Genomic DNA, 41721 nt, shown 5'->3' on the forward strand with positions numbered 1-41721 from the left:
CCGGCACGACCGACCGCCAGGCGGAGGCCGACGGCGTACGCCCGGGCCGCCGCGCAGCCGTGCCGAGTTGGGACGAGATCGTCTTCGGTACGCGCCGCAAGAAGCAGGAGTAGCCACCTCTTGCACCACGAGTTCTTGCACCACAAGTAGCACCGTCTTGTACGTAGAGGGGGTCCGCGCCGTTCAGTCGGTGCGGACCCCCTTTACGTAGCGGTGGCTACTGCGGATCCGGCCCCGTGGCCACCGGGCGCGCTTCGTCGGCGGACCACTGGGACCAGGAACCGACGTACAGCCGGGCATCGATACCGGCCACGGCGAGCGCCAGGATCTCGTGCGCGGCCGAGACGCCCGAGCCGCAGTAGACGCCGACCTGGCCCGGATCACCGTTCGCGCCAAGGGACTTGAAGCGCTCGGCGAGCTCGGCGGCCGGGCGGAAGCGGCCGTCCTCGCCGACGTTCTCCGTGGTCGGGGCGGACACCGCGCCGGGGATGTGGCCGCCGACGCGGTCGATGGGCTCCACGTCACCGCGGTAGCGCTCGGCGGCGCGGGCGTCCAGGAGCAGGCCGGAGCGGGCCAGGGCCGCGGCGGCGTCCGCGTCGAGCAGTCCGGTGGCACCGGGTGCAGGCTCGAAGGTGCCCGGCTGCGGCACCGGGGTCGCCGCCTCCAGGGGGCCGTCCCAGGCGGCAAGCCCGCCGTCGAGAACTCGCACGGACGAGTGACCCGTCCAGCGCAGCAGCCACCAGGCGCGCGCCGCGGCCCAGCCCTGACCGCCGTCGTATACAACGATGTCGCGGTCCGCCGAGACCCCGGCGGCGCGCATCGCCGCGCCGAACCCGGACAGCTCGGGCAGGGGGTGCCTGCCCTCGCCCGGACCCGCGTGACCAGCGAGTTCCGTGTCGAGATCGACGTAGACCGCGCCCGGCACATGGCCTGCCGCGTACTCGGCACGGCCGTCGAACGCGGGCACTCCCGCGGCCTTGGCGAGGCTGAGCTGCCAGCGGACGTCCAGCAGCACGGGGGGCCGCTCGCCCGTCAACTCGCTCGCGAGTTCGGTTGCGGAGATGATGGCATTCATGGGCCCATCCTTGCTCATGCTCTGGCCCGCGCGCCCCTGGTCGTATAGCGTGCTCGATCGACTACCGAGCGTCTATTGACCGGACATGGCAGGGTCGTGGCGCCGAAACGTATGCGAAACACCGTTTCGGGCATCCTCAGCGGGGAGTCCGATGGTTTCGGCGCGGCCGAAGAGCGTCGTGCGGCACCGAGTGCCACCATCAGCACGGGCATCACCTGACATGTGGGATCCCGAGCCGCGGGCCCCGAGGGTTCCGTTCCGAGGAGAGAGTGACGATGACCGAGGCAGCTGCCCGGCGCGCACCGGGCACCCCTTGCTGGGTGAGCCTGATGGTGCATGGCATGGACGCGACCCAGGAGTTCTACGGGGCGCTGTTCGGCTGGGAGTTCAGGCCCGGCCCACAGCAGCTCGGCCCGTATGTGCGGGCGCTCCTCGACGGCAAGCAGGTCGCCGGGATCGGTCAGCTGCCGCCCGACCGCCAGCTGCCGATCGCCTGGACCCCCTACCTGGCCTCGGACGACGTGGACGCGACGGCCGAGACGGTGCGGCACTGCGGCGGCACGGTGGGCGTGGGCCCGCTGGACGCCGGGGAGGCCGGCCGGCTGGCGATCGGCTCCGACCCCGCGGGCGCGGTGTTCGGGATCTGGCAGGCCGCCGAGCACGTGGGCTCCGCGGTGACCGGGGTGCCGGGCGCGATGGCGTGGAACGAGCTGGTGACGCGGGAGACCGCGAGCGTCGCGAAGTTCTACCAGGCGGTCTTCGGATACTCCGAAGAGGCCGTCGTCTCCGCCGACTTCGACTTCCTGACCCTGCACCTGGCGGGCCACCCCGTGGCCTCCGTGCACGGGGTCGGCCATGCCCTGCCCCGCGACCACGGACCGCACTGGATGACGTACTTCACGGTCAAGGACGTGGACGAGGCCGTGGAACGGGTCGCCGACCTGGGCGGCCACGTGGTGTCCGCCGCCCGCGAGGGCTCACACGGGCGGGTGGCCACGGTGGCGGACCCGGAGGGGGCCGAGTTCTCGGTGGTGGCGTCCCCGGCCGCGTAGGCGGGCGCTTCCCGGACCCGCGTCGCGTTCAGGCCGATCCGACCGGCAGCACGTCCGGGGAGAGCGCCGCCGCGTGCGCCGTGGCGCTCGTCATCCGCCTGCGGTGATGCCGCCTGCACAGCACCTCGTAGCCGACCTCGTGCGCCAGGTGGTTCACGTCGCCGACGACGACCTGGGCGCCCTCGACGACCATCGCGCCGTTGACCGTACGGGCGTTGTGCGTGGCGCGGGCGCCGCACCAGCACAGCGCCTCGACCTGCAACACCTCGACGCGGTCGGCGAGTTCGACCAGGCGCTGCGAGCCGGGGAACAGCTTGGAGCGGAAGTCCGTGGTGATGCCGAAGGCGAAGACGTCGAGTTCCAGCTCGTCGACGACGCGGGCGAGCTGGTCGATCTGCTCGGGCGCGAGGAACTGCGCCTCGTCCGCGATCAGGTAGTCCACCCTGCCGCCCTGCGAGAGATGCTCGACCACGTAAGCGTAGACATCCAGGTCGTCCGCGACCTCCACGGCGTCCGTGACCAGGCCAAGGCGGGAGGAGAGCTTGCCCTCCCCCGCCCGGTCGTCGCGGGTGAAGATGAGGCCCTGGAGGCCGCGCGCCGAGCGGTTGTGCTCGATCTGCAGAGCGAGGGTCGACTTCCCACAGTCCATCGTTCCGGAGAAGAACACCAGCTCGGGCATGGGAAGTTGAGCACCTTTCGCGATACGTGAGGGGAGTCGCCGAAGTGATCGGCGTGACCGGAGAGGTCAGGACCGCACTTCCAGCAGCGGTACGAGCTGTTCCGCCGGGGTCATCGAGCCGTGGTTGCCGACCATCAGGGATTCCTTCGGCTCGCTTCGCGAGGCGATGAGGACCACGTCGTCACGGGCCGCGGCGATGACATCGCCGAGCCGGTCGTACACACGCTGATCAACCTGCGGACCGAACCAGCCGGCCGCGATCGCCTCGTCGCGCGAGGCGATCCAGAACTGCTCGCCGAGCACCTCGCGCCACACCGTGAGCACGTCGCTCGCGGCGCCCGGCACCGCGTACACATGGCGGGCGCGGCCCTCGCCGCCCAACAGGGCGACGCCCGCGCCCAGTTCCCAGTCGTCGTCGAAGTCGATGCGGGACTGCTCGTCGAAGGCGATGTCGACCATGCCGTGGTCGGCGGTGACGTACAGGGCGCTGCGCGGCGGCAGTTGCTCGGCGAGGCGCTGCGCGAGGCGGTCGACGTACATGAGCTGGCCGCGCCAGGCATCGGAGTCGACACCGAAGCGGTGCCCCTTGCCGTCGACCTCGCTGTAGTACGTGTAGACCAGCGACCGGTCCCCCGCGGCCAACTGCTCGGCGGCCAGGTCCATGCGGTCCTCACCGGAGAGGCGGCCGAAGAACGAGCCGCCGCTGAGGGCGATCTTGGTGAGGGGCGTCGACTCGAAGTGCGGCGCGGAGACCTGTGCCGTGCGAACGCCCGCCTCGTGGGCGCGCTGGAAGATCGTGGGGTACGGCTGCCAGGTCCGCGGCTTCGTCCACGGGTTCCAGCGGAGCTGGTTCATCAGCTCGCCGGTCGCCGGGTTGCGCACCGTGTAGCCGGGCAGACCGTGCGCGCCGGGGGGCAGGCCGGTGCCCACGGAGGCCAGGGAGGTCGCGGTGGTCGCCGGGTAGCCCGCGGTGATCGGGCGTCCGGTGCCGCCGCGCGAGGACGATATGAGCGAGCTGAGGAACGGGGCCTCGTCCGGGTGCGCCTTGAGCTGCTCCCAGCCCAGGCCGTCGATCAGGAACACGCAGGCGCGGTCGACCGGCTCCAGCTCGGGGATGCCGGCGGCACAGCCGGGCACGCCCAGGTGGGCGCCGATGGTGGGCAGCAGATCGGCGAGGGATCCGGTGCCGTACGCCGGGACGGGAGCGGAGTGGACGGGCAGCGGCTCTACGTCGTCCCAGGCGGCCTGCGTCATCGGCGACCCGCGTCCGCGATGGCCTCGGAGAGGGACTGGGCGAAGGTGAGGGCCTCACGCACGGTCTCCGGGCCGTCACCGGCCTCGCTGACGCGCAGGCTCAGGTCGTCCGCGGTCGTGTTGCCCGTGTACCCGTGGTCCGCCTCGCAGTTGGGGTCGCCGCACGTAGCGGGCTCCAGGTCGATGCGGGACACGGCTCCCCAGCCGATGGTGAGGACGACCTCGCGGGGCAGCGATCCCGGGACGTACTTCTCCGGATTGGCGACGACGCGGCTGAGCACGACCGACGAGATCCGGCCGATCTGCACGGACTCCGTCGACGTCGTCGCGTACGACGTCGGGGACGTGCTGTCGGCCGCCTGCTCGTCGGTGTGGCTGACGATGAAGCGGCTGTCAGTCAGGACCAGGACGGTGACATGACGACGGACCTCGTTCGCATCGAACGTGGTCTCCTGGTGCACCAGATACGACGAGATCGGCTCGCCGCCGACCGCGGCCTCCACCGCCTCGGCCACAAGAGCCGGGTAGTAGCCGCTGCGCTCGATCGCCGCTCGCAGCCCTTGGGTCGTCGTACTGGTCTTGGCCATGGGGTCCATCCTAAGGCCCGTAAAGAGACCGCCGGTGCCCCTGTGGATAACTCTCCGTAAGGGCTCCGTACGGGGTGGTCGCGAGGTGGTTCAGTACGCGGCGGGCAGGGTGCGCGGGCCCGATTCGTCACGGCCGTCGCGGGCGGGCGGCGGCGCGAGCCGGACGGAGGCACCGAGGACGGTGAGCCCGTGCTCGGCCACGACGACCGGTTCGAGGGCGACGCCGACGACCTCGGGGTGGTCGTCGACCAGGCGCGACACCCGCTGCAGCAGCTCTTCGAGCGCGGGGGTGTCCACGGGGGCCGCACCGCGCCAGCCGAACAGGATCGGGGATGTCTTGATGGACCGCACGATCGCCTGCGCGTCCTTGTCGGTCACCGGGATCAGCCGGTGCGCGGTGTCACCGAGCAGTTCGGAGGCGGCGCCGGCGAGCCCGAAGGAGAGCACGGCACCCGCTGCCGGATCTATGACGGCCCGTACGACGGTGTCGACTCCGCGCGGCGCCATCGACTGCACGACCGGCCGCAGCTCGGCGGGCTTGCCGAGCCGCTGGGTCAGGTCTTCGTAGGCGCGCCGCAGCTCTCCCTCGCTGGACAGGTCCAGGCGTACGCCGCCGAGGTCGGGGCGGTGCCGCAGATGCGGGGCCGTCGTCTTCAGGGCCACCGGGTACCCGAGCGTGTGCGCCGCCGCCGCGGCCTCGTCCGGGCCGGGCGCGGGCAGTGTGCTGCGCACGTCGATGCCGTAGCGGGACAACAGGGCGCGGGCGTCCTCCGGGGCGAGGTCGGTGCCTCGCGGGTCGCCTTCTTTGGCGAGCAGTTCCGTGATGAGCTCGGCGGCCCCCTGCTCGTCGACGGCGTCGTACTCGGGCACCTTGCCGGGTGCTGCCGCGTCGCGTCGCCACTGGGCGTACTTGGCCACCTGGGAGAGCGCGCGGACGGCGCGCTCGGCGGCCGGGTATGCGGGGATGAGGCGCGGGGTGTGATCCGCCTCGGCGGGGGGCTGCGCGTCCTCGGAGGCCGTCTCGGAGGTGGAGCGCTGCGGTGGCGTGTCGGGCGCGTTGGGCCCCGTGCTGGCCGCCGCGGAGAGTGCTTCCGCGAGGCCGCCGAGCTCGACGTGGACGACGAGCACCGGCTTCGTGGGTCCTGTGGCGGCTGCCGCGCTCAGGGCGGCCGCGAGTTCCGCGTCCTCCGAGGGGCCCTCCCCCACGGCGGGGATCGCGGTGACCACGACGGCGTCCGTCTTCCCGTCGGCCAGTGCCTGCTCCAGGGCGGCCCGGAAGTCAGCGGCGGACGCGGCCGTCGTCAGGTCCAGCGGTGGCTTGGGCCGCAGCCCTTCGGAGAGGCACACGTCGTACGTGAGGAGGCCGAGCGACTCCGAGTTGCCCAGGATGGCGACGCGCGGCCCCTCGGGCAGCGGCTGGCGGGCCAACAGGAGGCCGGTGTCCACGAGTTCGGTGATCGTGTCGACCCGGATGACCCCCGCCTGGCGCAGCAGCGCGGACACGGTGGCGTACGGGAGGCGGGTGGCCCGCACCGCGTGCCCCGTCGGCGCGATGCCGCTGTGCCGGGCGCCCTGCACGACCACCAGGGGCTTGGCGGCGGCGGTGCGGCGGGCGAGGCGGGTGAACTTGCGGGGATTGCCGATCGATTCGAGGTACATGAGGGCGACGTCGGTGTGCGCGTCGTCGTACCAGTACTGAAGGACGTCGTTCCCGGAGACGTCGGCGCGGTTGCCCGCGGAGACGAACGTGGAGACCCCGCTGGCTCCGGTGACGCCCCCGCCCCTGCGGTGCAGGCGGGACAGGAGCGCGATGCCGATGGCGCCGGACTGGGCGAACAGGCCGATACGTCCGGGGCGCGGCATCTCGGGGGCGAGCGAGGCGTTGAGCCGTACCTCCGGTGACGTGTTGACGACCCCGAAGGCGTTCGGCCCGACGATGCGCATCCCGTAGCTGCGGGCCTGACGGACCAGGGCGCGCTGGCGCTCGCGGCCCTCGTCCCCGCTCTCGGCGTAGCCGGCGGAGACCACGACGAGGCCCTGCACACCGCGCTCGCCGCACTCGGCGACGACCTCGGGGACGTCCGGGGCGGGCACGGCGACGACGGCCAGGTCGACGGGGTCGGCCGGATCGATGTCGCGCACGGAGCGGTGGGCGGGTACACCGTCGATCTCGGTGACGTCGCCCCCGAAGGCCTGGTTCACCGCGTACAGGCGTCCGGTGAAGCCCGCGTCCTTCACGTTGTCGAGAACGCTGCGGCCCACTCCTCCGGCCGCACGCCCCACGCCGATCACGGCGACGGAGCCGGGTGCGAGCAGGCGCTGCACCGAGCGGGCCTCCGCGCGCTGCTCGCGCGCGTGCTGCACCGCGAGCGACGCCTCGGTGGGCTCGATGTCGAACTCCAGGCGGACGACGCCGTCCTCGAAGCTGCGCTTCTGCGTGTATCCGGCGTCCCTGAACACCTTGATCATCTTGCTGTTGGCGGGCAGCACCTCGGCGGCGAACCGGCGGATGCCGCGCTCTCGGGCGACGGCCGCGATGTGCTCCAGGAGGGCGGAGGCGACGCCTCGGCCCTGGTGGGCGTCCTGCACGAGGAAGGCGACCTCGGCCTCATCGGCGGGCGCGGTCGCGGCCATGCCCTGCGCGTTGATCCGGTCGTAGCGCACCGTGGCGATGAACTCGCCGCCCACCGTGACCGCGAGACCGACCCGGTCCACGTAGTCGTGGTGGGTGAAGCGGTGCACGTCCTTGGCGGACAGGCGGGGGTAGGGCGCGAAGAAGCGGTAGTACTTCGACTCGTCCGAGACCTGCTCGTAGAAGCTGGTCAGATGCTCGGCGTCCGCGGTCGTGATGGGCCTGATCCGCGCGGTGCCGCCGTCACGCAGCACCACGTCGGCCTCCCAGTGGGCGGGGTACGCATGCCGGTCCGACGCGGTCTCCATGTCGCAAGAGTAGGGCCGGGCACCGACAGATGGCGGTCGGTCGTACGGGTCGCGGCCCGTGCGTACGGAAGGCACCCTATGGAGGACCGAAGGGCCGTGCCGGTGAGGACCTGGGTCCGCGTCACGCACGCCTCCCGATATGGAACACTGGTCTAGACAACCGTGAGACACCTGAAGGGCAGCATCACATGGCTGAGCGCCGCGTCAACGTCGGCTGGGCAGAGGGTCTCCACGCCCGCCCCGCTTCCATCTTCGTCCGCGCTGCCACGGCGGCCGGCGTTCCCGTGACGATCGCCAAGGCCGACGGCAACCCCGTCAACGCCGCCTCCATGCTGGCCGTGCTCGGCCTGGGCGCGCAGGGCGGCGAGGAGATCGTGCTGGCCTCCGACGCCGAGGGCGCGGACGCCGCGCTCGACCGTCTGGCGAAGCTGGTCGCCGAGGGGCTCGAGGAGCTTCCCGAGACCGTCTGACACAAAGACAAAAGCAGTACGGCTGAGCCGCGCGTTCCCCTTCGGGACGCGCGGCTTTTTCGTTCGCCATTGCGGCACGAATTGGGCGACAGAGAAAAGCAGAAACAGGCAGCGGAAATCGGCCCGCACCTCATTCAATCCATTCGCCGAATAGTGCACTTCTTTGTATACGGCGCCGTTGTTAAACCTGGCGGCCCACCGTGTTGACTGCATGTTGCGAAGTCCTCACACGCTCGCCCGCGCGGGGGACACGCAGCCTGTGGGCGGCCGTCGCGCGCTCCGTGTGCAGGGCGGCCAGGGCGCGGGCGCGCTCCGCGTCTCCCCGCGCCACGGCGTCGACGATGGCGCCGTGCTCGGCCCACGACTCGGCCGGCCGGGCCGGGCTCTCCACGGCGTACATCCAGGCGATCTTGTGGCGGAGTTGGGTGAGCAGGGTGATCAGGCCGGGGCTGCCCGAGGCCTGGGCGAGCGTCTCGTGGAACCAGCTGCCGAGGGAGCGCAGATCCTCGCTCTGGCCCCGCCGGGAGCGCTCCTGCCCCAGCCTGACCAGGCCACGCAGGACCTTGAGGTGGGCCTCGGTGCGGCGCTGCGCGGCGCGGGCGGCGCCCATGGGTTCGAGCAGCATGCGGATCTCCAGGAGGTCGGCCGCCTCACGCTCGGTGGGTTCGGCCACGCACGCGCCCGCGTGCCTGCGCGTGACGACGAACCCCTCCGCCTCCAGGGTGCGCAGCGCCTCGCGCACGGGCACGCGCGAGACCCCGTAGCGACGTGCGAGCAGTTCCTCGGTGAGCCTGCCGCCGCGCTCGTAGACGCCGGCGACGATGTCGTCGCGGATCGCTGTGCATACCGACTGTGCGGGAATGCGCATGACTCGACCTCCGCCTCAATGCCCGCGATACGCGGCCTATTGACGCCCGGTCAAGCGCGAATGACACGCGGCCGGAACGTTTACCCGGTGACTCTATTCCACCGGACTTGAATTTCCGACGAGGGAACTGAATCCGGGGATATTTTTTGGACAGTGCGGACCCGCACACGCGAAAGCCCCGGCTCGGTGAGCCGGGGCTTTCGCGGAGTGTGACCTGGTGGGTCAGACGTTCACACCGTGCTGGCGCAGGTACGCGACGGGGTCGATGTCCGAGCCGTAGTCGGCGCCGGTGCGGGCCTCGAAGTGGAGGTGCGGGCCCGTGACGTTGCCGGTGGCCCCTGAGAGACCGATCTGCTGGCCGGGGGTGACGTCCTGGCCGACGGAGACGCCGATCGAGGACATGTGACCGTACTGGGTGTACGTACCGTCGTTCATCTTGATCACGACGTTGTTGCCGTACGCGCCGCCCCAGCCGGCCTCGACGACGGTGCCCCTGCCGACCGCGTGCACCGAAGTGCCGCTGGACGCGTGGAAGTCGATGCCGGTGTGGCTGCCGGAGGACCACAGGCCGCTGCCGGCCTGGTAGGCGGTGGAGACGTAGGAGCCGGAGATCGGCGACACGAAGCTGTTCAGGCGCTTGCGCTCGGCCTCGCGGGCGGCGCGCTCCTTGGCCTCGCGCTCCTTCTCGGCCTTCTCGGCGGCGCGCTTCTTGGCCTCCGCCTCGGCCTTGCGCTTGGCCTCCTCGGCCTTCTTCTTGGCCTCTGCCTCGGCCTTCGCCTGGGCGGCGGCCTTCTGCTGCGCCGTGGCCTGCGCGTCGATCTTCTCGGCCAGCGAGTCGCCGATCGCCACGGCCTGCGTGAGGCCGTCGTGCGGGGCTATCGCGGTGTCGGCGGCGAGGGCGGGGGCGGCGAGGCCACCCACCACGCCCGTCGTGGTGATTGCGGCGACGCCCGCGACCTGAGCGGTGGTACGCGTCAGGCGGCTGGGACGGCGGTGCTTCCCGGTGGCACGGGTGAACCCCATGAAGTGGCTGGTCCTTTCCTTCCTTCTCGCCTACCGGGTTAGCTGACGGGTTCGGAGCAGGAAGGTCTCCTACAGGCCCCCTCCCCTGACGGGAAGAGCGCCCGATTCACCCCAGGGACTTCGGTGGGTCCCCGGCTCCCCTGGCTCGCACCACGGGGACTCGGCGATGACTGTCCGGTGTCGCGGGCGCGACGTACGTCTGGCGAACAGCCGGAGGGAACGCTAAGCGGGGCGTCTTTGAATCAACAAACGGAACCCGACTTTTGTAGTGCACGCCACAGGGCAGACAGGTAACCTCTACGCCAATTCGGACATTTGTGATCGTGTAGTGATTGAAGGTGATCGTGGCGTGTCTCGGGAGACGAACTCAGCCCGCGACCACCGTGACTTCGCCGATGCCGAGCGCCTTGACCGGCTCCTCGATCTGCGCGGCGTCGCCCACCAGGATCGTCACCAGACGGTCCGCGGGGAACGCGCTCACGACGGCGGCCGTGGCCTCCACGGTGCCCGTGGCGGCCAGCTGCCGGTACACCTGCGCCTGGAAGTCGTCCGGCAGGTGCTGCTCGACCTGGTCGGCGAGGGTGCTCGCGACGGCCGCGGCGGTCTCGAACTTCAGCGGGGCCACACCCACCAAGTTCTGTACGGCGGTGTCCCGTTCGGCATCCGTGAGCCCCTCGGCCGCCAGCGTGCGCAGGACCTTCCACAGGTCGTCGAGCGCGGGTCCGGTGTTCGGAGTGTCCACCGAGCCGCTGATGGCGAGCATCGCGGCACCGCTGCCGTCGGGCGCAGAGCGCAGCACCTGGGCGAAGGACCGCACTCCGTAGGTGTAGCCCTTCTCCTCGCGCAGGACGCGGTCCAGGCGTGACGTGAGGGTGCCGCCCAGGCAGTACGTGCCGAGGACCTGCGCGGCCCACACACGGTCGTGCTTGTCCGGTCCGACCCGGCCCAGGAGCAACTGCGTCTGCACGGCGCCCGGGCGGTCCACGATGACCACGCGACCGGTGTCGTCGGCGACGACCGGCGGCACGGGGCGCGGCTCGGCACCGCCGCCGGTCCAGGCGCCGAGCGTGTCGGCGAGGAGGGCGTCCAGGTCGATGCCCGTCAGGTCACCCACGACGACGGCCGTGGCGGTGGCGGGGCGTACATGCCGGTCGTAGAAGGCACGCACGGCCGCCGCGTCGATGGCCGAGACGGTCTCCTCGGTGCCCTGGCGCGGACGCGACACGCGCGCGTCGGCCGGGAAGAGCTGCTTGGAGAGCTCCTTGGCGGCGCGCCGGGCCGGATTGGCGCTCTCGTGCGGGATCTCGTCCAGGCGGTTGCGGACGAGGCGCTCGATCTCGCTGTCGTCGAAGGCCGGGGCGCGCAGGGCGTCGGCCAGCAGGGCGAGACCCTTGGAGAGGCGGGAGGCCGGCACTTCGAGGGAGGCACGGACGCCGGGGTGGTCGGCATGCGCGTCCATCGTGGCGCCGCAGCGCTCCAGCTCAGCGGCGAACTCCTCGGCGGAGTGCTTGTCGGTGCCTTCGTTGAAGGCCCGCGCCATGATCGTCGCGACGCCGTCGAGACCCTTCGGTTCGGCGTCCAGCGGCGCGTCCAGGTGCACCTCCACGGCGACCACCTGCTGACCGGGCCGGTGGCAGCGCAGCATCGTCAGGCCGTTGGGGAGCACGCCGCGCTCCGGGGCCGGGAACGCCCAGGGCTTGGGCTCGCCCGCCTGCGGCCGGGGATGAAAGTCCATGTTCGCGAGCTGCTCTGTCACTGGCCCGCCTCCTCAGCGTTCTCGGCGGTCTCGGCGGTCTCGGAGTGCTCGGTGTCGGCGGGCGCGGTCGGCTCGTACACGAGGGACGCGCGGTTGTCGGGGCGCAGGCGCGCCTTGGCGATCTCCTGGACCTCCTCGGCGGTCACGTCCAGGACGCGTCCCACGGCGGTCAGGGCGAGCTGCGGGTCGCCGAACAGGACGGCGTAGCGGCACAGCTCGTCGGCGCGCCCCGCGACCGTGCCCAGGCGGTCCAGCCACTCGCGCTCCAACTGTGCCTGGGCCCGCTCCATTTCCTCGGGACTCGGGCCCTCCTCGGCGAACCGGGCGAGCTCCTCGTCGACGGCGGCCTCGATGACCGGCACCTCGACGTCTCCGGAAGTCTTCACGTCCAGCCATCCCAGGGACGGCGCTCCGGCGAGGCGCAGCAGGCCGAAGCCGGCCGCCACAGCGGTGCGGTCACGGCGTACGAGCCGGTTGTACAGGCGCGAGGACTCGCCGCCACCCAGAACGGTGAGGGCGAGGTCGGCGGCGTCGCACGCACGCGTGCCGTCCTGCGGGAGCCGGTAGGCCGACATCAGGGCGCGCGCCGGGACCTCCTCCTCGATGAGCTCGCGCTGCTGCTCGCCGATGGTCTCCGGGAGGGCGCCGTCGCGCGGAGCGGGCTTGCCGTCATGGCCGGGGATGGAGCCGAAGTACCGCTCGACCCAGGCCAGCGTCCGCTCGGGGTCGATGTCGCCGACGATCGACAGCACCGCGTTGTTGGGCGCGTAGTAGGTGCGGAAGAAGTTCCGCGCGTCTTCGAGGGTGGCCGCGTCCAGGTCGGCCATGGAGCCGATGGGCGTGTGGTGGTACGGGTGCCCCTCGGGGTACATGAGGGCGGTCAGCTTCTCGAACGCGGTGCCGTAGGGCACGTTGTCGTAGCGCTGGCGCCGCTCGTTCTTCACGACATCCCGCTGGTTCTCCATCGACTCTTCGTCAAGAGCCGTGAGGAGCGAGCCCATGCGGTCGGCCTCCAGCCACAGCGCGAGCTCCAGCTGGTGGGCGGGCATGGTCTCGAAGTAGTTGGTGCGCTCGAAGCTCGTCGTACCGTTGAGCGAGCCGCCCGCGCCCTGGACGAACTCGAAGTGCCCGTTGCCGTGCACCTGCTTCGAGCCCTGGAACATCAGGTGCTCGAAGAGGTGAGCCAGGCCCGTACGGCCCTTGACCTCGTGGCGCGAGCCGACGTCGTACCAGAGGCAGACCGCCGCGACCGGGGTCAGATGATCCTCGGAGAGCACCACGCGCAGGCCGTTGGCCAGCCGGTGCTCGGTCGCTGTCAGGCCGCCGGAGCCGGCCTCGGCGGTGGCCGTGTGACCCATGGGCATGTACGTCCCTTCGATCGCGGTACAACGCGAATACGCGGTGAGTTCTGGACTGCGGCAGGTCCTGGAACACTGAACTGCTGCGAGTGCTGCCACTGTATGCAAGCGTGCTGGCACCTGGCGAAGTTCCCGCCGGAGCTACGCCGTGAGTGAGCAGGCGGCCCTCTCGGGGCCGCGCGACACCCGGTACTGAAGGGCCGCGAGCGGCGTTGTCAGTGCGGCGGTCCACAATGGTCCGCGACAGTTCCCGTTCATGTAACCGTTCTTGTAGGTGAAGGAGCCGCAGCCGCGATGGCCCGCCGCAGCACGAAGACCCCGCCGCCCGACGACTTCGAGGAGAAGATCCTCGACGTCGACGTGGTCGACGAAATGCAGGGCTCCTACCTGGAGTACGCGTACTCGGTCATCTACTCACGCGCCCTGCCCGACGCCCGCGACGGGATGAAGCCCGTCCACCGTCGGATCGTCTACCAGATGAACGAGATGGACCTGCGCCCCGAGCGCGGCTACGTGAAGTGCGCCCGCGTCGTCGGCGAGGTCATGGGTAAGTTGCACCCCCATGGCGACTCGTCGATCTACGACGCACTGGTGCGCCTCGCCCAGCCGTTCTCCATGCGCGTCCCCCTGGTGGACGGGCACGGGAACTTCGGCTCCCTGGGCAATGACGACCGCCCGGCCGCCATGCGGTACACCGAGTGCAAGATGGACGCCGCCGCGTCCCTCATGACGGAGTCGATCGAAGAGAACACCGTCGACTTCATTTCGAACTACGACGGCCAGGAGCAGGAGCCGCTCGTCCTCCCGGCGGCGTACCCGAACCTGCTGGTGAACGGCGCGTCGGGCATCGCGGTCGGCATGGCGACGAACATGGCGCCGCACAACCTGGGCGAAGTGATCGCCGCCGCGCGGCACTTGATCCGGCACCCGGGCGCCGACCTCGACACGCTCATGAAGTTCGTTCCGGGCCCCGACCTGCCGACGGGCGGCCGGATCGTCGGCCTGTCCGGCATCAGGGACGCGTACGAGACCGGCCGCGGCACGTTCAAGATCCGCTCGACGGTCGCCGTGGAGAATGTGACGGCGCGCCGCAAGGGCCTGGTCGTCACCGAGCTGCCCTTCGCGGTCGGTCCCGAGAAGGTCATCACGAAGATCAAGGAACTGGTCGGTTCCAAGAAGCTCCAGGGCATCGCCGACGTCAAGGACCTCACGGACCGCGCGCACGGCCTGCGCCTGGTCATCGAGATCAAGAACGGCTTCGTGCCGGAGGCCGTCCTGGAGCAGCTCTACAAGCTGACGGCCATGGAGGAGTCCTTCGGCATCAACAACGTGGCCCTGGTGGACGGGCAGCCGCTCACCCTCGGCCTCAAGGAACTCCTCGAGGTCTACCTGGACCACCGCTTCGACGTGGTGCGCCGCCGCAGCGAGTTCCGCCGCAGCAAGAAGCAGGACCGGCTCCACCTGGTGGAGGGCCTCCTCGTCGCCCTGGTGGACATCGACGAGGTCATCCGCATCATCCGCTCCAGCGAGAACAGCGCGCAGGCCAAGGAGCGCCTGATCGAGCGCTTCTCGCTGAGCGAGGTCCAGACGCAGTACATCCTGGACACGCCGCTGCGCCGCCTCACGAAGTTCGACCGCATCGAGCTGGACGCGGAGCGCGACAAGCTCAACGGCGAGATCGACGAGCTGACCGGCATCCTCGACTCCGACACCGAGCTGCGCAAGCTGGTCTCCGCCGAACTGGCGGCCGTGGCCAAGAAGTTCGGCGACGACCGGCGCACGGTGCTTCTGGAGTCGGCGGGCGCCCCGGTGTCCGCGGCGCCGCTCCAGGTCGCCGACGACCCCTGCCGCGTGCTGCTCTCCTCGACCGGGCTGCTGGCCCGTACGGCGAACGGCGATCCCTTCACCGAAGGTGAAGACACCAAGCGCACAAAGCACGACGTGATCGTCTCCTCGGTCCCGGCGACGGCGCGCGGCGAGATCGGCGTCGTCACGTCCGGGGGTCGTCTGCTGCGTCTGAACGTGGTCGACCTGCCACAGCTCCCGGACTCGGCCGCCGCGCCGAACCTCTCCGGAGGAGCCCCGGTCGCCGAGTTCCTCCCCTCCCTGGAGGCGGACGAGACGGTCGTGTGTCTCATGACCCTGGACGAGTCCTCGCCCGGCCTGGCGATCGGCACCGAACAGGGAATCGTGAAGCGCGTGGTGCCCGACTATCCGTCCCACAAGGAGGAGCTGGAGGTCATCACCCTCAAGGACGGTGACCGCATCGTCGGCGCCGCGGAGCTGCGCACCGGTGAGGAAGACCTGATCTTCATCACGGACGACGCACAGTTGTTGCGCTTCCAGGCCTCCATCGTGCGCCCGCAGGGCCGTGCGGCGGGCGGCATGTCCGGCATGAAGCTGGCGACAGGCGCGAAGGTCATCTCGTTCACCGCGGTCGACCCGGCGGTCGACGCGGTGGTGTTCACCGTGGCCGGCTCGCGCGGCACGCTGGACGACTCGGTGCAGACGACGGCCAAGCTGACGCCGTTCGACCAGTACCCGAGGAAGGGGCGTGCCACGGGCGGCGTCCGCTGTCAGCGTTTCCTGAAGGGCGAGGACTGCCTGAGCCTGGCCTGGGCAGGACCGGCACCCGCGCGTGCCGCGCAGAAGAACGGCACGCCGGCCGAGCTGCCCGAGATGGACCCGCGCCGAGACGGTTCGGGCGTTTCACTGCCGAAGACGGTGGCGTCGACGGCGGGCCCGATCTAGAGCACGTAGTCCGCGACTTCCTCCGCCTCGCCCTTGTCCTGCACGTAGCGGAGGACGCCCCACATGCCCTGCTCGTCCACGGCATGTGGGGCGTCGCTCTTGGCGGCGTCGAGCTGCTTGCCGAGGGCGGTCGCGTCGATGCCCGATCCGATCAGCACGAGCTGAGTGAGGCGCTCCTCGCCGCTCGGCCACGGCTCCGGGTAGAACCTCAGGAAGCGCCCCACGGCATGGACGGCGTAGCGGTTGTCCCTGTCGCCCGCACCGAAGTCGACATATCCCTTGATGCGGTAGAGCCCCTCGGGCCTGCTGTCCAGGAACGCGATCAGCCGGCGGGGGTCCATGGGCACTTCGGAGGTGAACGCGACGCTGTCGTAGGCGGCGTGCAGATGCCCGTCGTGCGCCGCGTGTTCGTCATCGCCTCCATGGTCGTCATGCTTGTGCAGATCATCGAAGGACAGCTGCCCGATCCGCTCTTCGGTGGGGCGGCAGTCGAAGAGCAGCGCCGGGTCGATGCGCCCGTACGACGCGGACACGACGGCGGCCCGGCCGGCCGCGGCCCGCACGACGCCCAGGACCCGCTCACGCTCGTCCGGGCCCACGCGGTCGCCCTTGTTCACCACGACCAGGTCCGCGATCCCCAGGTGCCGCTCCACCTCGGGGTGCTTCTCTCGGGTGGCGTCGAACTCGGCGGTGTCGACGACCTCGATCAACCCTCCGTACACGATCCGCGGGTTGTCGCTGGCCAGCACCATGCGCACGAGCTCTTGAGGCTCCGCGATGCCACTCGCCTCGATCACGATGACGTCAATGGCATGCATGTCATTGACGGGGCGGGTCAACTTATCGAGATACACGTCAAGTTCACTGGCGTCCACCGCGCAACACAGGCATCCGTTGCCGAGCGCGACCGTCGAGTCGCCCAGCTGTCCGGCGACCGCCATGGCGTCGATCTCGATCGACCCGAAGTCGTTGACGATCGCCCCGATCCGGGTGCCCCCGCTGCGGTGCAGCAGATGGTTGAGCAAGGTGGTCTTCCCCGACCCCAGAAAGCCGGCGAGGACGACGACGGGGATCTGCTGCGGGCTGGCCTTGCTCAACGCGACCTCTCTCACACCGAATCGCAAGCCGCGGCGTACGCCGCAGCGCACGCCGGTTCAGGGTCCGGCTCTCGTACGAAGAATGAATGCCGCCCCAGGATACGAGCGGCTGGAAAGCCCGCGAAGTGAACGATTGCTAACGACGTCCGCTGGGCACACGTTGGACATGGCGCCGGTTTTCGCGAACTGAGCACCCACCCGTGCGCCTCCTCTCCGCCTCCCGCCGATCAGAGCCGCTCGGCACCCTGGGAGTCGGCAAGCGCGCCGCCCACCGCCGCCGGTCTCCGTCTCCGTCGCCCCGCATCCGACGACCGGCGCACGGTCGCCTGAATCGGGGTTTGTCATGGCCACACAGAGTCAAGGAATGTGCCGAACGGTAGTCGCCGCTGCCGTGGGCGGACTCGCGGGTGGCACCGCGACGCATTTGTGGCATCGCTTCGGCCCGGGCACGAAGTGGGCCTCGGAAGAACGCCGCCGCCTGGCCCGCGCACATCAGCAGCGCATGCACTGGGAGTTGCTGAGCAAGGCCATCGACGATCCCGACCTCGCGGTCGTGATCGACAATTACGGCCTGGACCTCACTCCGCAGAAGCGGCGTCAATACATGTACGCCAACCTCTGGTACATCAACGCCTTCCACCTCTACGAAGCCGGCCTACTGGACCTGAAGGAACTCTTCGGCCACCTGCGCGAGCTGTTCCAGAGTCCGCTCATCTGCGAGTACTGGGAAGCCACCCGGCCGCACCGCGCCGCCCTGGACCCGGCCTCCACGGAAGCGGAGATCGGGCGGATGGCCGAGGAACTCTTCCAAGAGATGGCAGCAGCTGCGGACACGGAGGAATGGTGGGTGGTGGGCGAGCCGCCTTCGGATTGACGCACCTGTTGACGCACCTGCCGGAGCAAGATTCCCCCGTAGTGGTGAAGTTGGCCGACAACTCCCGCTACTGGAAGGCGAATCGGTACCCTTGCGCCTGAATCGGCGCACTACTGTGACGGCGTCACGTCACTCCTCAAGAAGGAACCGGTTCCCGTGAAGATCGTACGCCGCATCGGAGTACCCCCCAGCGCCCGCGGCAGTGCCTCCGGCGCCACTTGCCCCGATGTCTTCGAACTCAGCGATGGGAACTTCGCCGTGATCGGCACGGAGGCCACCGCGGAGCTCCGGAGTGAACTCCCCTCGGACGCCGGGGTCGCCGACTATGAGCGCATTGTCATCGTGAACCGGGAGACGCTGGTGCGCGCCAAGGAAGACATTCCGGACATCTGATGGCTGCCGCCCTGTCGACACCCCGTGCTCCCGGATGTCGAGGTTCACAGTGCCCCCGATAGCCATGGCTTTGTCCGATGTCAACGAAACCCTGACGGCCGTGGGCGGCTTCGCCGCCGGCGTCGCGGCGCTCATCGTCGCGTTGGACGCAAAGCGCCGCAGACGCTCAGCCAACGGCGGCCGCACCTCAGCGTCGAACCCTGACGGCCGTCCGCCCAACGGCCAAGCGCCTGACGCATGACAGAGGCCCACGCACCACATCAGCACTCGGGGCCCGACAGCAGCCACCTGTCGGGCTCCGTCCATGCCGTCAGGCCGCGGCGGTCGGCACCGCCACCGGCGGCTCGACTCCCACATATCGCGCCGCCGGGCGGATGATCTTCGAATCCTCCGACTGTTCAAGGATGTTGGCGCTCCAGCCGACGACCCGGGCCGCCGCGAACGTCGGCGTGAACATGGTGCGCGGCAGTCCGCACAGCTCCATGACCACGCCCGCGTAGAACTCCACGTTCGTGTGCAGTTCACGGCCCGGCTTCAGCTCCGCGAGGATCGCCTCCACCTGGCTCTCGACCTGGACCGCGAACTCAACCAACGGGCCGCCGAACCGCTCCGCGATTCCACGCAGCATGCGCGAGCGCGGATCCTCCGTGCGGTAGACGGGGTGGCCGAAGCCCATGATCCGCTCACCCGCGAGCACCCGCTCCCGAATCCAGGAGTCGATGCGATCCGGCGTGCCGATCGCGTCCAGCGTGTCGAGCGCACGGCTGGGCGCCCCGCCGTGCAGCGGCCCGGACAGCGCTCCGACCGCCCCGACCAGGGAGGCCGCGACATCGGCTCCGGTCGACGCGATGACACGACCCGTGAACGTTGATGCATTGAATCCGTGATCAATGGTTGAGATCAGGTATTGCTCGATGGCTCGTGCATGCGTGGGGTGCGGCTCAGAACCCGTCAACATGTACAGGTAGTTGGCCGCGTACGAGAGGTCCCCGCGCGGCTCCACGGGTTCGAGCCCCTCACCGAGCCGATGCAGCGCGGTGAGCATCGTGGGGACCACGGCCGTCGCCGCCACGGCATCCGCGCGGCGCCGGGCCGGGTCGATGTCATACACGGGCCGAAAGCCCCGGGAAGCACCGAAAAGCGAGAGCGCCGTACGCAGCCCGGCGAGCGGCCCCGAGACCGCACCGGCCCGGGCGATCGCCGGCAGCGCGGCCCGTACATCCTCAGGCAACCCACGCTGCCCGGCGGTCTCACGCGCGAAGGCCGCCGACCGCTCGGCGTCGGGCAGCTCGCCATGGAGCATCAAGTGCCACACGTCCTCGAAGCTGCGGGTCTCCGCGAGCTCGACGGCGGAGTACTGGCGGTAGTGGTAGAAGCCCTCGCGCCCCCTAACGTCCCCAAGTTCGGTGTCGGTGACGACGACACCGGCGAGCCCGCGCGGTACGTCGACGGCCGTGGCGGCCGCACTCCCGTTGATCGGCATGTTTCCTCCCTGGACTTGATTTGACTGTCCATGCTTGACTCGATAACTGTCAATATTGATTGAATCAATGCATGGTGACCCGGATACGGTGACACGCATGAGGGATCAAGAACCTGCACCGACGCAGCGGGCCCGCCGCCTGACCACCAAGGAAACCGCCGAACTGCTCGGCGTGAAGCCCGAGACGGTGTACGCCTACGTGAGCCGCGGGCAGCTCACCAGCAGGCGCGGGGAGAGCACGCGCGGCAGCACCTTCGACGCCTCCGAGGTCGAAGCGCTCGCCCGCCGCAACAGGCGGGAGACCACGGCCGGTTCAGGCTCGGGCGAGCTGTCGGTGCGCACGCGGCTCACCCTCATCGACGACGACCGGTACTTCTTCCGAGGGGTCGACGCGGTACAGCTCGCGTCCCGCCACTCGTACGAGGAGGTCGCGGAGTGGCTGTGGACGGGCAGGCTGCGCCCCGGCACCCGGTTCACCGCCCCCAAGGAGTCCCTCTCCGCGGCCCGCAAGGCCATGGCCGCCCTGCCCGAACTCAGCAGCCCCATCGACCGGTTGAGGGTGGCGGCTGTCGCCGCGGCGACAGCGGACCCGTTGCGCTACGACCTGTCCGAGGACTCCGTGCTCGGCGCCGCCCGGACCCTCATCCCCACGCTCGCGGCCGCGCTGCCCCTCGTACGGACGACGTACGTGGACGGCGCGCCGATCGCCCAGCGCCTGTGGGGGCGGCTGACCTACTGGGAGCCCGACGAGGCGTCACTGCGTGTCCTGGACATGGCCCTTGCCCTGCTGGTCGATCACGACCTCGCGGCCTCGACACTCGCGGTGCGCGTCGCCGCGTCCGCGCGTGCGCACACCTACGCCGCCGTCTCGGCGGGCCTGGGCGTCCTGGAGGGGCCGTTGCACGGGGCCGCGAGCGGTCTGGCCCACCGGATGCTGCTGGACGTCCTCGACCGGGGCAGCGCGGGCGCCGTGGTCGCCGACGAACTGCGGTCCGGCCGCCGCGTACCCGGGCTCGGCCACCGCCTCTACCAGGGCGAGGACCCACGCGCACAGGCGCTGTTCGCGGCGCTGGAGGATCTGCCCAGGGCGCAACCCGCGCTGATGGCGGCCCGCGACGTCGTGGCGACGACCGCGCGCCACACAGACCTGCACGCCAATGTGGACCTGGCCCTCGCCGTCTTCACCGCCTCGTTCGGGATGCCGGCGGAAGCAGGCGAGACGCTCTTCGCCGTCGCGCGCACGGCGGGCTGGATCGCGCACGCCTTGGAGGAGTACGGCGAACGTCCTCTCCGTATGCGTCCGACGGGACACTACGTAGGCCTGCGCCCGCCGCAGCCCCTGCCATCGGCTTCCGCGGCGGAGTGACCGGGCGGGCGGGTTAGGGTCGCCGCTGTGAATACGTGCACGACCGCCTCGCGGGATCTTGAGGAGCCTCTGGCCGGGTCGGCGGCCACCGCACGCACCTGGCTGCTGATCGAGCAGCCGGGGCCGTGGGGCGCGAAGGCCCTGGTCTCCAGCCACCTCGACCCCGAGGTGGGCCGCGCTGTGGAGGCGGCGGCAGACGGCACGGGGGTGCGCGTCGCCCTCATCCGCCGTCCGGGCCGGCACGCGGACCACCATGCCTCACAGCGCCACCGGGTGTACGTGGCCCACACAGTGCCGGGGAACACCTGGCTGCGCAGCACCACAGTCGCGGCTCCTGAAGAGCTGCTGCGGCTCGACTTCGCCGCCTTGGGATCGGGTCGGCACGGCGGCTTCGGCGCACCCTACGAAGGCGAGCCCCTCGCCTTCGTCTGCACGAACGGGAAGCGCGACCGATGCTGCGCGCTTCTGGGACGGCCACTGGCCTCTGCCCTCTCCTCCTCCGGAGGCGAGGGTTCCGGAGGTGAGGGTGTCTGGGAAATCACGCACCTGGGAGGCCACCGCTTCTCCCCCACTCTCCTTGTGCTGCCCTACGGCTACGCGTACGGAAGGTCCTCGGCCGCCGACGTCAAGGAGGTCCTTCATGCGGTGCGCTCGGACCGGATCGTGCTCCATGGCTGCCGCGGCAGTTCCGCCTGGGACCGTCCAGGGCAGGCCGCCGAGCTCGCCGTGCGCCGGACGACCGCCGAGTACCGTGCCGGTGTCCTGAGCGTCGTACACACGACATCGGTGGATCGACCAACCGATCCACCTGTTGATGCGCACGCGTACAACGCGTACTGGGACGTGACCATCGCCCACATGGACGGCCGCCGCTGGACGGTCGTGGTCGCCCGCGGTGCCTCGCTCCCGCCCCGGCCGGAGAGCTGTGGCGCCGCGCTCGGATCGCCGGCCCGTATGGATGTCGTCGCTGTGCGTGAGGCTTCCGCCCTGCGCGGCTGACCGGGGCGCTCCCGGTCGGAAGCGGCGGGGAGATCCGCGCCACAAGGCCTTCGACCAGGGCCGACGGGCCCGTACCGTTCTGAGCCATGAGCTCGACTCCCCCTGCCCGCCGGCTGCGCTTCGGCCTCCCCAAACGGGTGTTCGCCCAAGTGCTGCTGATGCAGGTGGCGATCGCCGCGGGAGTGGCGGTGCTCGCCACGGGGCTCTTCCTCGCGCCGCTGAGCGACCAGCTCGACGACCAGGCCATGCGCAGGGCCCTGGCCATCGCGCAGACCACGGCGGCGGAGCCCCGGATCGCCGAGGAGCTGCGTTCCTCGCGACCGAGTCCTGACGGTCCTGTGCAGGCAGCGGCGGAGCGGATCCGCCGGGCCAGCGGCGCCGAGTACGTCGTGATCATGAACCGGGAGGGCGTCCGCTGGTCGCACACCGATCGCGGCCGGATCGGACACGTCGTGTCGACGGACCCCAGCACGGCGCTGGCGGGCCGCGCGGTCATGGAGATCGACGAGGGGACGCTCGGCCGCTCCGCGCGCGGCAAAGTCCCCCTGAGGGCCGCGGACGGGGCCATCGTCGGAGCCGTCTCGGTCGGCATCGAGTACGACAGCGTCCGCGCGCGCCTCATCCACGCCATCCCGGGCCTGTTCGCGTACGCGGGAGGGGCCCTGGCCGTCGGGGCGCTCGCCGCGTATCTGATCTCGCGGCGGGTCCAGCGGCAGACCCGTGACCTGGCCTTCTCGGACATCTCGGCGCTCCTTGCCGAGCGCGAGGCCATGCTGCACGGCATTCGCGAGGGCGTCGTGGCATTGGACCGCGGCGGGCGGATACGCCTGCTCAACGACGAGGCGCAGCGGCTGCTCGGCGTGGACCCGAAGGTGATCGGACAGCCACTGGACGAGGCGCTCGGCGCGGGGCGTACGACGGATGTGCTCACGGGCCAGGTCTCCGGGACCGACCTGCTCACCGTCCGCGGACAGCGCGTCCTGGTCGCGAACCGGATGCCCACCGACGACGGGGGCGCGGTCGCCACCCTGCGCGACCGCACCGAGCTGGAGCAGCTGGGCCGCGAACTCGACTCCACGCGCGGCCTGATCGACGCCCTGCGCGCGCAGGACCATGAACACGCGAACCGCATGCATACGTTGTTGGGTCTTCTGGAGCTGGAGATGTACGAGGAGGCCGTGGACTTCGTCGGCGAGGTGGCGGGGACGCGCCGGGTGACCGCGGAGCAGATCACCGAGCGGATCGAGGACCCCTTGCTCTCGGCCCTGATGGTGGGCAAGGCGACCGTGGCCGCGGAGCGCGGTGTCGCGTTCGGGATCTCCGGGGACACCTGGCTGCCGGACCGCCTCGTCGATCCGCGCGGCCTCGTCACGATCGTCGGCAACCTGGTCGACAACGCCCTGGACGCGGCCGCCGGTTCGGGGCAGCACGCGCGCGTGGAGGTGGTGCTGCGGGCCGAAGGCCGTAGCGCCGTCCTACGGGTACGCGATTCGGGTCCTGGCGTCCCCGCCGACCAGCGGGAGACCGTCTTCGTGGAAGGCTGGTCCACCAAGGAGCCACCGGCCCACGGCAAGCGCGGCATCGGGCTCGCCCTGGTCCGCAGGTTCTCCGAGCGACAGGGCGGCACGGCCGAGGTGACCCGGTCGCCCCTCGGAGGCGCCGAATTCGTCGTCGTCCTGCCGGAGGCCCTCACCCTGGACGTGCCGGACGTGCCGGACGTGACCGAGGAGGCCCGATGATCGACGTACTGGTCGTGGACGACGACATCCGTGTGGCCGACGTGAATGCCGCCTATGTGGCGAAGGTTCCCGGCTTCCGTGTCGCGGCGACCGCGCACAGTGCCGCGGAGGCACTCGACCGGATCGAGGAGCTCCACGTCGATCTGGTGCTGCTCGACCACTATCTGCCGGACCGGACGGGCCTGGCGCTCGCCCGGACGGTGCGCGAACGCGGCCACCAGATCGACGTGATCATGGTGACCGCGGCGCGCGACGTGGGGACCGTACAAGCCGCGATGCGCCACGGGGCGCTGCAGTACTTGGTCAAGCCGTTCTCGTTCGCGGGCCTGCGGGGCAAGTTGGAGGCGTACGCGGCGCTGCGACGCACCCTCGACGGCGGCGGCGAGGCGGAGCAGGCGGAGGTCGACCAAATCTTCGGCGCGCTCTCCGCCGGACCCGCGCCCGAGCTGCCCAAGGGGCACTCACCCACCACCGCCGAGCACGTCCGCCGGGCGATGATGACCGCCGAAGGCCCGCTCTCGGCACAGGAGTTGGCCGACGCCACCGGGCTCAGCAGGCAGACCGCCCAGCGCTACCTCAAGCTCCTGGAGCGCACCGGGCGGGTAAGGCTGAGCCTCAAGTACGGCGACACCGGGCGGCCCGAGCACCGCTACGAGTGGGCCGCCAGCCGCTGACTCGACTCCCGCAGGGGCGTGTCAGACCGCCCCTGCGCCCGTCAGCGCCCGTACCTCGGTCTCCGCGTGCTTGGCCTCGTCCGGCTCCTCGGGGGAGGTCACGGTGCCCAGCCAGCCCGCGAGGAAGCCGAGCGGGATCGAGACGAGCCCGGGGTTCTCCAGCGGGAAGTACTGGAAGTCCACGCCGGGGAACAGCGATGTGGGGCTCCCGGAGAGCACCGGGGACAGCACCACGAGCACCAGCGCGGGCACCAGGCCGCCGTACACCGACCACACGGCGCCCCGCGTGGTAAACCCGCGCCAGAACAGCGAGTAGAGCAGCACCGGCAGATTGGCCGACGCGGCGACCGCGAACGCGAGCCCGACCAGGAACGCCACATTCAGGTCCCGCGCCACCAGCCCGAGCCCGATCGCGAGCACGCCGACACCGGCCGCGGCGACCCGCGCGACCGCGACCTCGCTCCACTGCCTGCCACCGCGCTTTCCGTCAGGTCCGCCTCTACGGAGTGAGGCGTACAGGTCGTGCGCCACGGAGGCCGAGGATGCCAGCGTGATCCCGGCGACGACGGCGAGGATGGTGGCGAAGGCGACCGCGGCGACGATCGCGAACAGCACCGTGCCCCCGGTGGAGTCCGCGCCGCCGCCCAGGTCGAGGGCGAGCAGCGGAACCGCCGTGTTCCCCGCGGCGTTCGAGCCCCGTACGGCATCGGGGCCCACGAGGGCCGCGGCACCGAACCCGAGCACGATCGTCATCAGGTAGAAACTGCCGATGAGCCCGATGGACCACACGACCGAGCGGCGCGCGGCCCGCGCGGTCGGCACGGTGTAGAAGCGCGACAGGATGTGCGGAAGGCCCGCCGTGCCGAGCACGAGCGCGAGGCCCAGGCTGATGAAGTCGAAGCGAGCGGTCCAGCTTCCCCCGTACTTCAGACCGGGCACGAGGAAGTCCGAGCCGTGCCCGCTGCGTGCGGCGGCGGTGCGCAGCAGCTGGTCGAAGTCACCGTGGAAGCGCGCCAGGACGAGCACCGTCAGGGTGATGGCCCCGCCCATGAGCAGGACGGCCTTCACGATCTGGATCCACGTGGTGGCCCGCATCCCTCCCATCGACACATAGATGACCATGAGCGCACCCACGCCGACCACGGTCCAGGCCTGCGCGGCGCCACTCGCCTCCCCCAGCAGCAGCGCGACCAGGCTTCCCGCACCCACCATCTGCGCCACCAGATACAGAACGGACACGGTCACCGAGGAAGTTCCCGCGGCGATGCGCACCGGCCGCTCCCGCATCCGGGCCGCGACGACGTCGGCGAGCGTGAACCGGCCGCAGTTGCGCACCAGTTCGGCCACGAGGAAGAGGACCACGAGCCAGGCCACGAGGAAGCCGACCGAGTAGAGCAGCCCGTCGTAGCCGAACAGTGCGATCAGTCCGGAGATACCGAGGAAGGACGCGGCCGACATGTAGTCACCCGCGATGGCGAATCCGTTCTCCATGGGCGAGAACAGCCGGCCGCCCGCGTAGAACTCCTCTGCCGAACCGTGTCGCTTGCGGCTCGCCCAGGTCGTGATGGCGAGCGTGACCGCAACGAACGCGCTGAACAGGACCAGCGCCAGGGTCTGATGCGTCCCGGTCACCGCTGGCCGCCCTCGCCGCGCGCAGTATCGTTCACGCGTGCGTGCCCGACGATGCCGCGCGTCATCTCCTGCGTGTCCCACCGCAGTTCGAGCGCCGCGCGATCGCGACGCAGCCGCGCGTGGCGCGCATACAGCCACGTCAGCAGGAACGTGCTCGCGAACTGCCCGAGGCCCGCCACCATCGCCACGTTCACGGCGCCCGCGACCGGTTGGGCCATCAAGCCGGGCGCCGTCGTGGCGGCCACGATGTACGCGACGTACCAGGCGAAGAAGAGCGCGACCGCAGGGAAGACGAACCGCCGGTAGCGCCTGCGCACCTCCTGAAACGCCGGGCTGCGCTGCACCTCCAGGTAGACCCCCGCCGCGCTCCGCTCGGACGGCGCGGCCGGGGCAGGCACCGCGGCCGACTGCACGCCCGGGCCGCGCCACTCACCCCATTCCGCGTCCGGCTCGTCGTACCAGGGATCGCCGCGGCCCCTCGTGGCAACGGCCCTGGGCCGCGCGGTCGCGCGCCCGTCGTGCTTGTCCACCGAACTCTCCTTGTCCGCGGCCCACTGCGGCCGCGGACCAAGGATGGACAGACCGGGAAGATCCCGGACGCTCTCCGCAGACCCTTCACCCCATTAGGTGATGGACGTCCCCGGCGGCTTCGCGAGTCCGTGTCGATACGCATAACGGACGGCCTGGGCACGGTCCTTGAGCCCGGTCTTAGCGAACAGATTGTTGATGTGGGTCTTCACCGTCGCGGTGGAGACATGCAGCGCCCGGGCGATCTCCTGGTTCGTCAGACCGTCGGCGATCAGCACCAGGACCTCGGCCTCCCGCGCGGTCAGGCCGTCGGGTGGCTCTATCGGATCCGGCACGGTGGCCTCGGGCTGCGACAGTCTCTCCAGGAGCCGCCGCTGAATCTTCGGCGAGAGGCCCGCGTCACCGGACAGCACATCCTCCACCGCCCGGACGATCTCGTCCCCGTCGGCATCCTTCGTGAGATAGCCGCGCGCTCCCGCTCTGAGGGCCGGGAAGAGCGACTCGTCGTCGGCGTACGTGGTCAGGATGACGACCTGGGTGCCCGGGTACTCCTGCCGGATCCGTCTGGTCGCCTCCGCTCCGTCGCAGCGCGGCATACGAAGGTCCATCAGGACGACGTCCGGGGACAGTTCGGCCACGAGCGCGACGGCCTCGTGACCGTCTCCCCCGGCGCCCACGACCTCGATCCCGGGCAGCATCACGATGCCTTCACGCACCACCGTCTGGTCATCGACCACCACCACGCGGGCCGGTGGCCTCCCCGCGCGCGCCCCCGCCTCGGCCCCGCTCATACGGGAACCTTCAACTTGACCACGAAACCCTCCTCGTACGGCCCCGCCTCGAGCGTGCCGCCCAACAACTCGGCGCGCTCCTTCATCCCCAACAGACCGTAACCGCCGCCACTGACAGTGAGCTCCTCGTGAGGCCGGGACGCCCCCGAATCCCGTACTTCCAGGGCCACTTCGCCCGGCCCGTACTCCAGCCGGATGTCCGTCTTCGCGCCCGGCGCGTGCTTGCGCACGTTCGTCAGCGCCTCCTGCGCGACTCTGCGCACGGTCTGGGACGCCTCGACGGGCAGCGGCCGACTTCCGCCTCCCACCGTGAGCGTCGCCCCGGCCGAGGACGCGACCAGCTCCCGCAGAAAGTCCTCCAGCGGTGTCATCTCGCCCCGCAGCGCGGACAGGGCGTGCCGGGTCTCGTCGAGTCCGTCCCGGGCCATGCCGCGCGCCGCCACGACGCGCTCGAGGATCTGGTCCCGGTCCGCTCCGCGCTCGATGAGGAGCCGGGCCGCTTCCAGATGCACGAGTTGGGCGGAGAGGCTGTGCGCGAGGACGTCGTGGATCTCGCGCGCGATCCGCGACCGCTCGGCGAGCGCCGCCGACTCGGCCTCAGCGGCACGTGCGGCACGCTCCTGCGCCAGAGCCCGCCGCGCGTTCCCCCGCGCCTCTGCGTCCAGGCGCAGCACATATCCGGAGAGGCCGAGCCCGATGGCGACGACGGCGGTGGTCAGCCAGGCGTCATCGTTGACCACCGCGAACCCCGTGAGCGCCACCGCGGTGGCAGGCACCGAGGCTGCCAGGGGCAGCCGCTCCAGCGCAGAGACCGCGCAGCCGCACCACAACACGATGGCCGGCCCGATGAATCCGGCCCACTGGGCCAGCACGGCGACCGCGACCAGAAACGCCAGCAGCCCGAGCGAGGGCCACAGCCGATGGTCGAGCGTGGTGCGGAAGAAGGCCCAGGCAGCCGCCACGCACGCGATCAGGAGCACGGGGGCCAGGATCAGCGCCTGATCGCTGATGTCCCGCTGTGTCACGGCGGTCCACACCAGGACGACGAGCACGACCACCCGCACCGTAAGGGCCAGCATCCGACGGGCGCGGGTGACGCCCTCGCGGGAGAGCGCCTCCCGGGAGGGCCATTCCGTCCAGTTTCCGCGGATCACCTACGGTCCTCCCACGCCGGCTGGGCGACCGGACCAACGTACGCCGGGCGCTCCCGGTCGGCCCGCAGCATCAGCAGGCCGGAGCGGACGAGGAGCGAGACGGCGAAGCCGAGCATCAGACCGGAGCTGCCGAGGTGGATGCCCAGCGCCAGACCGACGCCCGCCACGGACGCGCGGGCCGCGACACCGCCGAGCCAGGCCCCGGCCGTCGCGACCGTGCCCTTGGTCCACACGTCGCCCCGCTCGTCCGTCCAGACGCGGGTCGTGAACGCCCACCCGATGCCTATGCCCACGCTCACCAGCACCTCAACGGCGAGCAGTACGACCGAGCCCGTCACATGGTGGGGATCCGTCAACGCGCCGTCCTTCACGGCGAGGACCGCGAGGATCGCGGGCAGGAGCCACCACTTCCGGTCGCCGGACAGGCGCTCCGTCTTGAACTGGCGCACCAGGACGAGCGCGACAACGGCGACGATCACCAAGACGGTGGGGAGCCCGGACATGACTGCCTCCGTGGAGCGGTCGGGAGCGAAGTGGTTCAACGCCTTCGACGCTACGGAAATCAGCAGGTCAGGGGATCGGAGCAGGGGTGGATCGCGGGTGGACCATGCGGCTCCACCCGTGGGTGGAGCCGCATGAGGTGACCTGCGTGACGGGGCACGATCGCCGCGTCCCCGTCCTCGTCGCTACATGTCGATGCGCGACCGGTCGAGGGTCGAGGCGGAGCTGCTGATGAACTCCTTGCGCGGCGCCACGTCGTTGCCCATCAGCAGGTCGAAGACGTGCTCGGCCGCCTCCAGCTCGCCGATGTTGATCCGGCGCAGCGTGCGATAGCGCGGGTCCATCGTGGTCTCCGCGAGCTGGTCGGCGTCCATCTCACCGAGACCCTTGTACCGCTGGATCGAGTCCTTGTACCGCACACCCTTGCGCTGGAGCTCGAGCAGCGTCTCGCGCAGCTCTCGGTCCGAGTACGTGTAGATGTACTTGTCCTGGCCCTTCTTCGGCTGCACCAGCTCGATGCGGTGCAGGGGCGGCACGGCGGCGAAGACCCGCCCGGCCTCGATCATCGGCCGCATGTAGCGCTGGAACAGTGTCAGCAGCAACGTACGGATGTGCGCGCCGTCGACGTCGGCGTCGACGAGCAGGATGATCTTGCCGTAGCGCGCCGCGTCGAGGTCGAAGGTCCGACCGGACCCGGCTCCTATGACCTGGATGATGGCGCCGCACTCCACGTTCTTCAGCATGTCCGTCACGGACGACTTCTGAACGTTGAGGATCTTGCCGCGGATCGGCAGCAGGGCCTGGAACTCGGAGTTCCGTGCGAGCTTGGCGGTGCCGAGCGCGGAGTCGCCCTCGACGATGAACAGCTCGCTGCGCTCCACGTCGCCGCTGCGGCAGTCCGCGAGCTTGGCGGGGAGGGACGAGGACTCCAGGGCCGTCTTGCGGCGCTGCGCGTCCTTGTGCTGGCGCGCGGCGATGCGCGTACGGGCCGCGGAGACGGCCTTCTCCATCACCGCGCGGGCCTGCGCCTTGGCGTCGCGCTTCGTGGACGACAGGAACGCCTTGAGTTCCTTGGCCACGACATTCGCGACAATCCTGTTGGCCGCCGAGGTACCGAGGACCTCCTTGGTCTGGCCCTCGAACTGCGGCTCCGCCAGACGCACCGTGACGACGGCCGTGAGACCTTCCAGGGCGTCGTCCTTGACGATGTCGTCCTCGGCCACGCGCAGCACCTTCTGGGCGCGCATGACCTCGTTCATCGTCTTCGTGAGCGAGCGCTCGAAGCCCGTCACATGAGTGCCGCCCTTGGGAGTGGCGATGATGTTCACGAACGACTTGATGGCCGCGTCATAGCCGGTGCCCCAGCGCAGCGCGATGTCCACGTCGAGCTCGCGCTGAACCTCGGTCGGCGTCATGTGGCCGTGCTCGTCGAGCACGGGGACGGTCTCCTTGAAGGTGCCCTGCCCCGTGAGGCGGAGGACGTCAGAGACCGCCTTGTCCTGCGCCAGGTACTCGCAGAACTCGCTGATGCCGCCGTCGAAACGGAAGGACTCCTCGCCCTTGCTGCCGCCCTCGCCGAGACCGAACTCGTCCCGTACGACAATGGTCAGGCCCGGCACCAGGAAGGCGGTCTGCCGCGCGCGCTGGTGCAGGTGCTCCAGGGAGAGCTTGGCGTCCTTCAGGAAGATCTGGCGGTCCGCCCAGTAGCGGATGCGAGTGCCCTGGCGCGCCTTCGGGACCTTCTTGGCCTTGCTCAGTCGCGCGGAGGGGTCGAACGACGCGTCCGGGCCCTGCTTGGCGAAGGCGCCGGGAACGCCACGCCGGAAGCTGATGGCGTGTGTGTGCCCGCCGCGGTCCACCTCGACGTCCAGGCGAGCCGACAGCGCGTTCACCACGGAGGCGCCCACGCCGTGCAGACCGCCGGAGGCCGCGTACGAGCCACCGCCGAACTTGCCGCCCGCGTGGAGCTTGGTCATGACGACCTCGACCCCGGAAAGGCCTGTCTTGGGCTCGACGTCCACGGGGATACCGCGGCCGTTGTCCCGCACCTCTACGGAGGCGTCGTCGTGAAGGATCACCTCGATGCGGTCGCAGTAGCCCCCGAGGGCCTCGTCGACGGAGTTGTCGATGATCTCCCAGAGGCAGTGCATCAGGCCACGACTGTCGGTCGAGCCGATGTACATGCCCGGGCGCTTGCGTACGGCTTCGAGCCCCTCAAGGACGAGCAGGTGCCGCGCGGTGTAGTTGGAACCGTCCCGGTCTGCTCCGGTCAGCAGCGCTGTGGACGGCACGGACGTATCGGCGGTCACGCGGTTCGCTCCTCGCTGAATTTCAGATGGGGCCCTCATGGGGGGAGGGCCGGCGTCGGTCGCCGTTCAGAGGGTACCGAGGCCTGGTAGAGCCTTTGTCACGCCACCCTCACCTCAGCCCAGACTAGTCCAGGGTCGCATGAATGTTCGATCCCTCGATGGAGTGACGCCCACATCACGTTCCCTTCCAGGCATGAACCATTTAGGCTCCGGGCACGTCCTCATGAACAAACCGGCAACCAGCCGGGGGAGGACCGACCTGACGGAACGCGCGAACCCGTAAGACGTTAGAGACGCAATACGGCACATTCGCCGCCACCCGGCGACAGCCAGCCGGCCTCGGAGAAATTTTTCGAGGAAAAGCCGCGAGCGGGAACGTTTTCGGCCTGGTTGGATGTTGACCCTGGTACGACAGCTCGTCGAGCTAGAGAAGAGGCGACGTGACTACTGTTCTGACCCCCGCGACCCCCCTGACGGCCGCTGACCGCTGTGACCGTTGCGGCGCCCAGGCATATCTGCGCGTCGTTCTGATCAGCGGTGGTGAACTGCTCTTCTGCGCCCACCACGGTCGCAAGTTCGAGCCGGAACTCAAGAAGATCGCCGCTGAAATACAGGACGAGACGGAGCGGCTCACCGCCGATCCGGCAAGCGCCGAGACCGAGGAACGCTGACGCCTCGCACACACGACGAGCCAGCTCCGGCACCAGGCCGGTGATCGGGCGGCTGCTCCTGACGCCAGGAGCGGCCGCCCGTCCTCGTATCCATACGACGCGTCAGGCGTGCTCCCGCAGCACCCGCAGCGCCTCCGAGGCGCGCGCGTAGACGCCCGGGCTGCCCGCTCGCCCACACCCGCTCCCCCACGACACGAGACCGATCAGCTTGCCCCCGGCGACCAGCGGACCGCCGCTGTCCCCCTGGCAGGCGTCCTTGCCGCCGGCGGACTCGCCCGCACAGAGCATCGACGACGGTTTGTACGTCCCGTCCGTGCCGCCCGGCGGATACGCCCGCTTGCACTCGGTATCGGCGAGCACCCGCACCCGCGCGGCATGCAACGTACGCGCGTAGTCACCCGCTCCCGTCGTGTCACCCCATCCGTAGACGGACGCACCGGTTCCGGCCCGATAGGCCGGGTCACCCTCGTCGGCCATCGGGAGCACGTATCCCTCGGGCAGCCGTGTGCGGAGTGTGAGGACCGCCACATCGCCGGCGTTCGTCCGGCCGTCGTACGCCGGATTGATCCATTCACTGCGCACCGACACCTCGGCACCGTCGGACGCGTCGAGATCACCGCGGCCGACGATCGCCTTGAGGTCCCGCACCTGATCGCGCGGCACCCCGAGCACGTCCTCGCCCAGGCAGTGCGCCGCGGTGAGGACCGTCGACCGCCCGACGACCACTCCCCCGCAGAACTGCCCCGCACGGGTACCGCCGAATCGGTCACGACTCGCGAGCGCCACCACCCAGGGACTCTTGGCGGCGTCGACCTGATGGCCTCCGACGATCCCCTCGTCGGCGGCCGCGGGCTGGGGGGAAGCCAACGGCAGCACCGCAGCCGCGGCCAGCACGGCCAGTGGAGCGGTCAGCACTCTCGCGAAAGAGCGACGCATACGGTCTCCTCACTCAGGGTTGCAACGGCCCACCCAGAGTCATTCAGTGCGACACGCCGCGCACTGCGAGGATCCGCCCACAAGCGCCTACGACGAAGGCCCGGCACTTGCCCGCGAACGGGGAAGTCCCGGGCCTTCTGAGGGCCGTACAGCGCCTGTGACTAGTCGAGGTAGTCGCGCAGGACCTGCGAGCGCGACGGGTGACGCAGCTTCGACATCGTCTTGGACTCGATCTGGCGGATGCGCTCACGCGTCACGCCGTAGACCTTGCCGATCTCGTCGAGGGTCTTCGGCTGACCGTCGGTGAGACCGAAGCGCATGGAGACGACGCCCGCCTCGCGCTCCGACAGCGTGTCGAGCACGGAGTGCAGCTGCTCCTGGAGGAGCGTGAAGCTGACGGCGTCGGCCGGGACGACGGCCTCGGAGTCCTCGATGAGGTCACCGAACTCGCTGTCGCCGTCCTCGCCCAGCGGGGTGTGCAGGGAGATGGGCTCACGGCCGTACTTCTGGACCTCGATGACCTTCTCGGGGGTCATGTCGAGTTCCTTGGCCAGCTCCTCCGGGGTGGGCTCGCGGCCCAGGTCCTGGAGCATCTGGCGCTGCACGCGCGCGAGCTTGTTGATGACCTCGACCATGTGCACCGGGATACGGATGGTGCGGGCCTGGTCGGCCATGGCGCGGGTGATCGCCTGACGAATCCACCAGGTGGCGTACGTCGAGAACTTGTAGCCCTTGGTGTAGTCGAACTTCTCGACCGCGCGGATCAGACCGAGGTTGCCTTCCTGGATGAGGTCCAGGAAGAGCATGCCGCGGCCGGTGTAGCGCTTGGCCAGGGAGACCACCAGGCGGAGGTTGGCCTCCAGGAGGTGGTTCTTGGCGCGGCGGCCGTCCTCGGCGATGATCTCCAGCTCACGCTTGAGCTTGGGGGCGAGCTTGTCGGCGTTGGCCAGCTTGTCCTCGGCGAACAGGCCGGCCTCGATGCGCTTGGCGAGCTCGACCTCCTGCTCCGCGTTGAGCAGCGGGACCTTGCCGATCTGCTTCAGGTAGTCCTTGACCGGGTCGGCGGTGGCGCCGGCGGCGGCGACCTGCTGGGCCGGCGCGTCGTCCTCGTCGTCGTCGGACAGGACGAAGCCCTGGCCCTCCTTCTCCTCGGCAGGCTCGCCCTCACCGGTCTTACCGGCGGCGGGGGTGGCCTCCTCGGTCGCCTCGTCCTCAAGAAGGTCGTCATCCTTCTTGGCGGCGGTCTTCTTCGCGGTGGCCTTCTTGGCGACCGTCTTCTTGGCAGCGGCCTTCTTGGCAGGCGCCTTCTTCGCCACGGCCTTCTTGGCCGGCTCGGCCTCCTCGTCGACGGCCTCGACGGCCGGCGGCTCGGGAGTGGCGGTGGCGGCGACCGTCTTGGCGGTGACCGTCTTGGCCGCGACGGTCCTGGTCGCGGTGCGCTTGACCGGACTCTTGGCTGCGACGCTGCTCTTTCGGGGACGCTTGGGCTCAGCGGCACTGACCATCAGCGTCACACCCTCTTCCTCGAGGATCTGGTTGAGGCTGCGCAGAACGTTCTTCCACTGAGTGGCCGGAATCTGGTCGGCTTCGAACGCACGGCGCACGTCGTCGCCGGCGATCTGGCCATCAGCCTTTCCCCGCTCAATGAGCGCCATGACAGAGACGGATTCGGCGATCTCCGGCGGGAGCGTACGGGATGTGCTGGCCGACACGAACAACCTCTCGGAACGTTGGAAAACGGCTTCCGGCCCCGTCCTGTATGGACCGGAGCCGACGACCGCCGGCTTGGGGATGGGCCGACGGCGCGGGCAGGAGCCTGGGAGATGGACAGCGCCACAAGCGGCTGCTGTATTCCCTCCTCGGCTGTCACCTCTTAGGTCATCGCGCTACCCCGAGGAGCGTTACGCCCAATCTGCGTGGCCCGAGTCACACCGCGTTATCGGTCAAAGACTGACTGATACGGACAGAACAGTCCATGCGACTGAACTCGCCCGGGCTCATAACGACCTCGAAGAACGGACCCCCTACAGGAGAACGAACCTTCCGCCTACGCCTCGAGTCGCCGGACGGCGCCCTCCTGCACATGCTCCGCGTCCACGTCGCACATGCGGTACCGTCCGACGACACATCGTTCGCCCTCCCTCGCCCTGCCGTGCCCCTGGCGCGGTCAGTGCTCGCGAGGAGCCGGCACCACGCGCTCCACCTCGGGGTGGATGGTGAGCACCTGCCGCATGGCTGCCTCGGCGCCCGCACGATCGCCCGCGGCGAGCGCGTCGACGATGCGCGCATGGTGCGCGACGACCGACTCGTTCGGCCGGTCGCAGCCGATGGCCGGGCCGCCGGAGACGTGCAGCGCGGCGGACACGATGCCGGAGAGGTGCTCGAGCATCCTGTTGCCCGCGAGCTGGATGAGCAGCGAGTGGAACTCCGCATCGGCCCGGGAGAACGTGATCGAGTCTCCCTGACCCAGCGCGTGCCGCATGATCTCCACCATGTCGACCAGGCGCTGCTGCACGTCCTCCCTGCCGTGACCCGCGGCGAGCCGCGCGGCGAGCGGCTCGATCGTCCACCGCAGCTCACTCAGCTCGCGCCGCTGGTCGTCGCGCTGCGGCCCGAAGGCGCGCCATTCGATGATGTCCGGGTCCAACAGGTTCCAGTCGCTGACGGGCCGCACGCGCGTGCCGACGTTCGGCCGGGCACTGACCAGGCCCTTGGCCTCCAGTACGCGCAGGGATTCGCGGACGACGGTGCGGGACACCTCGAATCGCTGGCCGATCTCCTCCGGAACCAGTGGGCGGTCGGCGCCGAGGTCGCCGGAGACGATCATCTGACCGAGCTGCTGGACGAGTTGGCCGTGCAGACCGCGCCCCCGGCTGCCCCCGGCACGTCGGCCCACCCGGCCGAGATCCGGGTCCGGGCTCTCCCAGGCGGGGCTGCCGACGCGATCGGCAGTCGGCTCCACATAGGGGTAGCGGTCGAGTTCGCCCGGTCCTGCGAGGCCTGAGTCGGCGGAGCGGGCGGCGGTCATCATGGTGTGCGCAAGGGTACTCACGGAATTTGTTGTCGGCGCCGCCTCCAACTCCCTTGAGGTCTTTGGTGAAAAGCACACGAAAGGGTGATCTCCCTCCTCGCTGCACTTGACGCCTTATCGGAAAGAAATGGGCGTTCCACGGGGAGTTGCGCTCAGCGAGGTGCCGGAAGACGTCGGCCGGTCGTCACCGCACCCGAGTACGCAGCGCCGTGAGCAGATATGCGCAGAGCAGAGCACTCAGCGACAACATGAGTGCACCGCCCACAGGTTGAGTGATCATCCGCATTCCGGCAGCGGCGAAACGCTCGATCCCGAACGGCCAGTCCACCAGGGCAAGATCACGTACGCGTCCCGGAAGTCCCGCCGCCGTTCGCACAGATGGTCCCTCCAAGGCCTTCTGTACGAACGGCACGATGATGATCGGCACAGCCACCACGGCGGCCAGCCCAGCCGCCGTGGACCGGAACAGACCGGACGCGAGAACACCCGCCCAGGCGCAGCCGACGACCAGAGCGAGCCAACTCGCGGTCAGGGCGGGCCACTCGGCGGGAACTTGCGTGAGCTCCGATCCGTATACGAGGTACAGCAGCACAGCGTCACTGGCGATGGTGAGAATGCCCAGGAGAAGGGCGGCAGCCGCGCCGACGAGCAGCTTCGCGGCGAGAAGCCCCAGGCGGCGGGGGACGGTCCCGCGGTCGGCGGCGAGTGCGGGGTGGCGGAATTCCTCGCCGAAGGAGAGGGCGCCGAGCAGCCCTGCCCCCAGGGCAGCGGGCGGTAGGGGAAGCATCTGCGGCCATGCGGCGATCAGACGTGGCTGCGGCGTGTGTCCGGCACGGGCGAGCAGCACGGAAAGGAGCGCGGAGACGGCGAGTACGAGGGCGACGGTGACATGGCCGGTGGCGATTCCGGTCGCGCGACGCAGTTCGTAGCGCACCGGGCGCAGCGGGCCACGGGCGGTGCGCACGGTGATCGGTGGGGGCAGCGTCGGCAGAGCGGCAGACGTCTCGCGTGCGGATGCGGCCTCAGGCGCACGGCCGTTCGCGGCAGACCGGCGCTGCGCCGCCGGGGGCGAGGCCGCATCGGCGAGTGGCACGAACGTACTGGTGGGAGTAAGGGCGTTGAGGGGTGTGGCCTGCGCGCGGCCGTCGGCACCGATGCCGGTCTCGGCGCCGGTGCCGGTGCCGGTGCCGGTGCCGGTGCCGGGCTGAGTGTCGGTGCCAGTGCCTGTGCCTGGCTGAGTGCCGGTGCCGGTGCCGGGCTGAGTGCCGGTCCCGGGGTGAGCGTCGGTGCCCGCATCGGCGCCGCCACCGCCGCTGTCCGCCCGGCCTTCGGCGACGAGAGGTGCCGCTGCCGAAGGGCCCGCGTCGCCGATCTCGTCGGCGAGTTGGTGCACGAGGATGCCGTGCCGGAACGCGATGTCGCCCACGTCCGCGCAGGTGCTGCCGTACACCGACAGCCGACTGCCGTCCTCCGTGACCACTTCGACCGACCGCTTGGCCGTGCGCGCCTCCTTCGCCAGGAGGACGCCGAACCTCGCGGCGTGCGGGCTGCGGACCGCGACCCTGGGCCGCAGCCGGGTCCGGGCGAAGTCGGCGACATCCTGGTCCGCCACCACCTTGCCCGCGTCGAGCGTGACGACGCGGTCGGCGACCCGGGCCGCCTCCTTGGCGTCGTCGGTGGTGAAAAGGACCGTGCCACCGAGTGCGGCATACGCCCTCAGGATGCCGTGCAGCCACCTGCTCTCCCGGACGGAGAGGCCGGCCACGGGATCGTCGAGCACCAGCGTGTGCGGATCGGCGAGCAGCGCGCAGGCCAGGCCGAGTCGTCGGTCCATGCCGCGCGACAGAGTGCCCAGGCGTTCCTCTCGCAGGCTCACCAGACCCACCACCTCAAGCACGTCGTCCGCGCGTCGCACCGATACGCCGGCCGCGGAGCAGAGCATGCGCAGGTGCCCCCGGACGGTTCGGGCCGGGTGTCCCGGCACGTCACCGAGCAGTACGCCGACTTCCCGCGCGGGATGAGCGATGCGGTGCAGCGGGCGGCCTCTGAAGTAGGTGACGCCTCGGCCTTGTTGGAGTTCGAGCATCAGGCGTACAGCTGTCGTCTTGCCCGACCGCCGTGCGCCGAGCAGGGCGGTGACACGGCCGGCGCGCGCGTCGAAGGACACGTCGTCGACCGCTGGCGGGCTCCCCTTGCGTGCGTTACTCGTCAGTCCGGTGGCCTGGATCATCGCTTCTCTCGCAGGATGGGCGACCGCTCGGCGGCCGGGACCCACCCGCCGGCAGGGCGACGGGCAAACCCCTCGGGTACTTCAGCAAGATAACGCGATATTTAGCACTTTTCGGGCATCGCGCTTACGTGAGTGCCCTCGATTCCGGACCTCATCCGGTGTCGCCGTGACCCACCGGGCGCTGCCCGCACCGCGCGTGAGCGGCTCCCTCACCGGCGAATCGATCAGGCTTCCGGTCGCAGCATCGGCGGGTTGAGGAGCGTGGCGCCACCGGCCCGGAAGAGCTGGGCCGGCCGACCGCCCTGGCGGGTGGTGGTGCCGCCGGTCGGCACCAGGAATCCCGGGGTTCCCGTCACCTTGCGGTGGAAGTTGCGCGGGTCGAGGGCGACGCCCCACACGGCTTCATAGACGCGGCGCAGCTCGCCGACGGTGAACTCGGGCGGGCAGAACGCCGTCGCGAGCGAGGAGTACTCGATCTTGGAGCGCGCCCGCTCCACACCGTCCGCCAGGATCTGCGCATGGTCGAAGGCCAACGGTGCGGCCTGCTCGTCCTCGCGCCCGTAACCGCCGTGCTTCAGCAGCGCCTCCACCGGGGCCCACCGCGCGCTGTGCGCGTCGCCACCGGGACGCGGCGCGGGCAGGTCAGGGGCGAGCGCGAGGTGGGCGACGCTGACCACGCGCATCCGGGGATCCCTCTTCGGGTCGCCGTATGTGGCCAACTGCTCCAGATGTGCGCCGTTGTCCCGCACAGGTGCCAGCGGGTCGTGGGCGCACAACCCCGTCTCCTCGATCAGCTCGCGCGCGGCCGCCGCCGTCAGGTCCTCCTCGTCCCGTACGAACCCGCCGGGCAAGGCCCACCGTCCTTGAAACGGCGGTTCACCACGGCGTACCGCCAGCGCACACAGTGCGTGGCGGCGCACGGTCAGCACGACCAGATCGACGGTGACTGCAAAGGGCGGAAAGGCCGACGGGTCGTAGGGCGACATGGAGCGATCATAGTCGTCTGCCTGACGATAAACACTCCTTTCGCTCCGCTGCTCCGCCCCGTATCGGGCGATGCGCAGTGGTGCCGGCCCGGCCGGTCCGCGCCCGTCACACCCCCAACTGCAGTTCGTCCGCGGCCTCCTCCACCATGGCGAGGCCGAGCCTGCTGACGCGTACAGAGAACGCCTGCCCGGCGACCCGCAGCCCGGTCAGCCCGATCTCGCCCAGCGGGGCACTTCGCATCGGCGACAGCGTCACCGTCCGAGCCGGTACGTCGGGGCGGATGCCCGCGAGGGTGGCCAGGAGGTGCACTCCGGCCGCGGCCGACACGGCAGCGGGTCGGCACGCCGCGGGGTGGGGCAGCGGAATGCCTCCCTCGACCCGCTGCAGCCCCGCGTACATCTCGGGCAGCCTGCAGTCGAACGCGTCGGCCGCGTCGAGGACGCCTCTGATCAGGGACGCCGCCTCCTTCTCGTACCCGGCGGCGGACAATCCCGCGGCCGCGACAGCGGTCTCGTGCACCCGCACCGCTCCCGAGCGGTGCCCGAACGGGTTGTACGACGCCTCCTTCACCCCCAGACTTCTGAGCCCCCACCCGGAGTCGAGCCCCGGCCCGCCGAACAGTCTCGCGAGGTGCTCGGTCTGCACCTTGTCCAGCAGGCCCGGCGCACACGCGCCCGCGCCGAGCAATCCGGTGTCCAGAAGATGAGCGGCGCCGCTGCCCAGGTGTGCCGACCGCCGCCCGTCCGCCGTGCGCGCGGCCGCCGGTCGACCTCCACCGCGATCCTCGACCCAGAAGTCCTCCTGGAAACGCCGCCGCAGTCCCTCGGCCCACTGGCGCAGTTCACCGCCACCTGGTCTGTCATGGGCATCCAAGAGATCGGCGCCGAGGAGGGCGGCCCGGTGGGCATGTGCCTGGGTCTCGCACCGCTGAGGGCCGCCCGGACCGGGGTCCGGGATGTAGGGGCCTTCGCGGGCGGTGGTCCGCAGCCACTGCAGACAGCGCTCGGCGGTCGGCAGCAACCCCGCCACCTCGGACTCGCCCAGACCCCAACGTCTGGCCTCGGCGAGCAGAACCGGGAACAGGAGGGTGGCCTCGATCCCTGTGCAACTGGGCGGCAGTTGCCCACCCGCCTGCCGCCGCGGGCCCGGTAGCTTCCCGAACGCCGCTCCGGGCTCCCGCAATTGCGTACGGGCCAGGGCTCGTAGGGTGCCGAGGGCGAGGCCGGTCCCCAGCGGCAAGGCCATCCGGGCGGCCGCCAGCGCCTCGGCGGGGGCCGGACCGCAGCGCCACGGAGCGCCCGCGGCCGCGCAGACGTCCGACGGATGCGTGGGATCACGCACCAGGAGCGCCTGCAGGTCGGCGGTGCCGGTGCGCAGCAGCGGGCCCACTCGCGGGTCATCTCCCTGCGCCGTGGCCGGGGCGAACGGCCGGATCGCGCTGCGCCCCGCCGCCCTGTCGACGCCCTCGCCGGTCGCCCGTACCCGCAGCCGCACCGTGTGGCTGCCGCCCGGCGGAAGCTCGAACTCCCAGCGCAGCAGGCCGGCCGATGCCAGGGCGTCCATCGGCGGAGGCGTCACCGTGACCAGAACGGTCGGCCCGCCGCCCGTTGGTGACGACCAGCGCAGTCCGGAGTCATGGACCATGGCGGGCAGTTCACGCCCGCCGCTCCCGGCCGCCACGGCGCCGAGATCGGCGAAGTCGGTGCCCAGCGCCACTTCGAGCGGCAGTCGTAGCGTCCGTCGCGCGGAACTGTGCAGCGTGATGTCCTCCGTGCCCTCCGCGTGCCGGATCCGCTCGACGACGACGTCCGGATCGGGTCCGGCGTCCGAGGCCACCCGCAGCGTCGCCGTGAAGCAGGCCCGGTCGGCGGAGATCATGCGCGCCTGCACGGCGAGCGGTTCACGCCCCGCCACTCGAATCTGGCAGCGCGACAGCAGGCGTCTGCCCCGGTGGTAGAAGCCTTCAAGCCCTTGCCCCGTCAGCTGGCCATGACGAGAAGAGATCGCGAGGCCGGGCAGGTCGACACAGATCAACGCCTGATGAACCGGCGCCAGTTCCGTGCTCCGCGACAGCGCACGGGCCAGCCCCGTCGAAAGCGCCTGGAGGCCGGGGTGGCCCGGCGGTGTACGTGGCCGTCCTTGCGCAGGCTCGGGCGGCACAGCACCGGGGGCGAGATGCGGGGCCGGCGCCCCCGGCACCTCACGGACCGCCAGAGGGTCACGGGGCGCACCATCGTCACGCACCGTAGGCGCGTACTGCGGCGAAGCGTTGGACATCATCTTCGCTCCCCTCCCCCTGCGGGTACGACAGGACGCCGGCCTGACCTGCACCTCGGCGGCGCGACCCGGCAGCCGCCACCGCTCACCCAGATGAACGGGGCGCGCCCACTCCAAGTAACGCCACAGGGCCACGCAGCGCGAAAGCGGACCCGAGCGGCAGCCGGCCCTCACCCGTCGCCCCCGATCCGCCGGCGCCTGGGGCGGCGGGGCTCCGTCGGCCGCCGGGGTGCACG

General features: G+C 70.5%; 34 protein-coding genes and 1 riboswitch (1 of these 35 running past the window's edge). Of the genes, 11 read left to right on the forward strand and 23 right to left on the reverse strand.

Going from position 1 to position 41721, the window contains the following annotated elements; all coding sequences use genetic code 11:
- Nucleotides 1-113, forward strand: the 3' portion of a protein-coding gene (sepH, locus tag OKJ99_RS37135) for a septation protein SepH (RefSeq protein WP_326022776.1). It extends 970 nt beyond the left edge of the window; 113 of the gene's 1083 nt are visible here — the last part of the coding sequence; its start codon lies off the left edge, out of view; it ends in the stop codon at nucleotides 111-113.
- Between the two features lie 104 nt (nucleotides 114-217).
- Here sepH and OKJ99_RS37140 read toward each other — a convergent pair whose 3' ends face one another.
- Nucleotides 218-1075 carry a sulfurtransferase gene (locus OKJ99_RS37140; RefSeq protein WP_326022777.1) on the reverse strand — a complete coding sequence of 286 codons (858 nt, stop codon included), beginning with the start codon at nucleotides 1073-1075 and terminating at the stop codon, nucleotides 218-220.
- A gap of 275 nt (nucleotides 1076-1350) precedes the next feature.
- Between OKJ99_RS37140 and OKJ99_RS37145 the strand changes: the two genes are divergently transcribed.
- Nucleotides 1351-2127, forward strand: coding sequence for a VOC family protein (locus OKJ99_RS37145; protein WP_326022779.1), 777 nt, complete (start codon nucleotides 1351-1353; stop codon nucleotides 2125-2127).
- Nucleotides 2128-2155: 28 nt separating this feature from the next.
- Here the strand turns inward: OKJ99_RS37145 and OKJ99_RS37150 are convergent, their stop codons facing one another.
- The 4 genes from OKJ99_RS37150 to OKJ99_RS37165 all read right to left on the reverse strand — a co-directional run bounded on the left by OKJ99_RS37150 (nucleotide 2156) and on the right by OKJ99_RS37165 (nucleotide 7587).
- Nucleotides 2156-2806: a thymidine kinase gene (locus OKJ99_RS37150; RefSeq protein ID WP_326022780.1), complete on the reverse strand. Its 651-nt coding sequence runs from the start codon at nucleotides 2804-2806 to the stop codon at nucleotides 2156-2158.
- Between the two features lie 66 nt (nucleotides 2807-2872).
- Nucleotides 2873-4060 carry an alkaline phosphatase family protein gene (locus OKJ99_RS37155; RefSeq protein ID WP_326022782.1) on the reverse strand — a complete coding sequence of 396 codons (1188 nt, stop codon included), beginning with the start codon at nucleotides 4058-4060 and terminating at the stop codon, nucleotides 2873-2875.
- On the reverse strand, nucleotides 4057-4656 hold the full coding sequence (locus tag OKJ99_RS37160) for a DUF5998 family protein (protein WP_326022784.1): 600 nt from the start codon (nucleotides 4654-4656) through the stop codon (nucleotides 4057-4059). The genes OKJ99_RS37155 and OKJ99_RS37160 overlap by 4 nt, the downstream gene beginning before the upstream one ends.
- An 81-nt stretch (nucleotides 4657-4737) precedes the next feature.
- Nucleotides 4738-7587 carry a bifunctional acetate--CoA ligase family protein/GNAT family N-acetyltransferase gene (locus OKJ99_RS37165; protein ID WP_326022786.1) on the reverse strand — a complete coding sequence of 950 codons (2850 nt, stop codon included), beginning with the start codon at nucleotides 7585-7587 and terminating at the stop codon, nucleotides 4738-4740.
- A gap of 188 nt (nucleotides 7588-7775) precedes the next feature.
- Here OKJ99_RS37165 and OKJ99_RS37170 point away from each other — a divergent pair, with 188 nt between their 5' ends.
- On the forward strand, nucleotides 7776-8057 hold the full coding sequence (locus OKJ99_RS37170) for an HPr family phosphocarrier protein (protein ID WP_030021209.1): 282 nt from the start codon (nucleotides 7776-7778) through the stop codon (nucleotides 8055-8057).
- 181 nt (nucleotides 8058-8238) lie between these two features.
- Here OKJ99_RS37170 and OKJ99_RS37175 read toward each other — a convergent pair whose 3' ends face one another.
- From OKJ99_RS37175 to OKJ99_RS37190, 4 genes are all read right to left on the reverse strand, one after another.
- Entirely contained in the window at nucleotides 8239-8925 is a 687-nt protein-coding gene (locus tag OKJ99_RS37175) for a GntR family transcriptional regulator (protein ID WP_326022788.1), read from the reverse strand.
- Between the two features lie 222 nt (nucleotides 8926-9147).
- On the reverse strand, nucleotides 9148-9948 hold the full coding sequence (locus OKJ99_RS37180) for a M23 family metallopeptidase (protein WP_326022789.1): 801 nt from the start codon (nucleotides 9946-9948) through the stop codon (nucleotides 9148-9150).
- Nucleotides 9949-9961: 13 nt separating this feature from the next.
- Nucleotides 9962-10124, reverse strand: a riboswitch (cyclic di-AMP (ydaO/yuaA leader).
- 191 nt (nucleotides 10125-10315) lie between these two features.
- Nucleotides 10316-11683 carry a M16 family metallopeptidase gene (locus OKJ99_RS37185; protein WP_326022825.1) on the reverse strand — a complete coding sequence of 456 codons (1368 nt, stop codon included), beginning with the start codon at nucleotides 11681-11683 and terminating at the stop codon, nucleotides 10316-10318.
- Between the two features lie 17 nt (nucleotides 11684-11700).
- The gene (locus OKJ99_RS37190) at nucleotides 11701-13062 is read right to left on the reverse strand and encodes a M16 family metallopeptidase (RefSeq protein ID WP_326022826.1); all 1362 of its coding nucleotides are present in this window, start codon (nucleotides 13060-13062) and stop codon (nucleotides 11701-11703) included.
- A gap of 294 nt (nucleotides 13063-13356) precedes the next feature.
- Between OKJ99_RS37190 and OKJ99_RS37195 the strand changes: the two genes are divergently transcribed.
- A complete protein-coding gene (locus OKJ99_RS37195; protein ID WP_326022791.1) occupies nucleotides 13357-15813 on the forward strand; it encodes a DNA gyrase/topoisomerase IV subunit A in 2457 nt (818 codons plus the stop codon).
- Here OKJ99_RS37195 and OKJ99_RS37200 read toward each other — a convergent pair.
- Nucleotides 15810-16910 carry a CobW family GTP-binding protein gene (locus OKJ99_RS37200; protein ID WP_326022792.1) on the reverse strand — a complete coding sequence of 367 codons (1101 nt, stop codon included), beginning with the start codon at nucleotides 16908-16910 and terminating at the stop codon, nucleotides 15810-15812. The two genes, OKJ99_RS37195 and OKJ99_RS37200, sit on opposite strands and share 4 nt — an antisense overlap.
- Nucleotides 16911-17274: 364 nt before the next feature.
- Here OKJ99_RS37200 and OKJ99_RS37205 point away from each other — a divergent pair, with 364 nt between their 5' ends.
- A complete protein-coding gene (locus OKJ99_RS37205) occupies nucleotides 17275-17784 on the forward strand; it encodes a DUF6082 family protein (protein ID WP_326022793.1) in 510 nt (169 codons plus the stop codon).
- A gap of 156 nt (nucleotides 17785-17940) precedes the next feature.
- Nucleotides 17941-18177, forward strand: a complete 237-nt coding sequence (locus tag OKJ99_RS37210; protein ID WP_326022795.1) for a hypothetical protein — start codon at nucleotides 17941-17943, stop codon at nucleotides 18175-18177.
- A gap of 310 nt (nucleotides 18178-18487) precedes the next feature.
- Here OKJ99_RS37210 and OKJ99_RS37215 read toward each other — a convergent pair whose 3' ends face one another.
- Nucleotides 18488-19660 (reverse strand): citrate synthase/methylcitrate synthase, encoded by a 1173-nt coding sequence (locus OKJ99_RS37215; protein WP_326022796.1) that lies wholly within the window; start codon nucleotides 19658-19660, stop codon nucleotides 18488-18490.
- A gap of 97 nt (nucleotides 19661-19757) precedes the next feature.
- On the opposite strand from OKJ99_RS37215, the gene OKJ99_RS37220 reads away from it, so the two are divergent.
- The 4 genes from OKJ99_RS37220 to OKJ99_RS37235 all read left to right on the forward strand — a co-directional run bounded on the left by OKJ99_RS37220 (nucleotide 19758) and on the right by OKJ99_RS37235 (nucleotide 24438).
- Nucleotides 19758-21026: a citrate synthase family protein gene (locus tag OKJ99_RS37220; protein WP_326022797.1), complete on the forward strand. Its 1269-nt coding sequence runs from the start codon at nucleotides 19758-19760 to the stop codon at nucleotides 21024-21026.
- Between the two features lie 27 nt (nucleotides 21027-21053).
- The gene (locus OKJ99_RS37225) at nucleotides 21054-22025 is read left to right on the forward strand and encodes a sucrase ferredoxin (RefSeq protein WP_326022798.1); all 972 of its coding nucleotides are present in this window, start codon (nucleotides 21054-21056) and stop codon (nucleotides 22023-22025) included.
- Between the two features lie 86 nt (nucleotides 22026-22111).
- On the forward strand, nucleotides 22112-23764 hold the full coding sequence (locus tag OKJ99_RS37230) for a sensor histidine kinase (protein ID WP_326022799.1): 1653 nt from the start codon (nucleotides 22112-22114) through the stop codon (nucleotides 23762-23764).
- On the forward strand, nucleotides 23761-24438 hold the full coding sequence (locus OKJ99_RS37235; protein ID WP_326022801.1) for a response regulator: 678 nt from the start codon (nucleotides 23761-23763) through the stop codon (nucleotides 24436-24438). Before OKJ99_RS37230 ends, OKJ99_RS37235 begins: the two co-directional genes overlap by 4 nt.
- Before the next feature lie 21 nt (nucleotides 24439-24459).
- On the opposite strand, the gene OKJ99_RS37240 is transcribed toward OKJ99_RS37235, so the two are convergent.
- The 6 genes from OKJ99_RS37240 to OKJ99_RS37265 form a co-directional block, all read right to left on the reverse strand.
- The gene (locus OKJ99_RS37240) at nucleotides 24460-26070 is read right to left on the reverse strand and encodes a solute symporter family protein (RefSeq protein WP_326022802.1); all 1611 of its coding nucleotides are present in this window, start codon (nucleotides 26068-26070) and stop codon (nucleotides 24460-24462) included.
- On the reverse strand, nucleotides 26067-26600 hold the full coding sequence (locus OKJ99_RS37245; protein ID WP_326022803.1) for a DUF485 domain-containing protein: 534 nt from the start codon (nucleotides 26598-26600) through the stop codon (nucleotides 26067-26069). The genes OKJ99_RS37240 and OKJ99_RS37245 overlap by 4 nt, the downstream gene beginning before the upstream one ends.
- Before the next feature lie 93 nt (nucleotides 26601-26693).
- The gene (locus OKJ99_RS37250; RefSeq protein ID WP_326022804.1) at nucleotides 26694-27389 is read right to left on the reverse strand and encodes a response regulator transcription factor; all 696 of its coding nucleotides are present in this window, start codon (nucleotides 27387-27389) and stop codon (nucleotides 26694-26696) included.
- Entirely contained in the window at nucleotides 27386-28543 is a 1158-nt protein-coding gene (locus tag OKJ99_RS37255) for a sensor histidine kinase (protein ID WP_326022806.1), read from the reverse strand. Before OKJ99_RS37255 ends, OKJ99_RS37250 begins: the two co-directional genes overlap by 4 nt.
- A complete protein-coding gene (locus tag OKJ99_RS37260) occupies nucleotides 28540-29046 on the reverse strand; it encodes a DUF1453 domain-containing protein (protein WP_326022807.1) in 507 nt (168 codons plus the stop codon). Before OKJ99_RS37260 ends, OKJ99_RS37255 begins: the two co-directional genes overlap by 4 nt.
- A 183-nt stretch (nucleotides 29047-29229) precedes the next feature.
- Nucleotides 29230-31353, reverse strand: coding sequence for a DNA gyrase/topoisomerase IV subunit B (locus OKJ99_RS37265; RefSeq protein ID WP_326022809.1), 2124 nt, complete (start codon nucleotides 31351-31353; stop codon nucleotides 29230-29232).
- Nucleotides 31354-31793: 440 nt separating this feature from the next.
- Here OKJ99_RS37265 and OKJ99_RS37270 point away from each other — a divergent pair, with 440 nt between their 5' ends.
- Nucleotides 31794-32024 carry a DUF7455 domain-containing protein gene (locus OKJ99_RS37270; RefSeq protein ID WP_266714963.1) on the forward strand — a complete coding sequence of 77 codons (231 nt, stop codon included), beginning with the start codon at nucleotides 31794-31796 and terminating at the stop codon, nucleotides 32022-32024.
- A gap of 102 nt (nucleotides 32025-32126) precedes the next feature.
- Here OKJ99_RS37270 and OKJ99_RS37275 read toward each other — a convergent pair whose 3' ends face one another.
- From OKJ99_RS37275 to OKJ99_RS37300, 6 genes are all read right to left on the reverse strand, one after another.
- Nucleotides 32127-32960 (reverse strand): S1 family serine peptidase, encoded by an 834-nt coding sequence (locus OKJ99_RS37275; RefSeq protein ID WP_326022811.1) that lies wholly within the window; start codon nucleotides 32958-32960, stop codon nucleotides 32127-32129.
- 161 nt (nucleotides 32961-33121) lie between these two features.
- On the reverse strand, nucleotides 33122-34672 hold the full coding sequence (locus OKJ99_RS37280) for an RNA polymerase sigma factor (RefSeq protein WP_326022813.1): 1551 nt from the start codon (nucleotides 34670-34672) through the stop codon (nucleotides 33122-33124).
- 455 nt (nucleotides 34673-35127) lie between these two features.
- Nucleotides 35128-36012 carry a FadR/GntR family transcriptional regulator gene (locus OKJ99_RS37285; RefSeq protein ID WP_326022815.1) on the reverse strand — a complete coding sequence of 295 codons (885 nt, stop codon included), beginning with the start codon at nucleotides 36010-36012 and terminating at the stop codon, nucleotides 35128-35130.
- Nucleotides 36013-36175: 163 nt separating this feature from the next.
- Nucleotides 36176-38221 carry an ABC transporter ATP-binding protein gene (locus OKJ99_RS37290; protein ID WP_326022816.1) on the reverse strand — a complete coding sequence of 682 codons (2046 nt, stop codon included), beginning with the start codon at nucleotides 38219-38221 and terminating at the stop codon, nucleotides 36176-36178.
- A 224-nt stretch (nucleotides 38222-38445) separates the two neighbouring features.
- Nucleotides 38446-39207, reverse strand: a complete 762-nt coding sequence (locus tag OKJ99_RS37295) for an NUDIX hydrolase (RefSeq protein ID WP_326022817.1) — start codon at nucleotides 39205-39207, stop codon at nucleotides 38446-38448.
- Nucleotides 39208-39313: 106 nt separating this feature from the next.
- Complete coding sequence (locus tag OKJ99_RS37300) at nucleotides 39314-41242, reverse strand: glycogen debranching N-terminal domain-containing protein (RefSeq protein ID WP_407700839.1); 1929 nt, start codon at nucleotides 41240-41242, stop codon at nucleotides 39314-39316.
- Between the last annotated feature and the right edge of the window lie 479 nt (nucleotides 41243-41721).

The sequence above is a fragment of the Streptomyces endophyticus genome, assembly GCF_035798155.1.
GTDB classification, from domain to species: Bacteria; Actinomycetota; Actinomycetes; order Streptomycetales; family Streptomycetaceae; genus Streptomyces; species Streptomyces endophyticus.

Bases quoted from the DNA above. Each gene is read 5' to 3' on its own strand.
- OKJ99_RS37140 (WP_326022777.1), bottom strand. From the start codon at position 1,075: ATGAATGCCATCATCTCCGCAACCGAACTCGCGAGCGAGTTGACGGGC.
- OKJ99_RS37145 (WP_326022779.1), top strand. From the start codon at position 1,351: ATGACCGAGGCAGCTGCCCGGCGCGCACCGGGCACCCCTTGCTGGGTG.
- OKJ99_RS37150 (WP_326022780.1), bottom strand. From the start codon at position 2,806: ATGCCCGAGCTGGTGTTCTTCTCCGGAACGATGGACTGTGGGAAGTCG.
- OKJ99_RS37155 (WP_326022782.1), bottom strand. From the start codon at position 4,060: ATGACGCAGGCCGCCTGGGACGACGTAGAGCCGCTGCCCGTCCACTCC.
- OKJ99_RS37160 (WP_326022784.1), bottom strand. From the start codon at position 4,656: ATGGACCCCATGGCCAAGACCAGTACGACGACCCAAGGGCTGCGAGCG.
- OKJ99_RS37165 (WP_326022786.1), bottom strand. From the start codon at position 7,587: ATGGAGACCGCGTCGGACCGGCATGCGTACCCCGCCCACTGGGAGGCC.
- OKJ99_RS37170 (WP_030021209.1), top strand. From the start codon at position 7,776: ATGGCTGAGCGCCGCGTCAACGTCGGCTGGGCAGAGGGTCTCCACGCC.
- OKJ99_RS37175 (WP_326022788.1), bottom strand. From the start codon at position 8,925: ATGCGCATTCCCGCACAGTCGGTATGCACAGCGATCCGCGACGACATC.
- OKJ99_RS37180 (WP_326022789.1), bottom strand. From the start codon at position 9,948: ATGGGGTTCACCCGTGCCACCGGGAAGCACCGCCGTCCCAGCCGCCTG.
- OKJ99_RS37185 (WP_326022825.1), bottom strand. From the start codon at position 11,683: ATGGACTTTCATCCCCGGCCGCAGGCGGGCGAGCCCAAGCCCTGGGCG.
- OKJ99_RS37190 (WP_326022826.1), bottom strand. From the start codon at position 13,062: ATGGGTCACACGGCCACCGCCGAGGCCGGCTCCGGCGGCCTGACAGCG.
- OKJ99_RS37195 (WP_326022791.1), top strand. From the start codon at position 13,357: ATGGCCCGCCGCAGCACGAAGACCCCGCCGCCCGACGACTTCGAGGAG.
- OKJ99_RS37205 (WP_326022793.1), top strand. From the start codon at position 17,275: ATGTGCCGAACGGTAGTCGCCGCTGCCGTGGGCGGACTCGCGGGTGGC.
- OKJ99_RS37215 (WP_326022796.1), bottom strand. From the start codon at position 19,660: ATGCCGATCAACGGGAGTGCGGCCGCCACGGCCGTCGACGTACCGCGC.
- OKJ99_RS37220 (WP_326022797.1), top strand. From the start codon at position 19,758: ATGAGGGATCAAGAACCTGCACCGACGCAGCGGGCCCGCCGCCTGACC.
- OKJ99_RS37230 (WP_326022799.1), top strand. From the start codon at position 22,112: ATGAGCTCGACTCCCCCTGCCCGCCGGCTGCGCTTCGGCCTCCCCAAA.
- OKJ99_RS37235 (WP_326022801.1), top strand. From the start codon at position 23,761: ATGATCGACGTACTGGTCGTGGACGACGACATCCGTGTGGCCGACGTG.
- OKJ99_RS37250 (WP_326022804.1), bottom strand. From the start codon at position 27,389: ATGAGCGGGGCCGAGGCGGGGGCGCGCGCGGGGAGGCCACCGGCCCGC.
- OKJ99_RS37260 (WP_326022807.1), bottom strand. From the start codon at position 29,046: ATGTCCGGGCTCCCCACCGTCTTGGTGATCGTCGCCGTTGTCGCGCTC.
- OKJ99_RS37275 (WP_326022811.1), bottom strand. From the start codon at position 32,960: ATGCGTCGCTCTTTCGCGAGAGTGCTGACCGCTCCACTGGCCGTGCTG.
- OKJ99_RS37290 (WP_326022816.1), bottom strand. From the start codon at position 38,221: ATGATCCAGGCCACCGGACTGACGAGTAACGCACGCAAGGGGAGCCCG.
- OKJ99_RS37295 (WP_326022817.1), bottom strand. From the start codon at position 39,207: ATGTCGCCCTACGACCCGTCGGCCTTTCCGCCCTTTGCAGTCACCGTC.